The sequence below is a fragment of the Bradyrhizobium sp. LjRoot220 genome (genome assembly GCF_964252915.1).
In the GTDB taxonomy this organism is placed as follows: domain Bacteria; phylum Pseudomonadota; class Alphaproteobacteria; order Rhizobiales; family Xanthobacteraceae; genus Bradyrhizobium.
This window is the reverse complement of sequence record NZ_CAXUPS020000015.1, coordinates 57,672-115,342: the sequence shown is the minus strand read 5'-3', so window position 1 is coordinate 115,342 and position 57,671 is coordinate 57,672. Positions and strand designations below refer to the sequence as shown.

49 protein-coding genes (2 of these 49 cut by a window edge) are annotated in these 57,671 nt (G+C 61.5%); 16 read left to right on the top strand and 33 right to left on the bottom strand.

The window, feature by feature from the left end:
- The 3 genes from ACSQ84_RS34745 to ACSQ84_RS34735 all read right to left on the bottom strand — a co-directional run.
- The coding region annotated (locus tag ACSQ84_RS34745) for a VCBS domain-containing protein (protein WP_436216266.1) crosses the window boundary (this coding region is incomplete at its 3' end): on the bottom strand, positions 1 to 178 show 178 of its 1,436 nt. 1,258 nt of the annotated region lie to the left of the window's left edge.
- A 1,070-nt stretch (positions 179 to 1,248) separates the two neighbouring features.
- The gene (locus tag ACSQ84_RS34740) at positions 1,249 to 1,479 is read right to left on the bottom strand and encodes a hypothetical protein (RefSeq protein WP_436216265.1); all 231 of its coding nucleotides are present in this window, start codon (positions 1,477 to 1,479) and stop codon (positions 1,249 to 1,251) included.
- Between the two features lie 616 nt (positions 1,480 to 2,095).
- Positions 2,096 to 2,227, bottom strand: a complete 132-nt coding sequence (locus tag ACSQ84_RS34735) for a hypothetical protein (protein ID WP_436216264.1) — start codon at positions 2,225 to 2,227, stop codon at positions 2,096 to 2,098.
- 299 nt (positions 2,228 to 2,526) lie between these two features.
- Between ACSQ84_RS34735 and ACSQ84_RS34730 the strand changes: the two genes are divergently transcribed.
- Positions 2,527 to 3,066: a hypothetical protein gene (locus ACSQ84_RS34730; RefSeq protein ID WP_436216263.1), complete on the top strand. Its 540-nt coding sequence runs from the start codon at positions 2,527 to 2,529 to the stop codon at positions 3,064 to 3,066.
- 51 nt (positions 3,067 to 3,117) lie between these two features.
- Here the strand turns inward: ACSQ84_RS34730 and ACSQ84_RS34725 are convergent, their stop codons facing one another.
- The 17 genes from ACSQ84_RS34725 to ACSQ84_RS34645 all read right to left on the bottom strand — a co-directional run bounded on the left by ACSQ84_RS34725 (position 3,118) and on the right by ACSQ84_RS34645 (position 17,706).
- Positions 3,118 to 3,534 carry a tetratricopeptide repeat protein gene (locus ACSQ84_RS34725; protein WP_436216262.1) on the bottom strand — a complete coding sequence of 139 codons (417 nt, stop codon included), beginning with the start codon at positions 3,532 to 3,534 and terminating at the stop codon, positions 3,118 to 3,120.
- 200 nt (positions 3,535 to 3,734) lie between these two features.
- Complete coding sequence (locus tag ACSQ84_RS34720) at positions 3,735 to 4,130, bottom strand: hypothetical protein (protein ID WP_436216261.1); 396 nt, start codon at positions 4,128 to 4,130, stop codon at positions 3,735 to 3,737.
- Between the two features lie 9 nt (positions 4,131 to 4,139).
- Positions 4,140 to 5,753: a type II and III secretion system protein family protein gene (locus ACSQ84_RS34715; protein ID WP_436216260.1), complete on the bottom strand. Its 1,614-nt coding sequence runs from the start codon at positions 5,751 to 5,753 to the stop codon at positions 4,140 to 4,142.
- 611 nt (positions 5,754 to 6,364) lie between these two features.
- Positions 6,365 to 6,772: a TadE family protein gene (locus tag ACSQ84_RS34710; RefSeq protein ID WP_436216259.1), complete on the bottom strand. Its 408-nt coding sequence runs from the start codon at positions 6,770 to 6,772 to the stop codon at positions 6,365 to 6,367.
- Positions 6,772 to 8,154, bottom strand: a complete 1,383-nt coding sequence (locus ACSQ84_RS34705; protein WP_436216258.1) for a pilus assembly protein TadG-related protein — start codon at positions 8,152 to 8,154, stop codon at positions 6,772 to 6,774. Before ACSQ84_RS34705 ends, ACSQ84_RS34710 begins: the two co-directional genes overlap by 1 nt.
- 9 nt (positions 8,155 to 8,163) lie before the next feature.
- Positions 8,164 to 8,607: a hypothetical protein gene (locus ACSQ84_RS34700; protein WP_436216257.1), complete on the bottom strand. Its 444-nt coding sequence runs from the start codon at positions 8,605 to 8,607 to the stop codon at positions 8,164 to 8,166.
- 110 nt (positions 8,608 to 8,717) lie between these two features.
- Positions 8,718 to 9,365: a methyltransferase family protein gene (locus ACSQ84_RS34695; protein ID WP_436216256.1), complete on the bottom strand. Its 648-nt coding sequence runs from the start codon at positions 9,363 to 9,365 to the stop codon at positions 8,718 to 8,720.
- A 3-nt stretch (positions 9,366 to 9,368) separates the two neighbouring features.
- A complete protein-coding gene (locus ACSQ84_RS34690) occupies positions 9,369 to 10,280 on the bottom strand; it encodes a type II secretion system F family protein (protein ID WP_436216255.1) in 912 nt (303 codons plus the stop codon).
- Positions 10,277 to 11,209, bottom strand: coding sequence for a type II secretion system F family protein (locus tag ACSQ84_RS34685; protein WP_436216254.1), 933 nt, complete (start codon positions 11,207 to 11,209; stop codon positions 10,277 to 10,279). Before ACSQ84_RS34685 ends, ACSQ84_RS34690 begins: the two co-directional genes overlap by 4 nt.
- Complete coding sequence (locus ACSQ84_RS34680) at positions 11,206 to 12,456, bottom strand: CpaF family protein (RefSeq protein ID WP_436216268.1); 1,251 nt, start codon at positions 12,454 to 12,456, stop codon at positions 11,206 to 11,208. Before ACSQ84_RS34680 ends, ACSQ84_RS34685 begins: the two co-directional genes overlap by 4 nt.
- Positions 12,457 to 12,647: 191 nt before the next feature.
- Positions 12,648 to 13,847, bottom strand: a complete 1,200-nt coding sequence (locus ACSQ84_RS34675) for an AAA family ATPase (protein ID WP_436216253.1) — start codon at positions 13,845 to 13,847, stop codon at positions 12,648 to 12,650.
- Positions 13,848 to 13,857: 10 nt separating this feature from the next.
- Positions 13,858 to 14,757, bottom strand: coding sequence for a Flp pilus assembly protein CpaB (cpaB, locus tag ACSQ84_RS34670; protein WP_436216252.1), 900 nt, complete (start codon positions 14,755 to 14,757; stop codon positions 13,858 to 13,860).
- A gap of 1 nt (position 14,758) precedes the next feature.
- The gene (locus ACSQ84_RS34665) at positions 14,759 to 15,265 is read right to left on the bottom strand and encodes an A24 family peptidase (protein WP_436216251.1); all 507 of its coding nucleotides are present in this window, start codon (positions 15,263 to 15,265) and stop codon (positions 14,759 to 14,761) included.
- A 106-nt stretch (positions 15,266 to 15,371) separates the two neighbouring features.
- The gene (locus ACSQ84_RS34660; protein WP_436216250.1) at positions 15,372 to 15,581 is read right to left on the bottom strand and encodes a hypothetical protein; all 210 of its coding nucleotides are present in this window, start codon (positions 15,579 to 15,581) and stop codon (positions 15,372 to 15,374) included.
- A gap of 578 nt (positions 15,582 to 16,159) precedes the next feature.
- Positions 16,160 to 16,504, bottom strand: coding sequence for a hypothetical protein (locus ACSQ84_RS34655; protein ID WP_436216249.1), 345 nt, complete (start codon positions 16,502 to 16,504; stop codon positions 16,160 to 16,162).
- Between the two features lie 79 nt (positions 16,505 to 16,583).
- Positions 16,584 to 17,222 (bottom strand): hypothetical protein, encoded by a 639-nt coding sequence (locus ACSQ84_RS34650; RefSeq protein WP_436216248.1) that lies wholly within the window; start codon positions 17,220 to 17,222, stop codon positions 16,584 to 16,586.
- A complete protein-coding gene (locus tag ACSQ84_RS34645; protein WP_436216247.1) occupies positions 17,122 to 17,706 on the bottom strand; it encodes a hypothetical protein in 585 nt (194 codons plus the stop codon). Before ACSQ84_RS34645 ends, ACSQ84_RS34650 begins: the two co-directional genes overlap by 101 nt.
- 32 nt (positions 17,707 to 17,738) lie before the next feature.
- Between ACSQ84_RS34645 and ACSQ84_RS34640 the strand changes: the two genes are divergently transcribed.
- Positions 17,739 to 17,915, top strand: coding sequence for a hypothetical protein (locus tag ACSQ84_RS34640; protein WP_436216246.1), 177 nt, complete (start codon positions 17,739 to 17,741; stop codon positions 17,913 to 17,915).
- A 79-nt stretch (positions 17,916 to 17,994) separates the two neighbouring features.
- On the opposite strand, the gene ACSQ84_RS34635 is transcribed toward ACSQ84_RS34640, so the two are convergent.
- The 3 genes from ACSQ84_RS34635 to ACSQ84_RS34625 form a co-directional block, all read right to left on the bottom strand.
- Positions 17,995 to 18,171 carry a hypothetical protein gene (locus tag ACSQ84_RS34635; protein WP_436216245.1) on the bottom strand — a complete coding sequence of 59 codons (177 nt, stop codon included), beginning with the start codon at positions 18,169 to 18,171 and terminating at the stop codon, positions 17,995 to 17,997.
- A gap of 81 nt (positions 18,172 to 18,252) precedes the next feature.
- Positions 18,253 to 18,465: a hypothetical protein gene (locus ACSQ84_RS34630; protein WP_436216244.1), complete on the bottom strand. Its 213-nt coding sequence runs from the start codon at positions 18,463 to 18,465 to the stop codon at positions 18,253 to 18,255.
- 23 nt (positions 18,466 to 18,488) lie between these two features.
- Positions 18,489 to 18,887: a hypothetical protein gene (locus ACSQ84_RS34625; RefSeq protein WP_436216243.1), complete on the bottom strand. Its 399-nt coding sequence runs from the start codon at positions 18,885 to 18,887 to the stop codon at positions 18,489 to 18,491.
- A gap of 509 nt (positions 18,888 to 19,396) precedes the next feature.
- Here ACSQ84_RS34625 and ACSQ84_RS34620 point away from each other — a divergent pair.
- Positions 19,397 to 19,666, top strand: coding sequence for a hypothetical protein (locus ACSQ84_RS34620; RefSeq protein WP_436216242.1), 270 nt, complete (start codon positions 19,397 to 19,399; stop codon positions 19,664 to 19,666).
- Between the two features lie 40 nt (positions 19,667 to 19,706).
- Here ACSQ84_RS34620 and ACSQ84_RS34615 read toward each other — a convergent pair whose 3' ends face one another.
- From ACSQ84_RS34615 to ACSQ84_RS34605, 3 genes are all read right to left on the bottom strand, one after another.
- Positions 19,707 to 20,519, bottom strand: a complete 813-nt coding sequence (locus tag ACSQ84_RS34615; RefSeq protein WP_436216241.1) for an aspartate dehydrogenase — start codon at positions 20,517 to 20,519, stop codon at positions 19,707 to 19,709.
- Positions 20,520 to 20,833: 314 nt separating this feature from the next.
- The gene (locus ACSQ84_RS34610; protein ID WP_436216240.1) at positions 20,834 to 35,851 is read right to left on the bottom strand and encodes a VCBS domain-containing protein; all 15,018 of its coding nucleotides are present in this window, start codon (positions 35,849 to 35,851) and stop codon (positions 20,834 to 20,836) included.
- Positions 35,852 to 36,060: 209 nt separating this feature from the next.
- On the bottom strand, positions 36,061 to 36,882 hold the full coding sequence (locus ACSQ84_RS34605; protein WP_436216239.1) for a helix-turn-helix transcriptional regulator: 822 nt from the start codon (positions 36,880 to 36,882) through the stop codon (positions 36,061 to 36,063).
- Positions 36,883 to 37,748: 866 nt separating this feature from the next.
- Between ACSQ84_RS34605 and ACSQ84_RS34600 the strand changes: the two genes are divergently transcribed.
- Complete coding sequence (locus tag ACSQ84_RS34600; protein WP_436216238.1) at positions 37,749 to 38,387, top strand: DsbA family protein; 639 nt, start codon at positions 37,749 to 37,751, stop codon at positions 38,385 to 38,387.
- Between the two features lie 85 nt (positions 38,388 to 38,472).
- A complete protein-coding gene (locus tag ACSQ84_RS34595; protein ID WP_436216237.1) occupies positions 38,473 to 39,441 on the top strand; it encodes a Bug family tripartite tricarboxylate transporter substrate binding protein in 969 nt (322 codons plus the stop codon).
- Positions 39,442 to 39,454: 13 nt separating this feature from the next.
- Here ACSQ84_RS34595 and ACSQ84_RS34590 read toward each other — a convergent pair whose 3' ends face one another.
- On the bottom strand, positions 39,455 to 39,721 hold the full coding sequence (locus tag ACSQ84_RS34590; RefSeq protein ID WP_436216236.1) for a PilZ domain-containing protein: 267 nt from the start codon (positions 39,719 to 39,721) through the stop codon (positions 39,455 to 39,457).
- Positions 39,722 to 40,887: 1,166 nt separating this feature from the next.
- Positions 40,888 to 41,601, bottom strand: a complete 714-nt coding sequence (locus ACSQ84_RS34585) for a Spy/CpxP family protein refolding chaperone (protein WP_436216235.1) — start codon at positions 41,599 to 41,601, stop codon at positions 40,888 to 40,890.
- Positions 41,602 to 42,057: 456 nt separating this feature from the next.
- Between ACSQ84_RS34585 and ACSQ84_RS34580 the strand changes: the two genes are divergently transcribed.
- The 6 genes from ACSQ84_RS34580 to ACSQ84_RS34555 all read left to right on the top strand — a co-directional run bounded on the left by ACSQ84_RS34580 (position 42,058) and on the right by ACSQ84_RS34555 (position 48,256).
- On the top strand, positions 42,058 to 43,398 hold the full coding sequence (locus ACSQ84_RS34580; protein WP_436216234.1) for an ABC transporter substrate-binding protein: 1,341 nt from the start codon (positions 42,058 to 42,060) through the stop codon (positions 43,396 to 43,398).
- 161 nt (positions 43,399 to 43,559) lie between these two features.
- On the top strand, positions 43,560 to 44,492 hold the full coding sequence (locus ACSQ84_RS34575) for a carbohydrate ABC transporter permease (RefSeq protein ID WP_436216233.1): 933 nt from the start codon (positions 43,560 to 43,562) through the stop codon (positions 44,490 to 44,492).
- Positions 44,492 to 45,406 (top strand): carbohydrate ABC transporter permease, encoded by a 915-nt coding sequence (locus ACSQ84_RS34570; protein WP_436216232.1) that lies wholly within the window; start codon positions 44,492 to 44,494, stop codon positions 45,404 to 45,406. The genes ACSQ84_RS34575 and ACSQ84_RS34570 overlap by 1 nt, the downstream gene beginning before the upstream one ends.
- Before the next feature lie 5 nt (positions 45,407 to 45,411).
- Positions 45,412 to 46,512 carry an ABC transporter ATP-binding protein gene (locus ACSQ84_RS34565; RefSeq protein WP_436216231.1) on the top strand — a complete coding sequence of 367 codons (1,101 nt, stop codon included), beginning with the start codon at positions 45,412 to 45,414 and terminating at the stop codon, positions 46,510 to 46,512.
- A gap of 31 nt (positions 46,513 to 46,543) precedes the next feature.
- Positions 46,544 to 47,530: a hydroxyacid dehydrogenase gene (locus ACSQ84_RS34560; protein WP_436216230.1), complete on the top strand. Its 987-nt coding sequence runs from the start codon at positions 46,544 to 46,546 to the stop codon at positions 47,528 to 47,530.
- 171 nt (positions 47,531 to 47,701) lie between these two features.
- Positions 47,702 to 48,256, top strand: coding sequence for a hypothetical protein (locus tag ACSQ84_RS34555; RefSeq protein WP_436216229.1), 555 nt, complete (start codon positions 47,702 to 47,704; stop codon positions 48,254 to 48,256).
- 9 nt (positions 48,257 to 48,265) lie between these two features.
- Here ACSQ84_RS34555 and ACSQ84_RS34550 read toward each other — a convergent pair whose 3' ends face one another.
- Positions 48,266 to 48,778, bottom strand: a complete 513-nt coding sequence (locus ACSQ84_RS34550; RefSeq protein ID WP_436216228.1) for a DUF1993 domain-containing protein — start codon at positions 48,776 to 48,778, stop codon at positions 48,266 to 48,268.
- A gap of 229 nt (positions 48,779 to 49,007) precedes the next feature.
- Between ACSQ84_RS34550 and ACSQ84_RS34545 the strand changes: the two genes are divergently transcribed.
- On the top strand, positions 49,008 to 49,862 hold the full coding sequence (locus tag ACSQ84_RS34545) for a DUF2147 domain-containing protein (protein ID WP_436216227.1): 855 nt from the start codon (positions 49,008 to 49,010) through the stop codon (positions 49,860 to 49,862).
- Positions 49,863 to 50,092: 230 nt separating this feature from the next.
- Positions 50,093 to 50,413, top strand: coding sequence for a hypothetical protein (locus ACSQ84_RS34540; protein ID WP_436216267.1), 321 nt, complete (start codon positions 50,093 to 50,095; stop codon positions 50,411 to 50,413).
- 133 nt (positions 50,414 to 50,546) lie between these two features.
- Here ACSQ84_RS34540 and ACSQ84_RS34535 read toward each other — a convergent pair whose 3' ends face one another.
- Both ACSQ84_RS34535 and ACSQ84_RS34530 read right to left on the bottom strand, forming a co-directional pair.
- A complete protein-coding gene (locus tag ACSQ84_RS34535; protein WP_436216226.1) occupies positions 50,547 to 50,951 on the bottom strand; it encodes a (R)-mandelonitrile lyase in 405 nt (134 codons plus the stop codon).
- Positions 50,952 to 50,974: 23 nt separating this feature from the next.
- Positions 50,975 to 51,673 (bottom strand): ribonuclease activity regulator RraA, encoded by a 699-nt coding sequence (locus ACSQ84_RS34530; RefSeq protein WP_436216225.1) that lies wholly within the window; start codon positions 51,671 to 51,673, stop codon positions 50,975 to 50,977.
- Positions 51,674 to 51,938: 265 nt separating this feature from the next.
- Between ACSQ84_RS34530 and pxpB the strand changes: the two genes are divergently transcribed.
- Genes pxpB through ACSQ84_RS34515 form a run of 3 tightly spaced genes read left to right on the top strand, consistent with a single transcriptional unit; the run spans position 51,939 to position 54,532 of the window.
- The gene (gene pxpB, locus ACSQ84_RS34525) at positions 51,939 to 52,670 is read left to right on the top strand and encodes a 5-oxoprolinase subunit PxpB (protein WP_436216224.1); all 732 of its coding nucleotides are present in this window, start codon (positions 51,939 to 51,941) and stop codon (positions 52,668 to 52,670) included.
- Positions 52,667 to 53,722: a biotin-dependent carboxyltransferase family protein gene (locus ACSQ84_RS34520; protein ID WP_436216223.1), complete on the top strand. Its 1,056-nt coding sequence runs from the start codon at positions 52,667 to 52,669 to the stop codon at positions 53,720 to 53,722. The genes pxpB and ACSQ84_RS34520 overlap by 4 nt, the downstream gene beginning before the upstream one ends.
- Positions 53,723 to 53,761: 39 nt before the next feature.
- Positions 53,762 to 54,532, top strand: coding sequence for a LamB/YcsF family protein (locus ACSQ84_RS34515; protein WP_436216222.1), 771 nt, complete (start codon positions 53,762 to 53,764; stop codon positions 54,530 to 54,532).
- 5 nt (positions 54,533 to 54,537) lie between these two features.
- Here the strand turns inward: ACSQ84_RS34515 and ggt are convergent, their stop codons facing one another.
- Both ggt and ACSQ84_RS34505 read right to left on the bottom strand, forming a co-directional pair.
- Positions 54,538 to 56,160 (bottom strand): gamma-glutamyltransferase, encoded by a 1,623-nt coding sequence (gene ggt / locus ACSQ84_RS34510; RefSeq protein ID WP_436216221.1) that lies wholly within the window; start codon positions 56,158 to 56,160, stop codon positions 54,538 to 54,540.
- Between the two features lie 143 nt (positions 56,161 to 56,303).
- Positions 56,304 to 57,671, bottom strand: partial view of a primary-amine oxidase gene (locus tag ACSQ84_RS34505; protein WP_436216220.1) — the 3' portion only. 609 nt of this gene lie beyond the right edge of the window; only the last 1,368 of its 1,977 coding nucleotides appear in the window; the start codon falls outside the window, past its right edge — the gene reads right to left on this strand; it ends in the stop codon at positions 56,304 to 56,306.

The following is a 57,671-nucleotide window of genomic DNA, read 5'->3' as shown; positions in this document are numbered from 1 at the left end:
CCGACCCACCGAGGACGGTGTCAAAACCACTACCCCCATCGAGCGTATCGCTCCCGGAGCCACCGTTGAGCCGATCATCTCCAGCGCCTCCGGAGAGATTGTCGTTGCCCGACCCGCCGACGTAATTGTCGCTGCCGCTGGTGCCTGTAAGTGTGGTGGTGTCGCTGGCGCTTGCCATCAAAAATACTCCAATACTCTGTTGGTATAATTTGCGCGCAATTATCGCGTCGTCTGCCTGTTCGATGAATCGGATACCGCGATCGCGGCCTGGACTTTTGCAATGATGTCTGGGTGAGGCGAGAGCGAAACGTCGCCCTTGCCTGGCGCGATCACTGGCTGATCATTCGCAAGACTCGCAGACGACGCGATAGAGAGGACTGAAGCAGACGATGAAGCTGAAATGTCCTTGAGTTGCGCCTCAATTCGGAGCCAGTCGACCCGCTCCGCGCGCTTCGTAAATAAAAATCGTCCCATGTCCACTCCGCAACTCTGCTGACGCAGAGCAGGCGTGACTGCACCCGAAAATCAGTTCACATGAAATTCAACGCCCATCTAGAACAATCGCGCTGGCGTTCGGCCAAGAACGACACCTGTCGCTAATGTGTTCTTCGGCTTGGCATGAAAAGATTCCGACCACTGTAACCCTGCCCGTTGTCTGCCGTTCGGTCCCGCCGTTACCGCTCACGTCCTTCGCAAATCTCTTTGAGAATCTTGACCGCGCCCTCCCGGGTGATGACCAGTTCAACGCAGCATCGATCCCTCAACCTGACTTACGCGCAACTTGACGAAATTTCCCGCGAGCGTCCACGCGGCGAAGGAGGTACCTCGAAATAGAGGATTGACTGATTCTCCGCGGGTTCCTCCAGGACGGCCGCCGGTCTTCTGCGTCGCAGTCTCGCCGGATCAATACGGGCGGACCGTCGCGACGTGTTCGGTCGAAGGCGTCGTTCTCGGAGAATGGCTGGTCCGTAGCGGCCTTGCGTTCGATTAGCCACAGTATTCAAAGCGCAAGTACGACATGGCGCAACGCGACGCCGAGCATGCCGGGCGTAGTATATGGGCAGGTAGCTATGTTGAGCCGTGGCCTTATCGGGATGCATGCGAACGGCCGGGCGGCGCCCGATTGCTCGGATGATGCCAAGGCCCATCGGTAAACGAGCGCTGAGGACCCAAGGCGACCCTCTTCGTCTCCTCAGCAGAGCAAGCGCCGCATCTGCGCGCGGAAGTTAGCCGCTCGCATGAGAGTATTCAGGCGATCGGCAAAAGCCTTGCGTCCCGTCTCGTCGCCTTTGCAGTCGATTGTTGGCGTGTCTGGTCATTCACGCTGGTGCAATCTTGGAAGTGCGCAATGACCGCGGCACCGGCCAGGTGTTCCCAATACTCTGCCTCGGCGAGCAGCTTCCAGCTATTGTCAGGATGATATGCAGCACTCTGCCGACACAAAGACGCCATCGCCCGGAGGCGGCGTACAGTTTCCATTCCCATCCTCCCTATCGTTTTCCCCACCCTATTTTTTATTTTTGCATGAGAGTCATCATAGTTATGACTCAGAACTAATTTTTGCGTGCTCGGCGGTAATGAAAGCCGCGGTGGTTGCGAAATACCTTCGGTTCGGGTTCACATAGGTCTTGATATGAGCGTCGATCCAGAGCAGTCAGGCAGGGACCGTGCCGAACACGCTGGTCGCACCGATCCATCCGAAGGCCATGCCGGCCGATCCTACGACCGACAAGGAGCGGGATCGATGGATGCGCACGCCATAGGATGAAGCGAAAGCGGCTGCAGGGGCCGTTGTCGGATGATGCGCTGATGATCATGGCGCGCGGCGCGAACAAGGAGGGAATGGGTTACGGGCAGCTTTGGGCGGAAGCAGTTGAACCGGCCGCCCAATTCTTCAGGGGGGCTGCGGGAGGACCTGTAATGAGGTGGTGCCGCCGTTGCGAGAACTGCCGCTCGGTTTGCGAGAACCATCCGGGCTGCAGAGGAAGCTTATGACCAAGCCTGCGAAAACGTGATCTGGTGATAAGAGGCTCACGGCACGATCCGCTCCAGCGCGGTTTTCCTAGAAGTTCCCTCGACTCCCACATCCCCGGCGCTAAGAATGATCGATGATCGAATAGCCGATCAGCAACGACCAAGGGTCTTCGATCTTGAGCTGAAGGCCCTTGAGGGTGGTGCTGCCGACGTCAGCGGTCGGAGCAGGAGGGAGATACTGGGTCCGTGACAATCCGAACGCCTTATTCGACGTTGGGAGTTAGTGGCCCCGATCCGCCTGAACGGCCTGACGGGGCGGACGATGGCGCGAACCATCAACCGTCCTCGCAGGAAAGCAGCCAAACAATCGCGATTCAGACGGCTGACGCGGCGCCCCAGGATGCTCCCGCCTTCTTGCGACGGGGCTTCGGTTCCAAGGTCGAACGGCCGAGCGGTAACTCTTCTCAGCTATCGAAGCCTTTCGCCTCCACCGCCACGAAAATGCGCTCTGTCTTCGAGCGCTGGCGACGCCATCTTGCGCAGGATACCTCAATGCCAAAAGCCGAACACCACCTTGTAGGGACAGGAGGCGCCGCATTTGCAATCCTGACCTTGGTCGTGGTCGTTGCAGGCGTCGGCGCCGCCATTGCGGTGGGGCAGATAAGGTCCCTGAAGTCAGACGTTGCCATGCTCCATCGAGAGCTCCTGCCCCTCAGGGAGCGTCTTGCAAAACTCGAGCAAGCGGAAAAGACCCGGCGAGACTCTGGTCAACAAGTGACGGCGCAAGACGAGGCCTCCTCGGAAAAGAACAAAGCTGGTGGGGAGACCCGCGCCGATCAAGCCGCACTCAATCTCTCGCGAGAAGAGGTTCAGTTGATAAGGGAATACATCAAGTCGGCGCCTTCTTCGGGCCCGGCCGCGCCAGCGATCAACGTCGGAGATCCCCTATCCGGCGTAACGATTCCTCTTCCATCGCCGATCACGGAGAAGGTGCCAAGATTGTCAGGAGCCAGATTTACGACTCGCAACGGCGCGATCATCATCAGTATGAAGAACAGCCGCCGTGCCGATGCCGTGTTGGCTCCCAACTAGTCTTTAGCTGGACTTGGGGCAGGCCATCGACGCCAGCATCAAAGCCACTTGCTATGGCTGGTTATTCGGCGGCCTCTCAATGAACCGCCGGCTGCCATTGAGCAGCTCAAGGTTATTGATGACCACCGGGTTGGTCGGGTCGAGCGAATAAGCCCTCTCAAACTTTCGCCGCGCCGCATTCAGATTGCCGCGCAGCATGTATGAATATCCCTGATCATTCAGCAGTTGAACGGTTTCGCCCCCCAGCCGAGTCGCCTGCGCGTAAGCCTGATCGGCGAGATCAAAGCGACGCAAGCGATCGTAGCTCGCTGCAAGCCCCATCCAGGCCGTCAAATCCTTCGGCGCCTTCTCGACCGCGTCCTTGAAATGGCGCTGGGCGATCCCGTAACTGCCGCGGTTGAAATGCTCCAGCCCAAGCCGGACGGGCTCGTCGGAGGGGTAATATTTGACGTCGGTCGGTTCCTGCACGGGGTCCGCGCCCGCCGGATTCGCGGGAGCGACGATAGCCGCGTCTCTCGTTGTGGTGTCACACGCCGCAAGGCCGGTCGCCAACCAACAACAGGTCAGCATTAGAATGAGACGACGCATAACCCTTTGTCCCCCGCCCCGGCCCAGCGGACCAGTGCACCGTTCGAAATATCATCCCTAATTTTACTTGCCAAAACCGGTTACCTGGTCGCTCCGCCGACCGGCACCGATACTCCGGCAGTCGATCCAGCTCCCAATCCTTCTATGTTGACGTTCTGGGTTGGGGTAGGCCGCACGCCCATCAGCCTGCCTGATTCGCCGATGTCGGGAAGCTGATCCACCGGCTGTTTCGTGTTGCCATAGCGTGTCACGGCGGCGCCCACGCGCCGAGCGTCGGTCGCGATCCTGCGATCACCGACGTATCGCGGCCATGGATGGATTGTGTGGGTGACGGCGTTGACCTGTTTGGCGTCGCCGGCGCTCATGGTGATGGTGTCGGAACGCTGGAAGTAGCGGTCCACTTCGTCGTGCCCCGCCAATCCATAGCAGCCCCCCAGCAGGAGCGGAGCGAATATGGCCAGCAATCTGATGCGCATAGTTCGTCCTCAGTTCAGGGTTTTGATCGCTGGTTGACCAGAAACGGGAACCGGCGCCGGAGCACGCACGGTGAGCTCGGGCGCGATGATGTGGCCGTACGGTCCCTTCACCTCGCCGCCGGAATTGACATAATCATTGTAGCGCTTTCGCACTTCCATCTGACCGTTAAGAAAGAAATCGACGTCATTAGCCGGCAGGCGGGAGTCCAGTGGTGAGGCCAGCTGCTGCCCCGGCACCGCCGGCGCAACCAGGCGCGGCGTCACGATGATCACAAGATCGGTTTCCTGCTGCTGGTAGGACGAAGAGCGGAACAGCGTCCCGAGCACCGGCACCGAGCCGATCCAGGGCAATTGCGAGACGTCCTGCCGGTTGCGTGTCTGCAACAGGCCGGCGATGGCAAAGCTCTGGCCGTCGCGCAACTCGACCGTCGTACGTGCATCACGCCGCGACAGCGCCGGGATGGTCGTCCCCCCGATCGTGACCGCGTTCTGGAAATCCAGCTCGCTGACCGACGGCTCAACCCGAAGGTTGATCACGCCACGCGAGAGAACGGTGGGCACGAAGGCCAGCTCAACGCCGAATTTCTTGAATTCGATAGTAACGGTGGGAAAGCCACCCGTAACCGTTGTGGAGGCTACAGGCACGGGAAACTCACCGCCAGCCAGGAAGCGGGCGGCGTCGCCGGACAAGGCCATCAGGTTTGGCTCGGCGAGCCGACGCAACAGGCCCTTGGTTTCCAGAGCTGTTACCAGCAGGTCAACCGAGGCCCCGTTTTTCGTCCTGAGGACGCTGGTTAGCAGGCTACCGAACGGGAGCGCTCCGTTAATCGTGCTGCTTGCTAACGTACCCGCCGTGTCGAGCAGCGGTATAGTGCCGGGTGGAGGGCCTGTGTTAGGCATTGGAACACGACCGCTGAGGGTGTTAATGTTACCAAGCCCGGTATTGCCGATGTTCGTGCCGCTGGCGTTGGCGCCGTAGAGGTTCATACCAAGGTCACGGCCAGCCAGGCGGTTAACCTCGAGAAAGCGCACCTCCAGCATCACCTGCTGGGGTCCTGCCACGTTCATGGCGTTGACGACGGTGCCACCCTTCGCCACCATGCCGGTGGCAATCGCCATCGCTCGCTCGGCGGCGACCGCATCCACTGCAGTTCCGCTCAACACGACCTGGCCCTCACCGGAGGAGACGCGAATGCCGCGCGTGCCGGTACTGGATTGGATGTTCTGCTGCAGATTGCCGGTATCGATCGCGACCTCGACATCGAGGATGCCGATCTGCTTCATCGAACTGTCGAACAGGATGACGTTGGTGGTGCCGGTTTGCTTGCCCTGGATGTAGATCAGGTGATCGCTCAGCGACTTCACGTCTACGATCTCAGGCGAGCCCGCCACGATGGTGGAAAAAGCGGTATGGACCCTGAAGGTGCGTGACTTGTTGAGGATCACCTTGACGCGCTGGACGTCGGTCATTTCGCTGACGAATACGCCGCCGGAGGAGCCCCGCCGCTCTGCAGCTCCCGCGCGGTCAGCGGAACCAACCAAGGCAAGCGCAGCGCCAACAGCGATCACGCCCGAGGCGAGAAGCCTCCCGCCTGCCCTACCCGAAACGCGACTGCCCTTCATTCGGTTTCCCCTCGCCGCGAACCACTTCTGTTCCCGTAAATGTACGGCCTCAGCGTCTTAACAACTCTCCTTCGCGCACCACGTCGCAAAGCTTACAGTTTGTCCCACTATAAATCGTTACTTCGCATTCCCGGCGCGCTTCTAGCCTCAGTGAGGACACTTCCCGGTCTCCCGCTGGCCGCGAATGCGGCTTCAAGATCATCATCCGTCATGCGCCTCGCTTGCAAGGAGAGACCCTTGCCAGGTTGCTGTAACACCAGAGAATATTTCCCAATGTTGCGAGCGAGCACCACCTTTTGTGCGATGCAAAAAGCAGCCGCGGCCGGCACCCGTTCGCTTGCCGTCCGCCATATTCCCAACGAGTTGCATATAGTCCGCTAGGTTCCGCCATCTCGCGCGTGCAGATGCCCCGATTTGACGACGAGTGCTCGCGCGGAAATTCGCACAGGCTCGACATGGAACCGCGGGCCAAATCGCAGACCTTGCCGACCAATGTCTCGCGCCAAAAGCCGAACAGAGTTCGACTCACTGCATGCCGAGGCGCTCGCTGGACGGCGATCGCCATCGTTGTGGGCTCGTCGAGTGCCATCGGCTTGATGCCCGAGAATGGGCTAGAAAGGAATTGTGGTGGACGCACTCGGCGCGTTCAATGCTGTGCCCCATATCGGCATCAGCATGTTGAAACTCGGTACAGATGCCGTAACCGTAAGTATGCTGGCTCCCGCAGTCGTGTTCAGCGTCGGCGAGAGACCGCCGAGCATTGGGGCAACGGCTTTTTTTTCCGCAGCGGATGGCAGGGGGTCACCGCTACAGGTTGGTGACGTTCTGCTCATGACGCTGTTGACGTAGCAGTCGTTGATCATCCATGTCCGAGCACCCGCATTCGCGAGCGTCCGCAATGACTGCATGGTGATTGCGTAACGTCCCAGATCCAAGATGGCGAACATCAATGTGAAAAGCGGCACGGCGACGAGGCAAAATTCCAGCGGCCCGACGCCGCGCTGATCGAGCTTTCTCATCACTGCACCAACTGGACATACTGGCTGCTCGTCATCTTCGTTGACGCTGGGCAGCCTGTGGTGTCAAAGGTGGAGTTGCCGTTGAACTCGACCGATTTGGCGATCAACTGGCCACAACCGCCTGCGTCGCCTACGGCGATTGCCGGATTGCCCTGAAACGTCACATCTGCATTTGGTGCGTAGATATTTCCTGTGAGGTTGATGTTGCTATTTCCACCGAAATGCGCCGGCTCCGCTGAAGCATAGTACATGGCCATGTACTGGAATAATGCCGCGCTCGGCTGGAGGGCCGCGGGAAACGACGAGTCATTTGGGACAGATGTTGGCCCATTGAGAGTGAGCGTCCCGCTGCCTTGCGTGACGATTTCCGCCCCTGGCAGCAGAATGAAGGTTACCCCCGTACCGGTAATCGAAGAGCCAGCGGTGACCGTCAGCTTACCAGATATGAAGTACACCCCTGCCGGTAAGGGCTGCACCCCGTTGGGGCCGGTGACCACGGTTTGGCCTGTCGACTTGAAACCGTCGTTTGTGCATGGGGTGGCGGCCGTGTAAGGGACTAGCTCCTTTCCACCTTTGTTGTCGCATGGCGGTGTAAGACCGCATTTTGCAGGGAGGGTGGGATTCGTTCCGCACATCGTGGTGAGGGCGCCATCGAGATCAGAAAAGGGATTTTTGATCGGCGCCGGCATATAAGTTAGCGCGGGGTCGCAGAACTGTGCCTGACCCGTGCAGCCGCCGACAGTCGTTAGCGAGCCAACATTCATGCTCGCCCCGCCGCCGGTGAAGTTGATTGCATTGTTGGCCGTACTGTTCGAGGCCATGCCGCAATTAGGCGCATTGATGTTCGGGCTGCCCTGGAAACTGACCGAACCGGTCAATGCCAGGACGCATGGCGGTGCTGCCAGGCTTTGTACTTTGGCCACGGCTGTCGCGCCAATATCGACCGTGGTCAAACCAAGCACTCTCGCCAGGTATGCCGGCTGTTGCTGGCTAACTGTGGCCTGCACGTAAATTCCGGCCGTCCCCTTCCATGACGTGAGCGAAGCAACCTCGACGGTCTGCGAGATTCCCGACGGAAGGCTGCTGCCACACTGGGAGCCTGGATAGGAGGCGCCCGCGTTGCAGAACGAGTTCTGTGCCGCGGCTTGCTTGGCGCGATAGTCCACTGTTTCTGTAACCGCGCACGTTAGTGGGTTCGATAAGCACAATTCCTGCACGGCACCCGAATAGGCTGCCGCATCGGCGGCATTCTGCGCGTGTTGCCTGGTGACGTACCACGATCCCGCCTCGCCCCCGAGTGCGACCACACCTATCAGAGGTATCAAGGCGACAACGGTTGCGAAGGCGACAGAACCACGACGAGAGTGAAGCAAGCCACGCATGGAACCCTCCTATTGAAACCGTTCACCGTAAGCCAGCGTGAACGAACAAGGATCGCCGTTACCACTCCGACAGATCACCGCTCGTAGCACGATGGGCTCCACGGTGACGGTCGTCGTGTACGTATAGTGCTTGGGCGAAAGAGAGTTGGTTGCGGAGCAGGCAGCCATGGTATCGCTGCAAACCACCTGGAGATTGTTGATGGGATAACCCGAAACCGAAGTGGGGAGCGCTGACTTCCAGCCCGACCAATCGGTAACGTCAGGTGGCGGGTTGTACTGGATGCTTTGCCCGAAGGCGCGCATTGCCTCCCACGCGGCTACAAACCGAAAACCAGCGGCGGCAACATCGGCAAGCGGCAGAAGCAGGCCCACTCCCAGGAAAAGGAAAACGATCAGCATTTCAAACGCGGCGGCGCCGCGCTGATCCGCGATGAAAGAAACTCTACGGCTCACGAGCCTATCTCGACAGGGCAATAAACGCAGCACGTTGACCCCTCCGCGTCAGTGTTAGACCGATGCAGATCAACACCCATGTCCATCACAAGCCGGCCATTCATGACCACTCACCAAACGTACGGAATCAATCTCCAGCGTGATGCTTCATAACTGGAGTACTCAGGGAGGCTGCGCCGAAGCAGGTCTTCTTCGTAAAGAATTCGGCAGATCTGGACGCCGATATGCAGGATCAGCAGCGCCACCGTTAACGGTGTCAGGTATTGCAGCACTACACCCAGGACCACGAGTTCTTCCGCCAGATAGAGCGGGTGCTTGATCCAACGGTAAGGACCGGTTTGCACCACTCTACGTGCCTGCGGCACCAAACTGAACGACTTACCCAGATGTCGGATCGTCACAAGCATCATGATGATGCCGACCAGCACGCACGCGGTGGATAGCAAGTTTGGCAACGCTTCGTCGGTTTTGCCGAAGAAGGTGATTGTCCACGGCATATAGCTGCCGACGAAGGCAGCTATTCTAGGCGGCAGGCCGGCCGCGTGCGCCTTTGCCGGTGGCCTGGTCATGATCAACACCGTCAGGAGCGTGTAGAAGATGGCAAGGCAAAAACTCGACAGAAGCGATGGCCAGGGATCGGCAAGCGACGTCCCGATTTTTGTGGCGACCAGGAGTGCCAGCAGCATGAACCACATGCCGCCAAGCAGTTGCATCGTCCGCTCGTAAGGCCAGTTTTTCGACAGGGTCATCGTGCTCATGGCTTACTTCATCCCGAAGCTGGCGAATGTACGTATGAGGTGCAGAAACGGACTTCCACCCAAAATGATGAACATCGCTGGAAGCATGAACAGCACCATCGGAATAGTCAGCTTGGCACCCAGCTTGTGTGCTCTTTCTTCCAGGTTGGTAATACGTTCTCGCCGGAGGTCGACGGCGATACTGCGCAGCGCCTTGCTCAACGGCGTTCCATACTGCATGCTTTGGCTAACCATGGTGCCGAACCGGCGAAGTCCTTCTGACGTAGATCCAATTTTCTCGAATGCGTCGCTGCGATTTGGCAATACCCGGAGATCATCAAGAAGGCTGTACAAGACCCGGGCCATCGCAGGATTAGTCCGGTTCATTTCTTCCGCTACGCGTTCCAGCGCGCTCTCCAGACCCATTCCCACTTCGCTGCAGACAACCAGCAAATCGATCATATCCGGCGTGCCTAGCCGGATGCCGGCGTTGAAACGCCGTCTCAGCACCGACAGGATCAACCGCGGCCCCATAATTCCGATCACCACGCCAATGAGCATGAAGACCAGCCCATCGGTCAGCGACTTCCCTGAAAGCTGCGCGACAAACAAGCCAATGATCGGAAACAAGAACATGCTGACAGTTTTGACACCAATCCAGATCGGCAAGGTTCGATGAGGATTGAAACCTGACGCTTGAACGATCGTTCGTAGCTGGTCCAGATTTTCTGCGGAGTAGAACCGCCGATACCGCATCCCGAGCGATGAAAGCCAGCCAGTCATGTCTCCGAAGGGCGCTGACCCGCCAGGAACGCCCATCACCGCGTTTGACACCCGCGTGTTCAACGCACGAATGTGCATTTCGTGGATGATCAACACGGCGGTCGCAGCCGCAAGTGCTATGGCGAGGGCGACCAAACTGAAACCAAAAGTCATAGTTCGGTTTCCCTTCTGACCATCCAGCGTATCACAAGGGTTCCGATAATCACCGATGCCGCGGCGTAAGCCAGCAGCACGTTTCCGGTCGGATCGGAGAACAGCAGATCAACTGTTTGCGGATTGATCAGGTATAGTAACCCACCGACAACAATGGGCGAGATTGAAAGTGCGCGAGAGGAAAAGATCACCTCTCCCGCCAGAGCCTTCGCGCGAGCAGCGAGCGCAACACGCTGCCGCACCGTGTCTCCCAGTGTCTGCAACGTTTCAGTTAAGCTGCCACCTGACTTCAGCTGGACTGCAAGGGTCACCGCAAAGATCCCATACTCCGTCACTTGCGTTCGCTGATAGACAGCTTCTACAGCTTCCTCCGGAGATCTCCCCATCGTCACTTCGCTGCAAACGATGGCGAACTGCCCAGCGGTTGGTTGCGGCATCTCGCGAGCGATGGTGCGAAATGCTTCGTTCACAGGCAGCCCGGATCGAACCGTACTTGTCACCAGCTGGATCGTGTCAGGCAGCTGCTGAAAAAGTTGATTGGCGAGGCGATGTTGCTGCCATCCAAACAGACCTCGCACCACCATGATGGCCACAATCGCAGCCGCGAGAGACACGTAGAGGGTAGAAAATTTCAGCAGGCTATTGGCATAAAAGATTGCCGCTCCGGAGATGACGCCGGCAAGTAGCGGATACGCGGGGTGCCAGGCGTAAGCTATCCCTGGCTGGTAATTGGCCAAGCGGTGGAGAAACTGCCACCGGGACCCGGCCTCTAACCGACGAATGGAGGGGAGGCTCGCCGACTCTGAGGTCGGCAGAGCTGTCGCTATCTGTCTATCCATGCGGCTTTGTCGAGCGCCGAGCCACAACGTCACGGCTGCTGCGCATATCAGGAGCGCCAGGTCGACGATGGTCAGAAATTCCGTCGTCATAGCTGCCTCATGGCCTCGGCCCAGGCTCGATCAAGCCCATAATAAACGAGACGGCTCTTGAACTTCGGGACTGCGGGGGTGGACCTGTAGGTGCCCGATATCCGCCCGTTAACATCTTCCTGTTCGTACACGAACGCCGCGATGTCATTGGTGGTGATCACATCGCCTTCCAGGCCGATCACCTCGCTGATCTGGACAACGCGACGCTGTCCGTCCCGCATGCGTTCCACCTGCACGATAACGTCCAACGCAGCGACGATCTGGGACCTGATCGCCCGCAGCGGCAGATTCGGCTGTCCCATCTGCACCATGTTTTCAATACGGGTCAGCGCGTCGCGGGCAGAGTTGGCATGCACCGTAGAGATCGAACCATCATGGCCGGTGTTCATCGCTTGCAGCATGTCAAACGCTTCAGCGCCGCGCACTTCGCCTACGACGATCCGGTCAGGACGCATCCGCAAGGCATTCCACACCAGATCGCGTTGCGTCACCTGCCCTGTGCCTTCGAGGCTGGGCGGCCGGGTCTCCAGGCTGATCACATGCGGCTGTTGAAGCTGCAACTCTGCCGCGTCCTCGATGGTGACAACGCGTTCACTGTGATCAATGAACTGGCTCATGGCGTTCAACAGCGTCGTCTTGCCCGAGCCCGTACCGCCGGAAACCAGAACATTGAGCCGACACCGGCCGGCGATCTCCAGCAATTGCCCCATAGCCGAGGTCATTGAGCCGTTTTTGATCATTCCGGCCATATCCAAGCGGCGACTTGGAAATTTTCGGATGGAAATGCAGGGGCTATGGATCGCCAGCGGTGGGAAGATGATGTTGACCCGGCTGCCGTCCGGCAAGCGGCAATCCACCATCGGACTGGATTCGTCAACGCGCCGTCCAACTTGCGCGGCAATTTTCTGCGCCACCGATGCGATGTGATCATTGTCGCGGAATCGTACCGCGATCCGTTCCAGCTTGCCGTTTCGTTCGACATAAATGTTGCTCGGTCCGTTGACCATGATGTCGTTGATCGATTCATCCAGCAGGAGCGGACGGAGCGGCCCGTAGCCGGTCATGTCGTCCGCTATCTCGTCCGCTAGCTGAAACTGCTCGCGACCCGACAGTTCGAGCCGATCCTGATTGGCGATTCCATGGATGATTTCCTCGATCTGCTGCCGAAGAATATCGCGCGAAACAGTTGCGGCCACCGATGGCTCAATCTGCGCAATGACCCGCTCGCGCAGCGAAGCCGGCATCATGACTCGTTCGCGCAGCGAAGCCGGCGTCACGTCTCGTTCGCGCGGCGAAGTTGGCATCACGGGGTGCTCGGTCGAAGGTTCGTCGCGGCTTGGCGTCAATGCAGGCAAACGAGTTGGCGCGCCGTCCCTTGGCGTCAATGCAGGTAAACGGGTTGGCGTGCCGTCGCGCTCGCGCGTACCAAATTGTTTCGTCACCCGAATAGCCTCCTCAACCATCCCTTCCGCTGGGCGCCGACACCAGCAATCTCCCGTACAATCGGGGCGAGGTGACGTCGCAGTGCTGACACGTGCTTTAGAGCTGGAATTCCGAGATTGACCGCCTGGGTCATTCCCTTGCCGAGGTCGGGAATTACCATGTCCGGTTCCGCGCCCAAGGCTTTGACAATCGTGGCCCTGGGAAGGCCCCCGGGACGATTGGCACGGTTGAGCAAAGTAAAGACCCGATCCTTACCGGCGATGTTCGTCACGGCGGTGCGGAGTGCATGGGCATTGCGAAGTCCGGTCACCTCCGCTTCCAGCAGCACCAGCACATGGCGAGAAAGAGTGATCACCGGATGGATAGATGGAGGAAACGGGACTGGTATATCGACAACGATGTAATTGAACCGTTGACGGAGTAGACCCAGCACATGTCTCACTCCCGCTTCAGTGATGTCCAGCTGCGCATCCAGATCCTCATCGGCGGAAATCAGGCAAACACGCTCGTTGATATCGATTGCCGCGCGTTCGAGGAACAAGGTGTCCGCCCGCATCGGGTTTTCCAGAGCGATGCGCAGCCCCGGCCCGGGCCGGACACCCAACATCACCGCGGTTTCGCCGTTCTGTAAATGAAGGTCGAGGAGCGCAACCTTGGCCTTGGTGGTCTCGGCCAGCTGCAGTGCGAGATTGATCGCGATACTGGTTGCTCCGGCGCCGCCCTGCGCACCGCAGATCGAGATCACATGCCCGCCACGATCGGCCGCACCGGGCGCCACGTCGCCAAGCAGCTTCGGCCGCAGCTGGGCTAGCACCATATCGCGCGTGAGCGGCCTCGGAAGGTACTCGGTCAAGCCGATTTCCATCAGCTCACGGTAGAAGGTGATCTCTCTGCTCTCACCGATCAGAGCCACTAGGACGTCGGGTGGGCAGACGGCCGACAACCTTTCCAGTTCGGTAAACGGATCATCGATTCCACTGATGTCTGCCACCAACGCGAATAGCTCGGTGTCGGTTTCGAGCATTCGTATGGCATGACGGATCGTGCCGCGCTTGATCGTTAAGTTACAACCTTCGAGGCCTTTGCGCAGAGCCGCTGCACTAAGCTCGTCATTTACGAAACAGACAATTTGGTTGCGCGTTGCAAGAGACGCAGTTTCTTCAGGCGGACTGACTACTGCTATGTTAACGTTCACCACTGCCTCCCTACCGACGTGACGATACGGCCGAAGCCACCGGCGCGGAGGACGCCAGCGGCGACGCATCGCTGCTCAACACAGTGCGCGTGTTTCCTGTATCGTCTCTCCTGACCGAGTATTTCGTGCCATTATTGCGTGCATAGACCACCACCGTCGTGTCCGTGTCGCCCGTATCCTGTCGATCGACCGCTGACCGTACGGCCAAGGTGAGCTTTCCGCGCTGTCCTGCCACTGTGACCTTCTTGACCTGCACTGGCGCAAGCTGCAGCGTTACCGTACGCGCTACCTTACCGGCCGTGACGTTGCTGGCTCGACCGCCCTGCACAATCTCCTGGTCAATCGCGACGACTCGAACATTCTGAACAACGGTTTCACTCAGCATGCCATGCTGTTGAGCTGTTTTATCCTCGCTCGCTGGCGTCGGCTCTTGGGTCAACACGACATCCACATAGTCACCCGGCCAGATCAGGCCCGAGACACCAGACGCCGCATCAACGTTGATGCTGATGGCACGGCTATCCGGTGCCAGCACGCTGGCGAGAAAACCCCGTTCTCGCGGGCGCAAGATGTTTTCTGATGTGACGGGACTGCCAGTGTCGATGAAGTTGCGAACCAGAGATCCGCGAATTCCGATCTTGGCATCGGGCGTATCGAGGATCGCCCCTGCTGGAACATTAACCGGCGATACCGAGCGTACTGTGAAATCTTCATCGCGGGCCAGCGTCCCTCTCGGCAACGGATGGGCCGCGACAAAGTACCCGACAGTGAGAGGCTCCGGCGCCTTTACCGTGACCTCCACTACCGGGACCTGCACTTTCGACTGGTTCATGTTGTAGGCAATGAGCCCGAGCGCAGCGGTTGCGAGCAACAGCACCATGATGATCGAGAGACGCAAAGTAGATGACATGTCAAAGTCCTCGACTGAAAACCGTCCAGATACCACCGCACGCTATGGCAACCCCGTAAGGCAGCGGCGCGTGTCGCAGATGGCGCCAACGCTCTACCGCGTAGACGCGGCGTACGAACGACGATCCGGCGGGCGCCAGCCTGGGATATGGCAGGACGCGCATCATCAGATGCACCAGGGCAAGAATGCCGCCGGCCAGCGCGGTTATGGTCAACAATTGAATCACGCCCATCATTGGGAGGCCGATCGCCAATGCGACCAGCAGCTTGACATCGCCGCCGCCAATCAATCTGCGTTGGAAAATGGCCAACAGCAGCAGCAACAGGATCGTCGCGGCGATCAGCGATTCAGCGACTTGCGCCGGGCTGGCGAATTGACCGGCAATCCCAAGGAGCGCCAGCACCAGACAAATTTCATTTCGGATCAGTCGTGTCGCGATATCGATCGTTGCGACGTATAGCAAAAGTACAATTTCCAGAAACGAGGCTGTGGGAGCAATCCAACTCATGAAATGCCTCAAGAACAAGCGAGGGCACACTAATAAACTTGAAGTGGGGTCACATTAAAAACCGGGGGGCACATTCCAATGCCCCCCTCCGGGTTAGATGGCCGTACTACACGGCTGCGGTGAAAGCGGCTGTGATAGCCGTGATCCCGCCAGTCAGCGCCGTCGCGATGGCACCACCTGCTCCGGTACCGAACGCCGCAACCACGGCGCCGATGATACAGGCCGCCACGATAATGTACTCGAACGATACCACGCCATTCTCGTCCGTGCGCAGATGCTTGAACGCTTCGGTGGTCTTGACGTAATATTTCAACATCGGAGAAAATCCCTTCTTTGAAGATGAATTTGTGCAGTTGCCGTTGGCAGACAAAGTCGGCGCCAACACGATGCGTTATAATATTTGGCCTGAAAGCTGTCATTGCCGCTGAATAGTGCGGCTCGGAGTTTCGGAGGTAACTCGTAATTTCCGTTCCGTACAAATACGGACACGGTATATCGGAATGGTACGGGACGCGCGAGCGGTGCAAGACCAGTACCGCACGACTTCATTACATCGCCGGAGCAACGTGGTCGTTCAGATGCACCATGATCCTTCAATCACCCAATCAGCAGTACTTATGTGAAAGCGAAGCCGTCGCATGATCGAGAATACGAAAGATTCTGGACGCTTCTTTCTGCGCGCCATGTTGCTCTGGAGCGCGCGCCTTCGGACTGGAAGCGCTCCAGAGCAAGGCTCTCGCATGGCTGCCTCGCGCTGCACGCTCGAGCGGATGCCCCGATCGCGACTTGGCATTTTGCAGTGAAGTGTTAGTGAGGCGAGAGCGAAACGACGCCCATAGCGAGAAGAGCACGTTGCCTTTCGCAGTATGCGCTGCCGCTGGTTAGTCTCAGGGTCTACGTTCCCAGCGAGTATGACAGATGGATATTCCCTATGTTTCCACAGAAGCTGGTCATCGGCCGCACCACGACCGCCGGCTGATCCTTGCCCTCGTACGTGATCTCGCCGGCGTAGGCCTCGATCACCTGGCCAATCCAGCCGTCGGTGTCGGCGCCCAACGCCTTCACGAGCCGTTTCGTGTTCGTCGCGTTGAGCGACAGCGAGAACCCTTCCTCGAACGTCGCGTCGAGCTTGTTGTTCTTGCCATCGGCAACCTTCATGATCGTGAGGCGGAGCGGCCCTTCGGCCACATCGGCGAGCGTGATGAAGCTCGAGGTCACGTACTTCCTTGCATCTACCATAGGCTGTTCCTTATGGCGCTCTGATGAAACGCAGGCCAGGCCGTGCGCCGGCGGATCGGCTGCGGGTTGGGTTGATCGGTTAAGCAGCGGCGACGGCGTCCTTCTCGTCCCAGCGGCAGCACGCCAGCACGCCGGTTTTCTCTCCCTGACGGATCAGAAGTGCGCGCTCGGTGACGTCGAGGCACACGGCGTCGTTGTCGAACTCCCTGATGATCGGCGCGAGCCGAGCCAGGTCGAACGCCATGCTGGCACGGCCGATGGTCTGCGCCGCGAGCGTGTCGACCCCGGCATCCGGCTGCTGCGGCAGTGAGACCAGCAGATCAGTGTCGCCTTCTTCCCACGAGAGCCGGACCAGCCCGCTCGCTACCGGCTCGAGCCGTGCCAATGCGCCGAGCAATTCGGCCCGCTGGCACGTGGCTGAGTTGCCGGCGCCACGCGGCATGATGGCGCGGTAGGCTGGGTAGCTCGCATCGATCAGCGCAGTGACAAGTTCAAAGGAGCCGGGTGCGGTCACCGAGAATAGAGAACGCGAGCGGCGCAGGGTGATCTCGTCGCTCTTCGTCTGGTGCAGCAGCCGCCGCAGCATGGTGGCTGTTGGCGTCGGGATGATGAACCGGTCATCGTCGCTGAAATGATCCGCTGTTACAGCGGCGGTCAGCAAGGTCGTGCCATCGGTGGCGACCGCGACCAACTGATCTTCGAGGTTGTGAAGGTGCAAGCCGCACAGGTAATATCGGCTTTGCTCGGTCGCGACGGCCCGGCAGAACCTCCAGCAGCCTCAGGCAATCCGCACGCGCCAGCTCGATGCGGCCAAGCTCGTGATCGATGGCGAACGCCGCGGGCGGATCGGGCAGCGCCGGCAGGTGGTATGTGCTCTTCTCACTGCTGATCTTGATGCCACTACCCTCTGCCGTGATCTGGATTGTTGTGTTGGGCGCGAAGGCGGACAGCAGCGCGATCAGCCTGGTCGCCGATGTCGTCGTCTCGCCGGCCGTCATGATCTTCGCGGCCGTGCTCGCAATGATGCTGATGCCGGCGCGCTGGTTCGTGACAGCGAACGTAACCGCGCTGCCGCTTGCGATGATGCCGACCGCGACGTCGGGCGGCGGCTTCCGATCGGTCTTCAGCTTGATGACGGCCGCCGCCGGTGCGATCTTGGTGATCGCGGCGATCAGGGCGCTGTCTGGTGAGGCGATCTTCATGACCGCGCCCTCGGGTCGTAGTGCCAGATCAGATGTCCACAGCGGCAAACCAGACGGACGCCAGGCTCGAGCAGCTCGGCATCGACGGCGCGGAGATCGTCGCCGCACTCGCCGCACCACATGCCGGCCGCGAGGGTGATCTCGGAGCCATCGGCGAGCCGATGCGTCATCGGTCGCGGTTGAACAGCGCGCGCATTTTCTATATTTAATGTCATTGCGTTACCTTCTTGTCGCGCTGTGAACGCGGTGAGAGACCGAGGGGCTGCCGATGAGGCGGCCCTTCGCGTTTCAGGTGGCGGCTTTCTTCTTGCGGTGTTGATCGGTCTGCGCATGCCGGAGGCCGAGGCGGAGGAGGCGGCGCACCGCTTCGGACAGGGGCGGCAGGTCTTCCTCACGGCGCTGATAATCGCGGACCTCCGTGCGCATCGAGAGCTCGATACGGAGAGGAACCAGGGTCGTCGGCATGGGGACACGCTCGCATCTGTGGGGTAAGTGAGGTCAGCGTGCTCCGAAAACGACGGGCGGTCTTTCGCCCGTTGGGGCCTGTCAGAAAGATTTCTTACGGCGCGCCCCACCGCCCCGGAGATGACGCTCCTGCTGATCGAATTCGAACAGCTCCCACATCAGTTCGCGCCGCATCGTCCGCAGCTCGAACACCACATGCACCGAGAGGCGCTGCCACTGCACGGTCCTGATGATCGAGACGGCGTCGGCCGCCGCCGACCCCACCAGCTTCAGGCAAGTCTTTGCGAGCCGCACAAACGGTCCCTCTGCGCGACGATTTACGGTGAACGCCGGGCGCGCCCCGTTGCGTTCCAGTAGATCAGCGCGAGCGCCAGCATCAGCGCGTGCTCGGCCTGGCGCTTCGGTGGATGCGGCTCCGGCGTCGGTGCGTAGAGCTCCGGTACCCATTGCGGCCGGCGCTCGTCGCCCCGAAGGCGGCCCGGCTGCCATTTGCCGCCTCGCGAGAGCAGGCCCTGGATAATCCGGCATGCCTCCTCCCGCGTCGCCTTGCCTCGGAGCGCGTCGGAGTCGGGCAGCGTCCACGACACGCTGGGCCGATCGCTGCGCTTCTCGAGGTAGGTCCGCGTTCGCGGCGAGAGCTCGTCGATGCGGCGGGCCGCCTCGCCGTACCTGCGCCGCAATGCGGCGTAATACAGCGCCGTGATCTCGTGACGCACGAGGTTGTCATCGGGAACCGCGCTGGCGGTGACATAGGTTCGGAGCGCGTCCTGGATCGCCGTTACAGCTCGCGCATGTCGGCGATCGGCGGCAGCTTCGCCGCAATCAGCAGCCTCTCGACGTGCTCCCTGTCATCGATGGGGCCCGGTGTTCGGGGCTTCTTCATCGCGCCTCCACAGGCGCCGGCGACGTTGCGCGCGGAAACCCGGGCGGAACCAGCGGTCGGGAGCGACCCTATCCGCGCCTGTCGGAAAATAGCCCATGCCGCGCGGGAGATCTGCCGATATTCACAGGATCACCGCACACCGGATCAAGGCCGCTGGGGTGTAGCGGTTGTGGCGACGCCGGCAGGCGATGACGTGTGGCAAACTTTTTTACAGTTCGATGTGCTAAGCTATTGAAACTGCGGTATCAGGTCACATCCCACCCCTTCCGCCAGTATATTGGACGTATATTCAGCCCATCCTGCTATCCTGGGCTTTCATCCATCGGGCTTTGGCGAGTGGCCATGAATGATCTCGAGAAGGCGACGCAGGTGTTTGAGGCCTTGAAGGCTGCCGAAGCTCAGCCCACGCAGTTGGCGTTGCCGATGCTGAACGGACTGGTCGGCCTGGTTCAGGGAAGCGGCGAAGCGCCGCTGGAGGTCGAGGAAGCACGCTCGGCTGCATTCATGGCGATCTGCGAGGTCGGCAAGGCGCTGCACCGCGGCCAGCCTGCGGATCCGCTTTGGGCGGCGGCGATCGGGGCCACCGAACGCTGGATGGCGTTGACGAAGTAACGCCCTCTCCTGCCCGCGACGGACCTGATCCGGAAGGTGCTCAGGTTCCGACGCGCAGGGCAGACCCCTGCTTGCGCAGACAGGCAATGACCGAAAGCGCGGTGATGCGGCCGGTCTTCGGGTTTTCCGACGGGATATTCTCGATCGTCATCGAAAAGCGCGCAGAATCGGATTCGACCTCAACGCGGTGCACGTTGCGGGTCACGGTGGGATCGGCCCAAATCTGCAGCGTGGTCCGGTCGGGTCCAATGCCCGCCAGCGAAAGTGCCACGGCAACGTTGAGGTTCGCCGGAAATCCCTTGGCGGCCTCCCGCGCGGTGCCCTCGAAAATCATCAAGGGCTCGGCGATGCCGGCGATGTCGATATTGTTTTCGACCAGAAAAGGCGCCCCGGCGAGACCGTTGAGCGGTTTTCGCGTCACCATCCTGACCGACTGGATTTTGCCTTCCGCGGCGGCGGTGACCGCATCAAGACCGATCAGTGCGCCGGTCGGCACCACGATCTGGCCGCCGTTTTGCCTGGCAAGCGCGATGAGATCCTCGTGCTCGAGCAGCGCCCCCACGCTCAGGACGACAGCGGTTTTTCCACGGCTGACGAACGGCATGACGATCGATCGAACCAGCTTGCTCGGCGCGCACTCGATCACGATATCGGCTGCCGCGCAGAGATCATCGATTGGCAGGACGGCCGGCGGCCGCGTCAATCCGGCGAGGAATTCGCGATGCTTCGCCGGGTCCTGGATCGATACCGCGGCGAGGACCATGCCGTCGATGCCCTGATCCAGGGCTTCCACGACCTTTCGCCCGATCGGACCAAGGCCGACGACGGCGACGCGCCTTGAAGGGGGTGGCATGTTACGAACTCCGCAGGAATCGCTGGCCTGCCCTGCATAGCATTTTCAGGACGCGCGTCGAGCATCGCGGCGCGGTCACTTCGGGTTTCGCAACACCGGCCGGGTGTTTCGGCTTCATACGGCCGCTGGGTGGAGATCGCCAGTCCAGCGCACGGTCAGATCGCCCGATTTCTCAAGCGGCGCACACTTGCGCGGCAACGAAAATTCGGGATTCTCCAGCCCAAAAATCCATCAGACTGCGCTGCTTCAAATTGCAGAAACGAAGGAAGCCGCGCTTGGCGCGGCTTCCAGGTATGGGTCTGACGCGCCTGCCCCTACACCAGCAGGAAGTTGGAATTCTGCAGCGTGCCCGTGTAGCTGGCCACGCCGATCTCCATGTCGCTAGCCGTCATCACTCCGTCGCCGTCGAGGTCGATCTGCAGCATGTCGTGGCCCGGCGTGGTGGTAAGATAGCGCGCCTCGGCTTGGCCACTGCCGCTGAAGTCGCTGGTGCCGACGTATTCGATATGATCCCCGTTGTAGGCAATCCCTTCAAACGTGAACGTATCGTTGCTGGCATCGAAGTCGGTGATGGTGTCCCGCACCCCGTTGATCGTGGAGTCACCCACGCTGGTGAAGCGGAAATTCTCCTGTCCCGCACTGCCTGTGATGGCATCTCCGCCGACGCCGGCCGTGACGGTCGTGATTCCCGTCGAGTTGCCGCCGATGATCATGGTGTCAAAGTTGGCACTGCCGTTGACGTTTTCGACGTCGACAACGGTGACGTTGAACGCCGTTTGGGTGAAGTTCAAGGTGTCGTTGCCGTCGCCGAGATCGATTGTACTGGCGGGGTTCCCAAACAAGGTCAGCGTATCGTCCGATGAACTTCCATTGAGGAGATTGACGCTCCAGAGGTTATCGAAGGAGTTGTTGCCGGCGGCTAGGTTCAGGGTATTGGCCGTGCCCATCCCAAGATTGACCGTGACGCCCGACACGGCGTTCAGAAGCGAAACTGTATCGTCCGACGGAACTAGGAAATCGTTTACGCCGAGATCTTCGACGCCAACGATGCTAAGCGAGTTCACGCCGCTGGCGAGGGAGACCGAGTCGGCCCCCCCGCCGAGGTCGATTTCAATTCCGCTGACGATGCTGGCCAGGCTCAATTGATTGTCCGAGGCCGAGCCGTCGATGTACTCGATACCGACGGCGGAGAATGCTGCGAAGTTTCCGGCAAGGACAAGTCTATCCTCGCCATCGCCAAGATCGACGGTGCTGCCATTCGCCGCGGAGAGTGCGCCGGCGATCGTCAGCGTGTCGTCGCCTGTGGTTCCGTTCACGTGGTTGATATCATAGATGTTCGTGAATGAATTCGCGCCGGCGGCAAGATTGATCGTGTTGTCGCCGTTGCCGAGGGAGATGTTTAAGCCACTCACCGTGCTCAGCAGGTTGAGCACGTCATTGACGCCGGGCGTGGCGCCGAAGTCCGATCCGCCAATGCTATCTACACCCGTGATGTTGAGCGTGTTCGTGCCACCGGCAAGGCCGAGATTGTCATTGCCGCCGCCGAGGTCGATGATCAGCCCATTGGCATTGCTCATCAGGTTGACGAACTCGTCGCTGCTGCTGCCGGTGACGTTCTCCACATCAAACAGATTGAGCGTAAAGCCACTGCCGAAGCTGCTGCTGTTCAGCGTGACGGTGTCCGCCGCCCCTGCCCCCAAATTGATCTGGTGGCCGAAAATATTGCTTCCGATACGGAGGTAGTCGTCACCGTTGGTGCCTGTCACCGTGCTGTTGCCGGTCAGCTGTTGTGTCGAGATATCAATCGGAGTCCCCGCAGTACCTGACGACAGCAGCAGGATTGCGTCGCTAAACGCCAGGACCTCCACGTTGCTAAGAACGTCCGTGAAGTCGCGGTTTGCCGTACCGTCCACGACCTGGATCTTGCCCGCGGTGGGCACGTCGAAGTTGATGGTGTAACCGCCTTGAGCGCCGGTGAAGCTCACCATGTCGGTGCCGTTGCCGCCATCGATGGTATCGCTGCCGCCCTGGCCGGTGATGCCGTCGTTGCCGTCGCCGGCATTGATCGTATCGCCGCCTCCGCCGGCGAAGAAGGATTCATCGCTGGAGCCGCCGGTAAGGATGTCGACCTGATTTGTGCTCTGGACGCTGTTGACGCCGCCCGTGATGAAGTCCGCACCGGCCACGCCGCTGACGACACCCGACGCCAGACTGACGTTGACCCCACCCCCGCCAGCCTGGGAATAGGAGACGCGCGTGTTGCCGTTGCCGGTGATGGTATCGTCGCCCGCCAGGCCTTCGAACAGGTTGAAGGTGCCGAACGATCCCGCCGAGGTGATCCCGGTAAACCCGGCAGCGTTATAGGTATCGTTCGAGTTGCTGCCGGTCGCACTGTTGACGCCGACGAACGTGTCGCTGCCAATCGTGCTGCCGCCGGTGGCCGTGCCCGCCAGCAGGTTGATCGTCACCGCGTCGGCCGCACCGCTGTAGATGAGGCGCGTGTTGCCGTTGCCGGTGATGGCGTCGTTGCCGCCGAGGCCTTCGAACTGGTTGAAGTTGCCGAAGCCTGCATTGCCAACATTATAGAGCGAGGTGTCGGAGTATGCACCAGTGCCGAAATTCGTGGCGACGAACACGTCGTTGAAGTTGGTTCCCTGGACGCCTTCGATTCCACGCAACGTGTCAGAACCGACCGATGCGTCACCCGTTACTGTGCCTGCTGCGAAGTCGACGGTTATCGCGCCGGTCGAGAAATAGACGTTGTAGTAGTTTGCCGTGTCGAATCCGCCACGGCCATCGATGAAATCGTTGCCGCCGAGGCCTGCGAGATTGTTGCTGATGTCGCTGCCGCTCAGCGTGTCGTTGAACATCGACGCCTGGATGGCGTTGACGCCAGTGAAGGTGTCGTCACCGGTCGACGCGTCGCCAGACGCGGTACCTGTGCCCGCTGTGCCGCCGGTTTGCAGGTTGACCGTGACTCCTCCGGTCGCGCTAACATAAGTAACCCGTGTAGCGCCGTTACCCGTGATGGTGTCGTTGCCCCCCATACCGTTGAACTCGTTGAAGGTGCCGTTGGAGCCGGCATTGGTGCTGGTGCCGGAGAAACCGGAAGCATTGAAGGTATCCGCGCTATTCGTGCCGCGAACGGATTCGACGGATATAAGCGTATCCGTGCCAACCAGCGTGGCGTCGCCGATCACTTGTCCCGCAGCCAAGTTTACCGTGATGCCCACCCCCTGCGCCAGCGGGTCCTGCGCGTAGTCCGCCCGGTCAAAGCCGGTCCGACCGTTGATCGTGTCGTTGCCAGCGCGGCCTTCGAAGACCTCGACCGTGCCGTTGGCATTGGTGCTGCCGAGCAACTGGTCGGCATGTCCGGAACCGACGACGTTCGCAAACCCCGCACCGAAAAGGGTGTCATTGCCGTCACCGCCGGTTGCAGTGTGCGCCGTGAGGTCGACGGTAACGGCGCTCGCCGCGTTGGCGTAGGAAATCTTGGTCAGCAACGCGCCCTGGCTGTTGACGGCGCTGGTGATGGTGTCGTCCCCGCCCCCGCCCTCGATTTCGTTGAAGCCGAAAGCGGTGCCCGCGATGCCGGTGTCGCCGCTAAACCCTGCCGCATTCAGCGTGTCATTGTGAGCGCTGCCGACAATGCCTTCGACATTGATCAGCGTGTCGTTTCCGACCCCCGCTCCCGACACCGTGCCCGCCGCGAGATTGGCGGTGATGCCACCTGTCGCGTCGCTATACCCGGCCCGGTCGAAGCCCTGTCCGCCGTCGAGCGTATCGTTGCCGTCCATACCCTGCAGCCGGTCGCTGCCGCCGAGACCCTGGATGGTATCGTCGCCGGAGGTGCCGAACAGCGTATTGGCGTTGGCATCGCCGATGATGGCGCCGAAAATGAAGTCGCCCGCCACGAGGTTGGAGGCTGTGACGTTCTTCAGAGTGATGCTGTCGCTGCCGAACGTCAGCAATGTATCCAAGCCAACCTGGGTCGCATTGGCCTGAACGTCGGCAAAGCTGAAGATGCCGTTGACGCCGGTCAGGTCAAGCTGGTCGCCCGGAACGAAGTCGGTGATGGTATCGGCCCCGGCCCCGGTCGCAAATACCAGTCTGTCAGCTCCCGCACCGCCGGTAAGGACGTCATTGCCGGCGCCGCCGGTGATGGTGTCGTTGCCGTTGCCGCCGGAGAGACTGTCTGCGCTGGCGGTGCCAACGATGGTGTCGTTGAAGTTGGATCCGAAAACATTGAAGACACCGCCGGTGATGGTGTCGGTGCCGACCGATCCGTTGCCGGTTGCAATTCCGGTCGTGAGATTGACGTCTACGGCTCCACTCGCGTTGGAATACGAGATCTGGGTGTTGCCGTTGCCGGTGATGGTGTCGTCGCCGGCCAGGCCCTGGAACTGGTTGAAATTGCCATTGCTGTCGCTGACGTTCAGTGCGCCCGCCTCGCCGTAGCCGGTCGCCACGTAGCTATCGCCAAAATTGGTACCCTGAACGCTCTCGATCGAGAGGAGCGTATCCGTTCCGACCGAGGTATTCCCGGTGACGACACCGGACGCCATGTCGACGGTGACGCCAGCAGTCGTATTGAAGCCGCTATAGAGCGCGGTATCGAAACCGCCGCGACCATCGATCTCGTCGTCGCCAGCCAAGCCGAGGAAAACCTCGTTATTCACGTCGCCCTGGAGAGTATCCCCGAAGCCCGAGCCGTTGACGCTGTTGACGCCGGAGAAGATGTCGGTGCCAACCGACGTATCGCCGGTCGCAGTGCCGGCAGCGATGTCGACCGTTACCGCGGACATCGCGTTGGTGTAAACGAGCCGCGTGTTGCCGTTGCCGGTGATGGTGTCGTTACCGCTCAATCCCTCGAACTGGTTATAGGTGCCGTTGCTGGTGCTGACGTTCAGCGCACCTCCCGTGCCGTAGGTGCTCGCGTTGTAACTGTCGGCCAGCATGGTGCCCTGGACAGCTTCGATGTCGCGCAGCGTATCCGTGCCGATCGACGCGTCGCCGGAAGCGGTCCCCGCTCCCATGTTGACCGTCACGCCACTGGTGACGGTGCTCAGGCTGTTATAGCCCGCGGTGTCGAACCCGCCGTACCCGTCGATGAAGTCGTCGCCGCCGAGTCCGGTAAGCGTATTGTTGAAGCTGCTGCCCAGCAGCGTATCGCCATACATCGAGCCTTGCACGGCGTTGACGCCGGTAAAGCTGTCGGTCCCTTCAGTGGCGCTGGTGGCGACGCCGGCGACGGTGACCCCGGTCGTTCCAGGCGCGCTGGTCTCGAGGTCGACGCTGACGCTACTTGCCGCCGACTGGTAATTCAGCCGGGTACTGCCGTTACCGATGATCGTATCGTTGCCGGCCGCCCCGCCGAAGTCGTTGAAGGCCCCGCCAGAGCTGACATTGGTCGCACCGGCACTTCCGAAGCCAGTCGCGTTGAAGATGTCGTCATGGATCGTGCCACGAACCGCTTCGACGTTGCTGAGGGTATCGGTGCCAACCGAGGCGTCACCCGTCACAGTGCCCGCGGCCAGTTGAACCACGATGCCCGACGTCGTCGCCGGGTCGTTTTGATAGTTCACCTGGTCAAAGCCGCCGCGACCATCGATGAAGTCGTTGCCTGCCCGGCCTTCATAGGTCTCGTAGGTGAAGGCCGCATTGTCGCTACCGGTGAACGTATCGTTATGGTTCGATCCGACGATCGAATTGACGTTCGAGAGCGTATCATGGCCAACGCTCAGATCGCCGTCGGCGGTGCCCGCACCAAGATCTACCGTCACACCGCTGGTCGCGCTGACGTAGGTGGCACGGGTCGTCATTTGGCCAAGCGCATTCACGGTGCCGATGATGGTGTCATCGCCGCCGCCGCCCTCGAAATCGTCCTGGCCAACAACGATACCGGTTACGCCGGTCGAACCGGTAAACCCGGCACCATTGAAGGTGTCGGCGAAGTTGCTGCCGGTGACAGCCTCGATTCCGACCAGCGTGTCGCTGCCGACCCCCGGGCCGGTAACCGTGCCGGCCGCCATGTTGACCGTGATGCCGCCGGTGGCGTCGCTGTAATCCGCCCGGTCGAATCCGAGCCCGCCATCGAGGGCGTCGTTGCCGGCCAGACCCTTGAGCAAATCATTGCCGCCAAGGCCGTTTAGCGTGTCAGCTTCGGAAGTTCCAACCAGCGTGTCGCCGTTGGCGCCACCGGTCGAGGTAACACCGGCCACGTCGGTCACACCGATGGTGAAGTTTTTGGTGAAGGTGTTGTTACCGCCGTCCGTCACCTGGACCGTAATCTGATGCGACGTTGCCGTTTCGAAGTCGAGCGCGCCGGCGACGATGATCTGGCCGTTGAGGACGGCGAAGCGGCCGCCCGCATTGTCAGTCAGCATGTAGGTCGCGGAATCGCCCGCGTCCGGATCGGTGTCCGACAGCGTGCCGACGACCGCTCCATTGGCGCTGCCCTCGGCGATCGAGTTGCCGCTGAGCGCGATATTGGTCGGCGCCTCGTTGACGTCGGTGACGCTGATCGTCACCGCCTTGGTGCTGAACAGATTCCCCCCGTCGGTGGCGACGACGTTGATGCTGTAGGAGCTCTTGGCCTCGTAATCCGCCGAACTGTTCAGCGTGACCTGGCCATTGGTGTCGATGGTGAAGGCGGCTGCGTCGGTACCACCCGAGAGACTCCAGACAATCGTGTCGCCGGCATCCGGGTCGCTGGCAGTTGCCTGATAGACCACGGTGCTGGTTGCCGCGTTTTCGGCAACAGTACCGGTCGCGCCTGAGTTGACCGTCGGTGCGTCGTTCACATCGGTGACGCCGATGCTGAACACCTCGTCTTTCGTCGCGCCACTGGCGTCGGTGACGCGTACTGTCACTTGCTGTGACGCGCCGGCCTCGTAGTCGATCGGACCCGCGACGACGAGATTGTTGCCGCTGATCGCGAACATCCCGTTCGGGTTGACGATGCTGAAGGTGAACGTGTCGCCGGCGTCCGGATCGGAGGCGGACAAGGTGCCGACGACCGTATTGACGGCGCTGTTCTCGGCCACTGACGATCCGAGAAGCGAAATGTCTGACGGAGCGTGGTTGACTCCGGAGGTCACGAAACTGTCGTCGGTCAGGGTGCCGGTCAGGCCGTTGAGGGTGATCTCCATGTCACCCGCGCCGTCACCGTCCAGGTCGATCTGCAGAACATTGCCGTTGAGAAGGCGGGCTTCGGAGTTCCCTGGCGTTCCGGTGAACACGCCGCTGTTGACGAAATGGATGTCGCCGGCGAGGCCCGCGACGTGATCGAGCACGATCGTATCAACGGCGGCGTTGAAGTCGTTGACGGTTTCGCCTCCCCCGACCCCGGCCTGCCCTGCGCTGGTGTAGCGGATGTTGTCCTGTCCGGCGCTGGCGGTGATGAAATCGGTTCCCAATCCGCCGGTCACCGTGGTGGTTCCGGAGGTATTTGCGATCGTGATGGTGTCGTTGAATTCGCTGCCGTTGACGTTCTCGATGTTCTTGACGGTGACGCCGGTGGCGATGACGCCAAGGTTCAGCGTGTCGATATCGGCGCCAAGATCAATGGTGCTGCCCTGGGCGTTCTCCAGCGTGGTGAGCACGTCAGCCGACGCGGTACCCATGATGGTGTCGAGGCCGTAACCCTGCACGGAATTGGTGCCCGCCGCGAGGTTAAGCGTGTTGTTGCCGTCACCGAGATTGATGTTGATGCCGGTCACGTTGCTGAGCAGCGTCAGGGTGTCGTCGGACGGATCCCCGAAGTCGCTGCCGTTGATGGCTGCGACGCTGACGACGCCGACGGAGTTCGAACCGTTGGCAAGAATGAGGGTATCGTTGCCGGTCCCGAGATCGAACGTGACATCCGTCACTTCGTTCTGCAGGACAATGTAGTCGTCGGCCGTCCCGCCAACCACATTTTCAACGCCGACGAGGCCAAGCGTGCTGAAACCCGTCGGATTGGTCAGGATCAGCGTATCGGTGCCGTCGCCGAGATTGACGGTAGACTGATAGAGTCCGTTGACGACGGTGAGCGTATCACCGGACGACGTGCCGTTGATGATGTTCGTCCCAAAGGCGTTGTTCAGCGAGTTGCTTCCCGCGGCCAGATTGATCGTGTTGGTTCCAAGGCCGAGATTGACCGAGAGGCCGCTGACAAGATTCGTCAGCGTGAGCGTATCGTCGCTGGCGACTGCCTCGTTGACGTTGATGGTTTCGACACCGACGGCGCCGACTGAGTTGATTCCGCTGAAAAGTGTGAGAGTGTCGTTGCTGCCGTTGCCGAGATCGAAGGTGACGTCTGAAACAATGTTCTGCAGGTTGACGAAATCGTCGGCCGTTCCACCGAAAACGTTTTCTACGCCGGATAGCCCAAGGGTATTGAACCCGTTGGTCAGGATCAGCGTATCGGTTCCGCCGCCGAGATTGACCGTGGAGCCGTTAATTCCGTTCGAAATCGTAAGTGCGTCGTCGGATCCGGTACCATTGATGGTGTTGATATTGAAGACATTGACGAGCGAGTTGGCGCCGGCAGCCAAATTCAGGGTGTTATTGCCTTGCTGCAGATTGACGGTGAGACCGGTAACACTATTCAGCAAGGTCAGGGTGTCGTTCGACACCGGGCTGCCAACAATTCCGTCCTGCGTATTGATGCTTTCGACATTGACCACGCTGATGGCGTTGATACCGCCGGCGAGATTAACGACGTCGTTTGTTCCTACACCCAAATCGATCGCCAGGCCGTTGGCGTTGGCTACCAGACTGAGGAAATCATCGGCACCGGAGCCTTTCAAACTCTCGACGTTGGCGAGATTGAGGTTGTAAAAGCCGCTCACACCGAGGGTGATCGTGTCGCCGGTACCACCACCGAGATCGATCAAGCGGTTGGAAAGCTGCTGCCCGATCGTCAGAAAGTCATCGCCTGTGCCAGTCAGCGTTCCGACCGCAACGCCTCCAATGAAATTCAGCCCGGTCACGTTGACCGGCGAACCGGCGAGGCCCGACGTCGTCAGCAGATACTGGTTGCTGAATTGCAGGACCTCGATGCCGGTGAAGGTATCGCTGCCATCCGGTCCAGAGACGGATCCGACACCCGCCCCGGTCAGATTGATGGTGTAGAGGTTGCGCGCACCGGTATAGACCGCCATATCGGCGAAGCCGCTGCCGCCCTCGATCGTATCGTTGCCGGCGCCACCGGTGATGGTGTCGCTGCCGCCGCCGCCATTGATGGTATCGTCACCGGCGCCGCCGTCGAAGGCGTTGTTGGTGCCGTCGCCCGTGATGCTGTCGCCATGCCCGGATCCGGTGATGCTGTTGACGAGTGTAAAGGTGTCCGTGCCGACCGACGCATTGCCGACAGCCGTGCCGCTGCCTGAACCGGTGAACACAACCGTGACGCCCGCGGTCGCGTTGAAATAGCCCAGACGCGTGTTGCCGTTGCCAGTGATGGTGTCGTTGCCGCCGAGACCTTCGAACTGGTTGAAGCTGAAGTTGTTGCCGACATTGAGGGCGCCCGCCAGGCCGTAACCTGTCGCGTTGAAGGTGTCGGCGAAATGGGTGCCTTGAATGGCTTCGATCGACTGCAACGTGTCCTGGCCGATTACACCGCTGACATTATCCGTCACGGTTCCGGCGGCGAGCATCACGGCGATGCCCCCGGTGCTAAGGGTCATGCTGTTGTAGCTCGCAGTATCGAAGCCGCCGCGGCCGTCGATGATGTCGTCGCCGCCCAGTCCGGTCAGGGTGTTGTTGAAATTGCTTCCAAGCAACGTGTCGTTGAATGACGACCCTTGCGCGGCATTGACGCCCGTCAGTGTGTCGGCGCCTTCGGTGGCGCCGGTCGCGGTACCGGCAACGTTCGTCGCGGTAACGCCGGGTTGGCCCAAGTTGGTTTGCAGGTTGACCGTCACGCCAGCCAATGCGCTCGAGAAATTGACGCGCGTGGCGCCGTTGCCAATGACCGTGTCGTTACCGCCCCCGCCCTGGAAGTCGTTGAAGGTACCCGACGAGCCGATATTGGCAGTGCCCGCCGTACCGAAGTTCGTTGCGTCGTACAGGTCGTTGAAGTTCGTGCCGCGCACGGCCTCTACCTGCCGAAGCGTGTCGGTGCCGACCGTTACATCGCCGGTCACCGTTCCAGTTGCCATGTTGACAGTGATGCCTGTCGTGGTTGTCAGGTCGGTCGCATAGACGACGACATCGTAGCCGCCGCGCCCCTCAATGGTGTCGTTGCCGCGACGGCCTTCATAGGCCTCGAACGAACCGGGTCCGTTATCGCTTCCGCGAAGGATATCGTCGTAGTTCGAACCCCAGACGTTAAGAATGTTGCTGATCGTATCGTGGCCGACGTTGGCAACGTCTGCCGCGTCAGTTCCGAAGGCTTGCCCGGTCTGCAAATCGACGGTGACACCGGCAGATGCGCCAAGGTAGCTCACCCGCGTGAGGGCATGGCCCAGCGTATTCGTCGCGCCGATGATCTCGTCGTCGCCTCCGCCACCCTCGAATTCGCTGAAACCGATGATAGACCCGGGCAATCCGGCGGTTCCAGTGAACCCCGCGCCGTCGAAATGGTCGTCGAAGTCACTGCCAATGAAGCCATCTACGGCAATCAGGGTATCGCTGCCGATGCCCGCGCCGGTTACGGTTCCTGTAAGCAAATTGACGGTGATGCCGCCGGTCGCATCGGCATAAGTCGCGCGGTCGAAGTTGCTGCCGCCGTCGATGATGTCATCACCCGCTCCGCCAGTCAGGAGATCCTTGCCGTCATCGCCGTAAAGCTTGTCATCCCCCTCGCCGCCGAGAATGGTATCGCTGCCGTTGCCGCCGTGGATGGTGTCCTTGCCGCCGAGGCCGCTGAGCGTGTCGTTGCCATCGAGACCATCGATGACGTCGTTGCCGCCGGCCCCCGAGATAGTGTCGTTGCCGGAGGTGCCGACCTCCGAGCCGTCGGGGTCGCCCACTTCCGCCGTCTGGATCGCGGTCGTCAGAGCGCCGCCGGTGTTTTCGTTAACGGCGGCAGTAAAATCGCCGGTACCCGCAGCAGCAGCCAGCGCATCCGTCGTTTGCCCCAGCGCCACAGTGGCCGCCTGGGCCAAGCTAGTCAGAATATCAAGCGCGTCGCCGGTGCCGGAGGCGGCGCTCGCAATAGCCGCATTGGCCTCTGACACGATTTGTGTGGCGGCATTGATTGTTGCGGTGCTCGCGCTCGGTGCCGCGTCCACGATAATCGAGGTCAAGGTCGTAGTATCGGACAGATTGACCGTGCTGCCTCCCGCGTCTGAAATCGCGGTTGCTACCGCAGACACGACATCCGCGCCTGTGGTGGCCGATCCGGCCGCCGCTGTAATCTGCGCAATCGTGGTCTGAACCTGAATGCCTGCGGCAAGAATCTCCGTCGCGTTGGGATCGCCCGCCGCCGCAGCTTGCACAGGATCGAAGTTCTGCAGGTCGATCGAGGGCTCGAGTCCGAATGCGGTTGCAATCGCCTCCTGCGCTGCGACAGCCGCATCCTCCAGGGCTTGTTCGTAGCCAGGATCTTGCGGATCGAGGTTGGCCGTCGCCGCGCTCACCAATGCGGTGACGAGCGTGGTCAGCGGCGTAACGACGGTTGAGCCGTTGGGCGCACTGAGAACGCCGAGAAACTCCAGACCGGTGGAGACGTCGACACCGCCGAACATCACCAGATTGCCGGTGCCGCCGGTCAGCGTGAAGGTGCCGTCGGACCGGGTAGTGGTCGAAAACTCACCGGCGTCGAGGGTGCCGTTGCCGTTGGCGTCGGCGAACACCGTCGCGCCGGAAATATAGCCGTCGGAGACGAGGCCGTCCTGATAGCCTTCGGGAGCTGTAACCTCGACGACTACGTCGATGGAGGTCGATGCGGTGCTGATCCCGTCGGAGGAGGTCGCGGTCACCTCCAGGTGGAACGTGTCGATCGCGCCCAGGCCAGGCGTTCCCGGCAGCATCGTGAGTGTTTCGATGATGGCTCCAAGGTCTTGCCCGGGACCTGCCGTGATGACCCAGTCGCCGTCGTCGTTCTTCTCGCCGCTGGAGAGAATGTAGTTGCCAGCCACACCCTTGATGGTGACCGAGAGAGTTTCCGAAAGGTCGTTGAGCTCGAGATGCAGTCCGAGCGGAATCGGGGCAGCAGAAGCTATCTCGGAAATCGTTGACGGTCCCGCCAGGTCCGGCTCGTCCGCAACGCCGGCAATGTTCACCGTCAGCGTCTGCGCGATTGTCGAAAGTTGCGAACTGGACGCATCGTCCGTGCTGGTTGCAGTGACCGACAGATTGATGGTGCCGGAGAAGTCGGGCGCCGGAATAAGGGCGAGGCCTGCCAGATCCAAACCGCTGAGGTGCCAGATGCTGCTGTCGCCGGCATCCGGCGTGCCATGGTTGAGGGTAACGCCGGCCGGCACACCGGTGATCGTCAGCGCCAATGTGGAACCGGAATCGACCAGCGTCGACGTGATCGTCAACGGAATCGCGGTGTCCTCGAGACCACTGGCAGTCGCGACGCTCAGCGTCGGGGCGTCCTGCGCGCCGAGGATGCTGATAGTGATGACTTGAGGCGTGCCATCCGCGGTAGTGACGGTCAGGCTGTCGGTGTAGGTCTGACCAACCGCGAATTCGTTGCGGGCGGTATCGGTGCTGTAGGTCCACACTCCCGCCGAGTCGATGGAGAAGTGGCCATAGCCGTTGCTGCCCGCCACGTTGCTCTGCGCCGTGAAGGTCGCCGCACCATCGACGTCCGTGGCGCTCAGCGTTCCGCCAGCGTTCAGAATTGCGTCCGTTTCCGCCAGGTTCGCCGTGCTGGTGCCGGTAATGACGGCGGCATCGTTGGCGCCGAGGATGCTGACCGTGATGACTTGAGGCGTACCGTCGGCGGTCGCGACCGTCAGGCTGTCGGTATAGGTCTGGCCGGCCACGAATTCATCATGGGCGGTATCGGTGCTATAGGTCCACGCCCCCGCCGAGTCGATGGAGAAGTGGCCGTAGCCGTTGCTGCCCGCCACGTTACTCTGCGCCGTGAAGGTGGCCGCACCATCGACATCCGTGGCGCTCAGCGTTCCGCCAGTGCTTAGAATCGCGTTCGTTTCCGCCAGGTTCGCGGTGTTGGTGCCGGTAATGACGGCGGCATCGTTGGCGCCGAGGATGCTGACCGTGATGACGTGAGACGTACCATCCGCGGTCGCGACCGTCAGACTGTCGGTATAGGTCTGGCCGGCCACGAATTCATCGTGGGCGGTATCGGTGCTGTAGGTCCACACGCCCGCCGAGTCGATGGAGAAGTGGCCATAACCATTGCTGCCCGCCACGTTGCTCTGCGCCGTGAAAGTAGCCGCACCATCGATGTCCGTGGCGCTCAGCGTTCCGCCAGCGTTCAGAATCGCGTTCGTTTCCGCCAGGTTCGCCGTATTGGTACCGGTAATGACGGCAGCGTCGTTGGCGCCGTTGATGGTGAAGGTTACCTGCTTGGTGGTGCCATCGAGCGACGTGACCGTGAAAGTATCGACCTTGGTGCTGCCGGCGCCGAGCGATTGGGTGAGGCTGTTAGCCACCGTGTAGGTGTAGCTGCCGTCGCTGGACAGCAAGAGCGTGCCGAGATTTCCCGCTGCCGAGGTGACCGTGGCTTGGAAGGCGGCCTCCCCTGCGTCGGCATCGGAGATCGAGATCGTGCCGGTCGCGGTGATATCCGGCGCCGCGGCGTCCTCGGAGACACTCGAAACGCTCGGGTTTCCGATCACCGCGGGTTGGTTGGCCGACGTGGGACCATGAACGGTGAAGGTGACCTGCTTGGTCGTGCCGTCGAACGAGGTGACCGTGAACGTATCGACCTTGGTGCCGCCGATGCCGAGCTGCTCGGCTGCGCTCTCCGGCACGGAGTAGGTGTACGTGCCGTTGCTGTTGAGCACGAGATTGCCGAAATTGCCTGCTGCCGAAACCACCGTCGTATTGAACGACGCCTGGTTCTGATCAACATCCGAGATCGAGATCGAACCCGTCGCGGTCAACGTCGTCTCATTGGGATTGGCCGTGACGTCGCGATGGGTCGGCGTGCCGATCACCGCGGCATCGTTGGTGCCGTGGATCGTGAAGGAGACCTGCTTGGTGGTGCCGTCCTTCGAGGTAACCGTGAATGTATCGATCTTGGTATCGCCGGCGCCGAGATGCTGCACGGCCGAGCTTGCAACAAAATAACTGTAGCTGCCGTTGGGCAGCAGCACCAACGTGCCGAGCGCGCCCTGGCCGCTGATCAGCGCCGTCTTGAACGCGGCTTCGCCCGCATCGGGGTCCGTGATCGAGATCGAGCCGAAGGCATACAGGATCGGCTGCGCCGTGGCATCCTCGGTCACGTTGCTGACGGTTGGCGTGCCGATGACTGCGGCATCGTTGATACCCTTGATGACAAAGCTCACCTGCTTGCTGGTGCCGTCCACCGAAGTGATCGTGAACGTTTCGGTTTTGGTGGCGCCCGCCCCGAGATAGCCCACGGCACTTTTGGCAACCGAGTAGGTGTATGATCCGTTCGCGTTGAGTGACAGCGTTCCCAGATTGGCGCCTTGAGCCACCGTCGTATTGAACGCGGCCTGGCCCTGATCGACATCCGAGACCGAGATCGTGCCTGACGCCGTCAACGACGATCCGCCGGTGTCGCTCGTGTTGCGCATCGTCGGCGTGCCGATCACCGCGACGTCGTTCTTGCCTTGAATTGTGAAACTGATCTGCTTGGTGGTGCCGTCAAGCGCCGTCACGGCAAACGTTTCGGTCCTGGTGTCGTTGACGCCGAGATATTGCGTGGCAGAATTGGAGACCGAGTAGGTGTACGCTCCGTTCGCGGCGATCGTCAGCGTTCCAAGATTGCTGCCGACCGAAGTCACCGTCGTCTGGAACGAAGCCTCGCCCTGATCGGCATCCGAAATCGACAGCGTGCCGGTGGCTTTTAGTTTGCCGCTGGAAATACCGACATCTTCGCTGACCTGGGATACCGCGGGGTCGCCGATCACGGCCGCATCATTGGTGCCCTTGATCGTGAAACTGACTTGCTTGGTTGTGCCGTCGACCGACGTCACCGTGAAGGTCTCGACCTTGGTCTTGTTGGCTCCCAGATACTGAACGGCACTGTTGGCGACCGAGTAGGTATAGGCCCCGTTGGCGGCGATCGTCAGCGTTCCCAAGGTGCCAATGGCTGATTTTACCGTGGTCTTGAAAACAGCCTGTCCGGGGTTGGCATCACTGATCGGGATGAATCCAGAGGCGACCAAAAGCTGCAAATTCGTATCTTCGGTGACATCCTTGTTGGTGGGTGTACCAATGATTGCTGGTGAATTTGCCATAGTATTGCCCTCACGAAAAATCGGTTGGTCTGACGGTGTCAGATCAATCCGCGGATTTTGATTGGATGTTTGAAGGCCCCAACAGGCCCCACGAGTAATCGAAATAAATTTTCGTCGAACTTTCTTTTTTGTAGTCTTTAGAAATCGTCGCGGCTAAGTCAAGCCTGACCCCGCCAAGAAAATAGTAACCCCCCAAATGGGTTAGGCCGTTAACCGGTGCGGCGCGTGGACTGATTGATCGACACGCCGAGCAAGCTGACCAGCTCTGCCTGTCGCTGTACTCCGGTTTTGTGAAAGACTGATTTCAGGTGAGTTCGAATCGTATTCTGAGCTATTCCGGTGGTGGACGATATCTGTTCGACGGACTTGCCTTCCGTGATCTGGCTTGCCGTGCGTGCCTCCGCCGGCGTGAGATCAAAAAGCGCCTGCAGCAACGGCGCCGCGGGGCTGGTGCTCGGCACCATCGACGTGATGAAAACGATCGACAAGGCGCCGGTAAAAACATCCCGTCCACCGCCGTGCAGGGGCACGACGTGCGCGACAAAAGCCGGGTCTGTTCTGCTGGCCCGGACTGGAATGGACCGGCCAGTCCCGGTCGACGAACGCGCGCCGCTCGAAACGGCTTCCATCAGCAGCCGCTGAGCCGGTTCGGAAGCAAATTGGATCAGGTTTCCCGCGCCGACGCGGACACGGGCCTCGTTCGCGAGGAAACCGCCATTGGCCGAGATGACGCGGCCAGTGGGCGCCAATGCCGCGGCCGGCAAGCCGATCGCGTCCAGCGTCGCGACCGTCGACATCGCCCGATCCAGTCCCAATCGCGCCGAGAGGATCGATGCCCGGGCCAGATGCGGACGCAAATGATCCAGCGTCTCCGCAACTGAACGAGGTACCGGTCCCTTGTTGTGAGCCTTCTCGATCGAGAACACCAGCGTATCGCCGGCCGGTGAACGGATCGACGTTCCAACGCACCATCCAAGTCCTCGGGGGCGCAGTAGTTCGGTATAAAAATCGGAGGCGTCGATCTCCTCCATCGTCAACTCATCCAGATCGGTCAGGAATCTCGGTTCGTCGATCGGAACGAGGCGCTGGCCGCGTGGATTGTCGAGATACCACTTGCTGCCGGTCCAATCCTCGATGAACCCCTCGATTGATCTGGATGCCAGCCATCTGGGATCGCCAGGACCGGCTGCGAACAGCAACGTACCTTCGGCATCGGCTATTTCCGCCAAACGATCGAGAATCGATCGCCACTTCTCCGGAACGACCGCCGCTTCATAGATATCGTCTATGAAAGGATCTATTGCCACTGCCCCCCCGCCCTTCCTGCGCACTGGCTTGAAGCCCTGTTCGCTCGGCATGAATGGATCGCCAAGATTTTCCGGTCAACGACGATCGTCAATCATCGTAAGCAAGCACGTTTAATTCGATCGCGCGGGCTACCGACCGTCCCTCGTGCATGTGTCCCGCGCGTAAATATATCCAACTCGGGTGCCCCGACCATGCAGCTCGCATCCGTAGTACTACGTGATCTCGCCGGAACGCTTGCTCGGCGCTCGCCGTCGTCTGAGATCACTCTTGCCAATGCGCGTCCGCAATTCGCGAGCAAAGCGTTCTGGCCGCATGAAAAAATCGTGAAAACTGATAGTGGCGTCTCGCTTGAGAGGCGTCGAAAACCGCCGCAGACAGCTACTTTGAGAAGTTCACTGCGTTACGATCAACCTCAAGGCGGCTTTTCGACGCGCTCGCACAGGGTCTCGCCGGCCATAAAAACACGCAATACGGGTCGGCGAATCTCGCTGTTGTGACACACCCGGCTTCGTCGTTGCGTGTTAAAAGAAGACAACTCGGAAGAGGAAAGTACCTGCATTCTCTTCGACGATAAACTTGGAATGACCCGTTGAACGCCCTTTTGCGCACCGCCATCGCTGCCCTGCTCGCTTGCATCGCGACACCCCCTTTTGCAGGCTTTGCCGTGGCGCAAAGCGCGATGACGGCCGCGGTCGCAAAGTCGGTGTCGCTGCCCGATATCGTGATCGGATCGCCGAAGGCGCCGGTGACCATCACCGAATATGCGTCCATGAGCTGCTCGCATTGTGCTGCCTTCAGTGAGAACGTCTTTCCGATGCTGCGCTCCAAATACATCGACACCGGCAAGGTCCGCTTCGTGTTCCGCGAATTCCCGCTCGACATCAAGGCGGCGGCGGCCTCGATGCTGGCACGCTGCATCGCCAAGAACGATTCAGAGAAATATCTCGGCGCCATCGAGACCCTGTTCAAGCTGCAGGACCGACTGATCGCGCAGACCAAGGAAACGCTGAACTTCATCGGCAAGCTGAACGGAATGAGCGAACAGGACGTGGCGACGTGCGAGAGGGACCAGGCGATGTTCGACAAGCTCGCCGCCGATCAGAAATACGCCCACCAGACGCTCAAGGTCGATTCAACGCCGACCTTCTTCGTCAACGGCGAACGGCTGAAAGGCTCGATGTCGTTCGAGGAGCTGGAACAACGGATTAAACCGCTGCTCAGGAAATAGCGACCGCGCCCGTCCACGCCTCCCCTTGTTCGGCGGCCCATCGTCGTTGATGATCGCGTCTACAAACATAGGGTCGGGGGGCGTCATGGCGGCCGTTCTGCACATCCTGCTCGCTGCTGCGCTGCTGCTGGGCGGCATCCCGGCGGCTTCTTCACAGAGCTATCCGAACCGCCCGGTGCGGGTGGTTGTCGGATTTCCCGCCGGCGGTCCAACCGACGTGATTGCACGCCTGGTGTCGCAAAAACTCACCGATGCGCTCGGCCAGCAGTTCTTCGTGGAGAATATCGGCGGCGCCGGCGGCAACACCGCATCCGGCCTTGTCGCCCGCGCGAGCCCCGATGGCTACACCGTCATGGTCGTCAGCACCGGCTTTGTGGTCAATCCCAGCCTCTACGCCAAGGTGCCGTACGATGCCGTCAAGGATTTCGCGCCGGTGACGCTGGTTGCGGTTTCGCCCAACGTGGTGGTGGTCAACCCGTCGGTGCCGGCCAGGTCGCTTCCGGAATTGGTGCAATTGATCCGCGACAATCCGGACCGATACGGCTTTGCCGGTCCCGGCGTCGGTTCGACGCCGCATCTCGGGGGCGAACTGTTTCGGCTGGCGTTCGGCCTCGACCTGGTGCACGTGCCGTTTACCGGGGCTGCGCCCGCGATCCAGTCGACCGTCGGCGGGCACACGCCGATCGCGTTTACCGCGCTGCCACCTGCCCTCGCGGCAGTGCAGGCCGGGCAATTGCGCGCGCTCGGCGTTGCCGCAAGCGAGCGCGTCACTCAGTTGCCTGACGTGCCGACCTTCGCCGAGCAGGGCATCAAGGATCAGGAAGCCGATACCATCACGGGCGTCCTTGCGCCGGCGGGAACGCCGAAGGAGATCGTCGGACTGCTCTATCGCGAAATTGCCAAGGCGGTCGGTCGGGCCGACGTCAGGGAACGCCTGACCGTGCTGGGATTCAAGCCGGTTGCCAACAAGCCGGAAGAGTTTGCCACCCGCATCAGGCTGGAAATGGAAAAATGGAGCAAAGTGGTACGTGACGCGAAGCTGAGGATAGAATGACCTAATCCTTCAATCATTTCGGCGGATCCTGCGCGACATCCACGAACGTCACGCCGATCCGGCTCTTCTTGATCCAGGCCACCCGGCACGCATGAACGATCGAGCAATCCTTAGCCATCACGAGGCGAAAGCGCTGCGGGACGAATGCCGGGTTCTCGACGTCGATCGCCGCACCCTCGATCGAAATATTACGCACCACGCAACGCATCACGGAGCCGCCCGATGAAACATAGGCGGGCTCCTCGATCTCGGTTCGCGGATGTTTTCGCTTTTCGTCCATGCGTTGCGGCCGCGGATAGTGCGTAAATTATCTAGTTAGCCGCAAAAGCTTAAGCAAATGCAGCGTGTGCACCGCACGCGAGCGGTGGCGATTGGCGCTTGCGGGGTCCCGCGGTCGGTCGGAAGTCGCTAGAGAGGCTCGCGGCGCGGGCCGCGGCATCATAGCTTCACGGCGAAACAATAGTGCCCATCTTCATCGGCCGGGGCACCGTCCTACGTCAGAGCACGCCGGACCATGTCAGCACGTCCCGACCGATCGCGTTGGGCGCCGCCGCCATCCTTACCAAATGGTCAAGTTGATGCCGACACCCGGTAAAGGAGGGTGCTGCGCGCCTTGCCAAGCGGCCGCTTTCAACGACCAGTCAGTTGCTCGATCGCTCTTTGAAGATGCGCTCAGACGTGGCCCGGCGCGCCGTCTCTTGATCCTGGGATCAAGACCGACTGGTGGCGATCGGAACGATTCGGCATCTGCCAACTTGAATCGCGGACCTATTGCGTAGGGCGGCACCTTGGCCCGACGCAGGGCGGTAGTCCAACAGACGAAGTCCGTGCTTGCGCATCAACCCGGACCGAACAAGGGAGGAATACGATGAGTTGGAATTGGGGCGATCTGCTTGGGCTGAGTTTCGCTGTGTTGCTGTTGGGCGCTGCGATGATTGCCAATGTCAGTGAAGGCCCTATGCGCGAAGTGCGTGGGGCTTGGGTGGGTAAGGTCCTGCGATAGGCAGGCCTGGCCTCTTGGCTGAGGTCAAGGGCCGCGCTTGCGGTCTCGAGGGCGTGATGCCGCTGGCACTGGGTCTGACATGGCCCAAATTGCGTTTGATATCCCCAGCTAGCCAGGCCTGCGCCGCGTATTCGGCCAGCCCGGCGCTGGCCGAACATGCTTGAATTCAGGCTTTGTGATTTCGGCTTTGCGCCTTCGTTCCCGACAACGCCCCGAGTCAGCCATCAGTCGGGCGCGAGTCCGTCAGGGTTTCTTCATCATTGCATGGCGATTGGAACCGCCGCGCCGCTGCGGCAGGATAGCCGGGTGCCGCGCCTTCAACCTACCCCAGGGCATGCGTGCCCGGCTATTCGCGCGCGGGCAAACCCCATTTTCATCCGAAGCGGGTCGCCGAGTTGATCGCGGCGAATGACGCTTCGTGCGAACGCGTCAGGATGTCCGCATCAATCCAGCCCGCGCTCGTGGCTCAGATTGACCATTTCCTGGATGAAGATCTTTTTCTGCTTCTCGTCCAGGCTTGCGAATAATGGCTCGGCAGCATCGGCCACGTTGCGCTGATCGACCGCGCGGTCGTTGAGGAACTGGGCCTCGTTGCGCATCTGCTCGATAATGTCGTCGGGCGGATCGCGCTTGGCGCGCGCTATCCGCAGATTGAGGCGATCGGCGCCGTTATGGCCGAGATAGTGCATCGCACTATTGAAGCCGGACCAATTCTTCTCCTGCTCGGGCGTTAGATTCAACGACTTCTTGATGCGCTCGATATTGGCATCGCTGGTGGCGACGATCTGTTCGGCGGTGAGTTGCGGCGCGCCGGTCTGGGTCAGCACCTGCGGCTGCTTTGCCGCCGTCTTTGTCCCCTTGGCCGCCTTGCCGGATTTTGCCGCGTCGCCCTGTTTGCTGTCCTTGGCCGGCTGTTGCGCGCCGCCCGTCAGGACGCCGGTAACACCGGTCACAACCCCAACGACACCGCCGATAGCGCCGCCAAGCACGCCGCCGACCGGTCCGGCGGCCTTATTCCCCTCACGGGCGCCCTTTTGGACGCCCTCAACCACCTGCGCGTCTGCCGTTCGCGGGGCGCTGATCAGCATGATGGCGGCCACCCCAAGGGCTGCGCACAGTTTCAGCCGCGCGCGCAGCTTCGATGTCGGGCAGGTCATTGTTTGGCCTCCATGGTCGATGGTGAGTTGCCGGCGTGGCTGGTCGCTGCGGCTGAGGGACCGCTTTCGAATCCGATTTTATCGTTGTCGCGGCGCGCAAGTCTACCTGCCGCGCAAGTTCATCCAAGTGATGAAAACGGTGGCGTATCCCAAGTCGGACACGCAGCTGGGAAACCTGCGGCGCTATTTCACACCCTCATGCCCCTTGATGCGTTCGATATGTGCAACGCAATATTCCGCGTCACGCAACAGGAACCGGCGCCAACGGACGATCGCTGCCTGCAATTTGCGCGCAACGTTAGTTCTAGGACCGCGCATACGTGATTTCTCGACAGACGCTGGCAATTCTGCTCTGATCGTCAATAATGAAATATCCGCGGCGTCCGAAACGGCGCTCAATCAAAAACGAAAGCGGAATTTCTTTCTATCCGATTGGCCCATCCAGGGAGGAACGCCATGACACGGAAGAAGCTTACTAGACGCCAATTTATTGCTGCGACAGCGCTATCTTCGGCTGCACTCGTGACCGCGCCCTACGTGCGCGGCGCACACGCCGCCGGCAAATTATCGATCGGGTTCTGGGATCACTGGGTGCCCGGCGCCAACAAGGCTTCTACCGATATTGTCAATGAGTGGGCCGCGAAGGAAAAAGTCGAGGTTACCATCGACTACATCCCGAGCCAGGGTAACAAGAACCTGCTGACGATCGCCGCCGAAGCTCAGGCGAAGTCCGGCCATGACATTCTGGCGATGCCAACCTGGTGGCCGCACGCGCAGGCGGATTTGCTCGAGCCCATGAATGACGTGGTCGAGGGGCTGATCAAGCAAAACGGCGAAGTCAACGGCACCGTGCAGTATCTCGGCAAGGCCGGCAACAAATGGCTCGGCGTTCCGGCTTGCGTCGGCAGCCAGATCAAGGGGCCCTGCTCGCGCATCGATCTGATGAAGCAGCATGCCGGCATCGACGTGCAGGCGATGTATCCGGCAGGTTCAGCACCGAAAGCCGACGCCTGGACCACGGATGCGTTCCTGAAGGCGGCGGAGGCCTGTCACAAGGGCGGCGTTCCCTTCGGCATCGGTCTTGGCGAGACCAGCGACTCCGTCGATACCGTCGGCGCGTTCTTCCTGGCCTTCGGGGCGGAGGTCGTCGATGCCAAGGGCAACGTCGTCGTCAAGAACGACAACGTTCGGCAGGCTCTCGAATATTACAAAAAGCTGATGGCCTTCCTGCCGTCGGACGCGCCGGCGTGGGACGACGGCTCCAACAACCGGTGGCTGGTCTCGGGCAAAGGCGCGCTGATCATGAACCCGCCGAGCGCGTGGGCCGTAGCCAAGCGCGATGCGACCCAGGTCGCGGAGCAGTGCTGGACCCACGGCTTCCCGGTCGGTCCGAAGGGCCGCTTCGCGCCGTTCCTGCCGTACTTCTGGAGCGTCTGGAACTTCTCCAAGAACAAGGAGGCGGCCAAGAGCGTGCTGACCCGTCTGTCCCAGCCGGATGCGGTCGAGAAGATGGTGGCGGCGAGCGGCGGCTACGACCTGCCGGCTTTCGAGAAACTGACCACCTTGAAGACATGGGCCGAGGAAGGGCCGCCCAAGGGTACGCTCTACCACTATCCGAATCCGTTCAAGCATCAGCTGCTCTCCATCTCGGCGTCGCCGGCGCCGCCGAAGGTCGCCCAGCAGATCTACACCCAGGCAACGCTCACCAAGATGTGCGTGCGCTTCTACCGCGGCGAGCCGATGGAGAAGACGCTGGCCTGGGCAGAAGGCGAACTCGAAGGCTTCATGCGAAGCTGAGGTGATTTCGCCGCCACCGCCCGTCGGATCGCGGGCCGTGGCGGCGCGCATCCTCCTGCCGACACGATGGGAGCCGGCGCCGTGCCGGCTTCTCGATGAGGAAACCACGCTGCTTTGAGAACCACCCTGCTCTGAAATGAAACTCGCGAGGAAGATGCATCATGGCTGAGGTCGCGATCGAGCGTAACGCCGCTCCGCGAACGGCGCGCAAGCGCGCCAGTTTACGAACCGCCCTGAAGCGCAAATCGACCGCGGCCTTCCTCATGACGCTGCCGCTGATCCTGCTGATCCTGCTTCTGGTGATCTATCCGGCCTTCTACTCGCTGCATCTGGCCACCCTGAACAAGTCGATGCAGCGCTTCATCGGGCTCGGAAACTTCCAGTTCCTGTTCAAGCGGGAGACTTTCTGGCTGGTCGTCGAGCAATCCTGCATTTTTGCGATCACGGCCGTCGTCTTCAAAGCCTTGATCGGCTTCATCGTGGCTCACTTCGTCCACAACCTTCCGGCCAAGGGCCAGCGCAAATGGCGCGGCATGCTGCTGGTGCCATGGGTCATTCCGCCGGCCATGAGCACGCTGGCGTGGCTGTGGCTGTTCGATCCGTCGTACAGCGCCTTCAACTACTTGTTGGCCGGCATTGGCATCGACCGGATTCCATGGACCGGGGAGACCGGCTGGGCCCGGTTCTCGGTCATCCTGGTGAATATCTGGTTCGGCGCGCCGTTCTTCATGATCATGTATCTGGCTTCATTGAAGTCGGTGCCCGATCAACTCTATGAGGCCGCGGCCATCGACGGCGCCAACTGGTGGCAGCGCATCTGGTACGTGACGTTGCCGATGATGCGCAACATCATTGCGATCACGACGCTGTTTTCCCTGATCGTCACCTTCGCCAACTTCGATATCGTGCGCATCCTGACCGCCGGCGGTCCGCTCGACCGCACCCATATGTTCGCCACCTGGGCGTTCCGCATCGGTATCGAGGGCGGCGACATACCGCTCGGCGCCAGCGTCTCGCTGTTCATGGTGCCGATACTCGCCATCGCAGCGGTCTTCATCCTGCGTGACATCAACAAACGCGGGAACGAAGCCTGATGACCAGCACCGTCGTGATCGACAAGGGCGCGCCGAGGCGCACCGTGAAGCAACGCAGCATGACCCGCGACCGCACCTGGGCGTTGCGATGGTCGTACTTTTTCCTGGTCCTGTTCGCGGTCTTCGCACTGGTGCCGCCGCTCTACATGGTGATCACGTCGCTGAAGACCAGCGCCGAAATCTCCGCGGCGACCAACCCGTGGTGGGTTTACCATCCGACACTGTCGAACTACGTCGAACTACTGACATCGAACCAGTTTCTGACCTTCTTTCGCAATTCGGCGCTGGTCTCGATCTTCGTCGTGACCATCACCATGCTGATCAGCGTGCCGGCGGCTTTTGCGCTGGCGCGGATGCGGTTCTGGGGCTCGGCAACGCTCGCAACCGGCGTGTTCCTGACCTACCTGATCCCTGAAACGCTGCTGTTCCTCCCCTTGTTCAAGATGTTCGTGGCGTTCGGCGACCTGACCGGGATCCAGTTGATCAACAAATGGTACGTGCTGCTGATCATCTATCCGACGCTGACGGTGCCGTTCTGCACCTGGATCATGATCGGTTACTTCGCCTCCATTCCCAAGGAACTCGATGAAGCCGCGATCATCGACGGCGCATCCTGGTTCCAGACGCTGACCCGCATTTTCATCCCCGTCGCCATGCCCGGCCTGATCGCCGCGACCATCTTCGCTTTCACGGTCTCCTGGGCGCAATTTCTCTATCCGCTGGTGTTCACTACATCGACGGATCAGCTGGTGCTTCCGGTCGGTATCGTCACGACCTTGATCAAGGGCGACGTGTTCGCATGGGGCCAGATCATGACCGGCGCCCTGCTCGGCGCCGCGCCGCCGCTGATCATCTACGCCTTCCTGATGGACTACTACATTGCCGGCCTGACCGCCGGCGCGACAAAGGGTTGAACTCAATGGCTGACGTCACGTTGCGTAAGGTTGTCAAGAAGTACGACGAGGTCGAGGCGGTGCGCGGCATCGATCTCGATATCGCCGACCATGAGTTTGTCGTGTTGGTGGGCCCGTCGGGTTGCGGAAAATCGACCACGCTGCGGATGATCGCGGGGCTCGAGGACATCACCGACGGCGATATCATGATCGGAGGCGACGTCGTCAACGACGTGCCGCCGAAGGATCGTGACATCGCCATGGTGTTCCAGAACTACGCGCTCTACCCGCACATGACGGTCGCGGAAAACATGTCGTTCGGGCTGCGGCTGAAGCGCTATCCGAAGGCCGAGATCAAGACCCGGATCGACGAAGCCGCGCGCATGCTCGACATCGTCGAACTGGTCGACCGCAAGCCGAAGCAGCTGTCCGGCGGCCAGCGCCAGCGCGTCGCCATGGGCCGCGCCATCGTGCGTAACCCAAAAGTGTTCCTGTTCGACGAGCCGCTGTCCAATCTCGACGCCAAGCTCCGCGTCCAGATGCGGATCGAGATCAAGAAGGTGCATCAGAAGGTCCGCACCACAACGGTTTACGTGACCCACGACCAGGTCGAGGCGATGACGCTCGCTGACAGGGTCGTGGTGATGAACCACGGCCGCATCGAGCAGATCGGAACGCCGAACGAGCTGTATCACAAGCCGGCGACGAAATTCGTCGCCAGCTTCATCGGCTCGCCGGCGATGAACTTCATCCCGTGCCGGCTGGAAGAATCCGGCGGCAAGCTGCATATCCGGATCACCGACCGTCTCGCCTTCCCGCTGCCGCCGGCACGCGCCGCCAGATACCAAAGCGTCTCCCGGACCGACAAGCTGCTGCTGGGGCTGCGGCCCGAGCACATCACGGAAGCCAGTCCGCATGCGGAGCCGGGCGTCGAGAACTTCGACGCTGTGCTCGACGTCACCGAGCCGATGGGAATGGAGACGCTGATCTATTTCCCGCTCGACGGCGCGACGGTCTGCGGCCGGGTCAATCCCAACGCCGGCGCACAGGATGGCGCCCCGCTCCGATTGGCAGTGGACCTCAACAATATGCACCTGCTAAACGAGGCAACCGGCGCCGTCATTTGACGGCGGAGATAACAGCGACCAAGGGCAGGAAATGGCGACCAACAAGAAGAAAATCTTCGTCACGGAATCGATGTCACAGCAGGGGCGCGCGTTGCTCGACGCGCGCGAGGACATCGAGCTCGTCGAGTTCCCCAACATGATCTCGCAACCGGATTTTCAGGCCAAGCTGAAACAGCACGCCCCGGTCCATGGGGTCGCGCTCGGCGGCACCCGGTTCGGCGAGTTGGAGCTCGAAGCCTCCAGGGACATGCTGGTGGTGACCCGGATCGGCGTCGGTTTTGATGCGGTCGACGTTCCCGCCCTCAGCCGCCGCAAGGTCCCGCTGATGGTGGCGGGTACCGCGAATTCGCCCTCCGTTGCCGAGTGCGCATTGTTCATGATGCTGACACTGGCAAAACGCGCCGTCGAAATGCATTCCATCGTCAGGGACAACAAATGGCCGAGCCGGCTCGGCATGCTGCCGTACGACCTCTACGGCAAGACCGTCCTGATCGTTGGCTTCGGCCGCATCGGCAGCCGCACCGCAAAACGCTGCCAGGCGATGGAAATGAACGTGCTGGTCTTCGATCCCTACAAGCCTGCGGCGGACATCACGGCCGCCGGTTGTGAAGCGGTCACAGACCTCGATGCAGCGCTGCCGCGCGCCGACTTCGTCAGCATCCACTGCCCGAAGACGCCGGAAACGATCGGTATGTTCAATGCCATGCGATTGCGGCGGATGAAGCCGGCGGCCTACCTGATCAATACCGCGCGCGGCGGCATCGTCGACGAACCCGCGCTGCATGACGCGCTGACATCCGGTAAACTCGCCGGCGCCGGTCTCGACGTTTTCGAACAGGAGCCGCCGCCCGCCGGCCATTCGCTGTTCGCGCTTCCGAACGTGATCTTCGCACCCCACGTCGCCGGCGTGACGCGTGAAGCCGTGGACCGCATGAGCGAGCAGACCGCGCGCAATATCCTGAGCGTTCTCGACGGCGATCCGTTACGCCAGAACGTGATCAATCAGGACGTGCTCTGACGCGTCAGCGATGCGGGCTGACCATGCATGGGACCCGCCCGTGGAAGCACAGGATACCGCCCATTTGCACCTGATGGACAAAACTCAGCCTCATTCGGAAGCGAGGAAAAGAAGCCGGGCGGCAACGGGGACACCGATTCCGCAGACGGAATTCGATCCGGAGGCTGAATTGTGAGCCACAACGACCCGACCGACAACGCGCTGGCGGCGATCGCCAGCATTCTCGATCAGCCGCCCGTAATCCCCCGCGAGCGGGAACGGCCTGCCGTCGAAGATGGCCCGGCCACCCCTCCGCCGCTCGAAACACCTCCACCACTCGAAGCATCTCCATCGCTCGCGGCCCCTCCGCCGCTTGAGGATCCTCCACCGCTTGAGGCGGCTCTGCTTCTCGAGGCCCATGCACTTGAGACCCAGGCTCTTGAGGCCAAGACCCTTGAGGCCAAGGCTCTTGAAGCCCACGGCTATTCCAAGGTCGGGCCCGGACCGATGGCCGCGATCCGCTTCAAATGGACGGTCCGCGAGGATCAGGGCGACTATTACGTCGACGAGACCATCGGCGAGAATTCCGCCCCCATCGTTAGCGGTCCCATGAGCAAGGATGCTGCGATCCAATTGGTCGACGACCGCGAAGCCGAGGCGCGGCGCCGGTTCGAGCACCTGAAAAGCGAAATGACGGGACGCGCCGCCGCCGCCAATCTGGCGCGGAAGGACAGCGGCGAAGCGTAATCGGACGCGCTATCTCGGCGGTCCCAGAAAGTCCTTCTTGGCGAGGTCCACGCCGGCGTGGCGCAGGATGCCGTAGGCCGTCGTGACGTGGAAGAAGAACTGCGGCACGCTGAATGTCAGCAACAGCGTTCGCCCGGTGAATTTGCGTGTCGCACCGCTCTTGAATGTAAACACCACCTCTTTATCACCGGCGCCGTCGATCTCCGCGCGCGGCAAGCCCTGCACGAAATCAATCGCTGCGGCGATACGCGATTTGAGTTCGGGAATATCGGCTTCGGCGTCGCGAGCAAGGTAGGGTTCGTGGCCGGCCAGCAGCGCGGAGGCAACCACCGCATGACGGTTGGCCTCCCCAACCTGATGCGTCAGATTGTACATGTTGGGAGAGAGCCGCATATCGAGCAGGATAGCGGGATCGACGTTTCGCGCCTTCGCATAGGCGGAAGCGTGATCCAATAGAGCCGACAGATTGCCGAGATACGGCACGAACACATCGACCGACGATTCGCAAAGGGAGATGGTCACGATGTTGATTGCTCCGGCTGGCAGGTTGGCTGCCTTAAAATACGCGTGTTTCCCGGGAAATTGACCGTCCATCGGGTGGAAATTACACTGACCCGACCGCATTGAACCAAAGCCGCTAGTATACGACTTATCATTTGAAAGTGATCTGGATCACGTTTCGCGAGCTGCCATGGCGTAGCATTTATGGCGCAGCTTCGAGGGGTTGGGATTCCCTGCACAGGAGGACATTATGAAGAAGCTTCTGGCTATCGCCGCGCTTTTGCTGGCGAGCAGTGCCGCGCAGGCCCAATACACCTTCGATTACGGCGGACGCACCATTCGCATCGATCCCGATCGCGGCACCGTTCAGATTCCGGGCGTCTACGATAATACGCCGAAGGCCAAACGCTCGCGCAACGAGGACGGCGATCGCGACCGACCGCGCAAGCAGTCGCCGCAACAGGCGAAGACGGACTCGCAAACCCCACCCGACACGGTCGCTCCGGCCACGCCTGCTCCCGCCCCACCTGCTGCCGCCGCCCCGGCTCCCGCTGAGCAGGCGGCTGTGCCGGCGGCCCCGGCGCCCGTTCCCGCAGCTCCGGCGCCAGCCGCGGCCGCCCCCGTACAGCCTGCAACCGCCACGGCCGCGGTTGCTCCCGCGGAGCCGACGACAACGCCGGCGCCGCCACCGCCCAGCGCGCCTGCTCCGCAGGTTCAGCAGGAGCCGCCGCCGGCACCAAGGCCTGCCGTGGCTGCGGTCACGCCGCCGCCCGCGCCACCGGCGCCGGCCCCGCAACAGGCGGCGAACTCGCCGCTCGGCGTCTGGCTGACCGAAGAGAAGGAAGGCAAGGTCCGGATCGAACAATGCGGCGCCAATCTGTGCGGCTATTCCGTCGACAAGAAGTCGAACCGCAACGGCGAACAGGTCCTGATCAATATGAAGCCCGGCAAGGACAGCAAATGGAGCGGCCGGATTCTCGATCCCAATAGCGGCAGTACCTATGATTCGACGATCGCACTGAAGGGCTCCGACAGCCTGCGCGTTCAGGGCTGCGCCTTTGGCGGCATGTTTTGCGGCGGCCAGACCTGGACCCGCGTGAACTGATCCGCGCCACAGACGCCCCTTCAACCAAGCCCCGCCCTTACCGGCGGGGCTTTTGTTTGCGGTTTCTGATGTCGCGTCAGCCCGTCCGGTTCACGCCGGAATGACGCCCGCAATTACCAGTGTGATGACCATCACTGCGGCTTGGGAGCCGCCGTGAGAGCTTGGCCTTGTCAAACAAACAGGGCCTCGCCATGGGACACATTTTCAAATCTGCCACCGCCGTTCGTATCATGATGCTGCTGGGAATGATGCTCACAACACCGGCGGCAGCCGCGACCTTTGATGGCGAATGGAACGTGCACATCGCTTCATCGAACGCCGCCTGCAGCAGCGGCGTCTCGGTATCGATCGGGATCAACAACGGTCAGGTCGCCTCCACCAGCGCCGCGGTGACGGCGTCAGGCCGTGTCGCCGAGGCCGGCAACATCTCGGTGATGCTGGCGAGCGGCATGAAGCGCGCGGTCGGCCTCGGACGCCTGACAGGCACCTCGGGGTCCGGCACCTGGCGCGCCGCGCTGTGCTCGGGCACTTGGACCGCGCAGCGGATTTAGCGCTCGGTGGTATCACGGCTCCGGTGCAACGCCTGTTCGGCGCTGCATGGCGGAGCCCGCAAACAAAACCGCGAAAACAACCCCATGCAAAGATAGGATGTGCCTGACTTCTCGGGCTGTTTGCGTCCGGCTTCTATCCGACTTTCACCAAATACTCGGCGTCCGTGACCTTCTCCATCCAAGTCGCGTAGCTGCCGTCGAGCGCTTCCTGCATCGCGATGTGGGTCATCCCGCTGGTTGGCGTGGCGCCATGCCAGTGCTTCTCGCCGGGCGGGATCCAGACCACGTCGCCGGGCCGGATTTCCCTGACCGGCCCGCCGACGGCCTGCACGCGTCCGATCCCCGAAACCACGTACAGGGTCTGCCCCAGCGGATGCGAGTGCCAGGCGGTCCGCGCGCCCGGTTCAAAGGAGACGCGGGTGGAGACCAGCCGCGCCGGCGCCTCGGTGGCGATGATCGGATCCTGCCAGACCGTACCGGTGAAGTAGTCGTCGGGCGCCTTGCGTGTCGGCCGCGAGCCGGAAACGTGGATATCCATGGCGTTACCTCGCTTTGTTAATGTTATTTCTTGCTCGCCGCGTAGCGTGCCTTGGTCTCGGCATTCATGGGATAGAGGCCGGGCAGCGCCGCGCCGTTGTTCACTTCGTTGACGATCCAGGCTTCCATCCGTTCCTGCTCGGCGCCTTCGGCCAGGATGAGGTCGAGGAACGCTTGCGGGATCAGCACCGCGCCGTCCTGGTCGGCGACCACGATGTCGTTCGGAAATACCGCAACGCCGCCGCAGCCGATCGGTTCGCCCCAGCCGACGAAGGTCAATCCGGCCACCGAAGGCGGCGCCGCGTACCCGTCGCACCAGACCGGCAGGCCGGTGCCGAGCACGCCCTCGACGTCGCGCACGACGCCGTCGGTGATCAGCGCGGCGACCCCGCGCTTGACCATGCGCGCGCACAGGATGTCGCCGAAGATGCCGGCATCCTTGACGCCCATCGCATCGACCACGGCAATGCAGCCCTGCGGCATCGCTTCAATCGCAGTGCGGGTGGAAATCGGCGACGACCAGGATTCCGGCGTGGCGAGATCCTCGCGCGCCGGCACAAAGCGCAGCGTGAACGCCGGCCCGACCAGCCGCGGCTGTCCCGGGCGCAGCGGTTTGGTGCCCCGCATCCAGACGTTCCGCAGGCCCTTCTTGAGAAGGACCGTGGTGATGGTGGCGGTGGACACGCGGGACAGGGTCGCGACGGCTTCGGGGGTCAGGGACATCGGTCAGGCAACGCTCCAATGGGAGGGGATCAAAAGCTGGCGCATCTTGCGGGGCGCGGGCATCGCGTCAAGGGTCCGTTCGAAGGAGTGCGATCACAACATCTTATCAGCGTCATGCTGATTAATTTATTGAACTTGCTCAATGATTTCGCAGGAAGCGAATTCCACCCGGGCGCGAAACAGGCTACAGATTGATTTCAGTCTCAAGAGTCCCTGAACCGTCTCCAGACATCCGCTGAGACAAGTCCCGAGGCAGTACGAGGCCATGGCCGCGACGCTACCCCCGCCCCGCCTTTTGCCCAGTGGCGACAGCGCCATCACGGTGGAATTTTCCCGCAACATCGACGATGCCGCCAACCGGCGGGTGCTGGCGCTCGACCGCGCGATGGCGGCTGCGCCGGTCGAGGGGGTCACCGAGACCGTGCCGACCTATCGCTCGCTGCTGGTGCATTACGATCCCGTGCGGACTTCGTTTGAAGCGCTGGGCGAGCAGATTCTGGCGCTGGCGAAATTGCCGGTACCGGCAACGACAAAAACCCGGCGCTGGCGCATTCCCATGGTCTATGGCGGCGAGCATGGCATTGACCTCGAGGACGTCGCCAAGACGCTCCAGACCACGCCCGACGATATCGTGGCGCGGCACGTCGCCGGCGACTACCGCGTCGCCATGATCGGTTTCACGCCGGGCTGGTCGTATCTCTCGGGCCTGGCGGATTCGCTGCAGATGCCCAGGCGGCAAAACCCGCGGCTGCTGACGCCGGCCGGCACGGTTTCGATCGGCGGCGTGCAGACCGGCGTGCAGTGCCTCGCCGGCCCCAGCGGCTGGCACCTGCTCGGGCGGACCGCGGTCCGGACCTATCAGCTGCATCGCGAGCCGACCTTCCTGCTGGAGCCCGGCGATCACGTCAGCTTCGCGGCGGTCGATGCCAAAACCTTTGCCGAGCAGGACCGCGCCGCGGCAGCAGGCGAGATCGTGGCCGAGTTGATGCCGTCATGAGCAAGCTCGTCGTCACATCGATCGGTCCGGCAAGCTCGGTACAGGACGGCGGCCGCCCCGGCGCGCAACGCTATGGCCTGGTGCCGAGCGGCGCGATGGACCGTCTGGCGCTGGCGGCCGCCAACACGCTGGTCGGCAATGAACTGTTCGCGGCCTGCATCGAGATCGGCCCGTTCGGCGCCGCGTTCACGGCGCGGGGCGGCGCGGTCCGCATCGCGCTCTCGGGCGCGTCACGCAACGCCGACATCGCCGGCCGCCCGGTTGCGATCGATACGTCGGCAACGCTGGCGGATGGCGAAACCCTGACGCTCGGCTTTGCGCGCAGCGGTTCGTTCAGCTACCTCGCCATCGAAGGCGGTATCGCGGGCGAGCCTGACTTCGGCAGCCTCGCCGTCAACGCGCGCGCCGGGCTGGGCAGCCCCTATCCGCGCCCATTGCAGGCTGGCGACGAGTTGCAGGCGAAGCCGGCCAGCAGTGCGCCGGAACGCCGGATCGAGCTGCCGGCTGCGGCGGAGGCGCCGATCCGCGTCGTCTGGGGACCGCAGGACGACGAGTTTGCCGACGACGCCAAAAAGCTATTCATCGACAGCGAGTGGAAGATATCGGCGACCAGCGACCGCATGGGGTACCGGCTCGAAGGTCCCGTTATCAAGCATCTGCACGGCCACAACATCGTCTCCGACGGCACCGTGAACGGCAGCCTGCAGGTTCCCGGCAACGGCCAGCCGATCGTGCTGATGCCGGATCGCGGCACCAGCGGCGGCTATCCCAAGATCGCAACGGTGATTTCCGAAGACTTCGGACGGTTCGCGCAGACGCCGGCCGGCCGCGCCTTTCGCTTCAAGGCCGTCAGCATGGCGGAAGCGCAGGCTGCGGCGCGAAAGTTCTGGGAATTGTTGCGTTCCCTGCCCGACCGGCTGCGGCCCATCGAAAGCTTTGATCTCAACATCGACGCGCTGCAAGATGCCAACGTCGCCGGCTTTGCCGTCAGCGCCGTCGATGCGGCCACCTGGCAGGTCGCATCATCAGCGGATGTATCGGGACCGGACTGACCAATCCAAGATCCACTCACGAACAAGCGGACCAACACCATGGCAACCATCGACCTCAACTGCGATCTCGGCGAAGGATTTGGCGCGTGGGAAATGGGCAATGATGCCGCGATGATCGAGCTGGCGACCTCGGTCAACATCGCCTGCGGCTTCCATGCCGGCGACCCCGACATCATGCGCCGCACGGTCGAACTGGCGAAGGCGCGCGGCGTCAGCGTCGGCGCCCATCCCGGCTACCGCGACCTGCACGGTTTCGGCCGGCGGCCGATGCCCGGCTTGAAATCATCCGAGATCGAGAACCTGATCGCCTACCAGATCGGCGCCTTGCAGGCCATCGCCACCGCGGCCGGCCACAAGGTCACCCACGTCAAGGCCCATGGCGCGATCTCCAACGTCGCCTGCGAGGACGACATGACAGCACGGGCGATCGCCAACGCCATCAAGGCGGTCGATCCCACTCTGATCTTCGTGGTGCTCGCCAATTCGAAGCTGGTGACCGCGGGCGAAGCCGCCAACCTGCCGGTGGTGCACGAAGTGTTCGCCGACCGCGCCTATGAAGACGACGGCCAACTGGTATCGCGCAAGAAACCCGGCGCGGTGCTGCACGACCCCAAGACCATCGCCGACCGCGTGGTGCGGATGGTGCAGGATGGCGCGGTGGTCTCGGTATCCGGCAAGGTGATCAAGATGCGCACCGATACCGTTTGCATTCACGGCGACACGCCGGGCGCGGTCGAGATCGGGCGCGGCGTGCGTCAGGCGTTGAGGGATGCCGGTATCGCGGTCGCGCCGTTCAAGACCGCGAACTGACGTTTTCAGTATCCGACCGCGGCACCGTCGCTGCGCGGATCCGAGCCGCCGCTCAAGGTCCCGTTGTGTGATGAGATGGTGATGCCATGGGCGTGGCCGGCCATCTCCTCCCACGGCGCCCAGCGATGCACGCTGTGGCCCCGTTGCTCCAGCGCGCTGATCGTCGCTGCGGGAAAACGGTTTTCCATGTGCAGGGTGTCGCGGGCCTCGCCGAGCGCGAAGCGGCCGGACAGGAAGCGCGGCAGTTCGATCGCTTCCTGGATATCGAGCCCGTGATCGATCAGCGCCGAATACAGATGCAACTGGATTTGCGGCTGGCCATCCGCGCCCATGCAGCCGAGCACGCTCCAGAGCTTGCCGTCGCGCTTGGCCATCGAGGCAATCAGGGTGTGCAGCGGGATTTTCCGCGGCTCAAGCCGATTGGGATGATTGGGGTCGAGCGAGAAGTAGGCGCCGCGGTTCTGCAGCACGACGCCGGTGCTGCCCGCAACCACGCATGATCCGAACGCACCATAGAGGCTCTGAATCAGCGAGGCGGCGTTGCCGTCGCGATCGACTGCGGCGATGTAGACGGTATCGCCCGCCAGACTGCCGAAAGACGGCACCTCGTCCCATTTCAGCGCGCGGGTTGGATTGATCAAACGACCGCGCTTTCGTGCGTAGTCCTTGGAGATCAGCGTCTCGACGGGCACCTCGGCGAAGGCAGGATCGGCGAGCACGAGATCGCGGTCGTGATAGGCAATCTGTTTCGCCTGCACCATCAGATGCAGGCGGTCGGGTCCGAGCAGGTCCATGCGGTGCGGCTCAAACGGCTCGAGCAAATTGAGCATCTCGATCACCGTAAAACCCTGGGTGGGCGGCGGCGTGTTAAAGATAGTGACGTCGCGATAGCGGCCGGTCAGCGGCGTACCCCATGTCGCCTTTTGCCTTTCGAAATCTCCAGCCCGAAAGAAACCGCCTTGTGCTTGCGAGAAGCGCACCATTTCCGCGACGACGGGGCCTTCATAGAAGCCGGACCATCCACTATCCCCGATCGCTTCAAGCGTACGCGCCAGATTGGGATTCGTGAGCCTTGTCCCTGGCGCCGGCGCCGCACCAACGGGCAAGAATATCTCGGCGGCTTCACGTTGCCGGAGAAGATCGTCGCGCATCATCTCGACGAAGCTCGCCAGCCGCTCCGTGACCGGAAAACCATCGCGCGCATAACCGATCGCCGCTTCGAGCACGCGCCGCAGCGGAAGGCGGCCATGAACCTCATGCGCCGCGACCCAGCTCGCGACCGCGCCCGGCACCGTCAGCGTCGCCGGAACGATCCCGCGCAAGGGAATTTCGCTCAGCCCTCTTCCCTCGATCGACGCAAGCGATGCGCCGGCGGCCGCCTTACCGCCGCCATTGAGGTATTTGATCTCTCCGCTCCGGCCGTCATGCACGAGCCAGAACGCGTCGCCGCCAAGCCCCGTCATGTGCGGATAGACGACCGCCAACACGGCGCTTGCGGCAATCGCGGCATCAATGGCGGATCCGCCGGCGCGAAGCACATCGACGCCAGCCGATGAAGCCAGCGAATGCGGCGACGTCACCATGCCATGAGGCGCGAGCGAGACCGGCCGGCCGGTGCGAATATCCAAATGCGCCCCTGTTCTGGCGAGCCGCCGGCGATGTCTAGCCGCGGCTTCGCCGGATCATGTAATTGTCGTAGGTGGCATCGCAGACCTGATGCCACTGATATTGCTCGTTGCGAAAGTGGATCGGGTGCGAAACCAATAGCGTTTCAGGCGCAGCACGCTCCCTTCTCCCTGACGTCGCGGCTTGCGTCGTTGCGGTCAGGCGGCAAATCCATCGCCGGATTCTCGGCGAAGAAGCCGTTCGGCTTCAGCGCAAACCCGACATATTCGACCGGCATCACCGGGAAATCCTCGGGCCGGCAGACATGGGTGGCGCCAAACGTGTGCCAGACCACGATGTCCTCGTTTTCGATTCCACGGTTCTGCGCGATGTATTTCGGCAAACCGTCGCCGCCGGCGTGCTGGTTCGGGAATTCACCGCTGGCGTAACGTTCGTCAGGCGCATAGCGCGTCACCCAGAGGTGTTTGGTCGCAAAGCCGCCGCGCGCGGTCATGTAGCAGTTTTCCTGCGCCAGCATCACCGGCGCCGCATGCGCCAGCAGCTTGTATCCGGTCGGCCCGCCGACGCTGTTGGTCTGGTTGGGATTGATGATCTTCCAGTAGCGCCCGGTGCGGCCGTCGGCCTCGCGGGCAGCATCCTGTTCGCGTGCGAGCGTTCGCGTTGAGGTGTCGAACACATTGCCGTAGGGATTGTCCTTGCCGAACGGCCGCGGCGTGAACTCGTGCTCGGTGACGCTGTTGCGTTCGCCGTCGACCATCATGTGCAGGCGCGCGTTGAAGAAATGCTGGTGGGTCGGACCGCCCAGCCCTTCCGCGACCATGCCGCCCCAGGGATAGGATTGACCGGGGGCCACCGCCGCGGTCTGGATGATCCCGGTCAGCTTGACTTCGAGCTGGATGGTGCCGTCCTGATAGAAATACCAGTAGAAGCCGTAATCATAATTGCCCACGGTCGTGAAGAACGAGATCACGAGACGGCGCGAGCGCCGCACCTCGAAGGTCTCGTTGCGGAATTCGTAGTGCTTCCAGAGGATGCCGTAATCCTCCTCATGCAGGCAGATTGCGTTCTTCATGATCGACGGCTTGCCGTAATCGTCGGCGACCGGCACGTCGAAATACTGGATGTGCCCGAGGCAATCGCAGCCGAGCTCCAGCGCGTTGGCGAGCTTGCCCAACCCATACTCGCCGGCGTCGAACGCGCACTTCCAGAAATGGTTCGCGGTCGGATCGGCATAGGGCACGATCATGTCGGATACACTGGCCCGATAGATGATCGACCGCTCGCGTCCACTGTCGTTGAAGCCGATCTGGTGCAGCACCAGGCCTTCGCGCGCCGTCCAGCCGACGCGGAACGACCAGTTCTGCCAGGAGACTTTCCAGCCCTCGACCGAGAAGCCGGGGCCGTCTTTCTGCACGATGTCGAGCGGCTTGACGTCTTCGCGCATTTTCGGGATCGAGGCGCGGTCATAATTGCGCGATTGCCGCGGGATCGGAACAATATCGGGCTCGTCCAC

Excerpts from the sequence above, each read along its gene's own strand:
- ACSQ84_RS34740 (WP_436216265.1), bottom strand. The coding sequence starts at position 1,479 with ATGGAAACTGTACGCCGCCTCCGGGCGATGGCGTCTTTGTGTCGGCAG.
- ACSQ84_RS34730 (WP_436216263.1), top strand. The coding sequence starts at position 2,527 with ATGCCAAAAGCCGAACACCACCTTGTAGGGACAGGAGGCGCCGCATTT.
- ACSQ84_RS34720 (WP_436216261.1), bottom strand. The coding sequence starts at position 4,130 with ATGCGCATCAGATTGCTGGCCATATTCGCTCCGCTCCTGCTGGGGGGC.
- ACSQ84_RS34715 (WP_436216260.1), bottom strand. The coding sequence starts at position 5,753 with ATGAAGGGCAGTCGCGTTTCGGGTAGGGCAGGCGGGAGGCTTCTCGCC.
- ACSQ84_RS34710 (WP_436216259.1), bottom strand. The coding sequence starts at position 6,772 with ATGAGAAAGCTCGATCAGCGCGGCGTCGGGCCGCTGGAATTTTGCCTC.
- ACSQ84_RS34705 (WP_436216258.1), bottom strand. The coding sequence starts at position 8,154 with ATGCGTGGCTTGCTTCACTCTCGTCGTGGTTCTGTCGCCTTCGCAACC.
- ACSQ84_RS34695 (WP_436216256.1), bottom strand. The coding sequence starts at position 9,365 with ATGAGCACGATGACCCTGTCGAAAAACTGGCCTTACGAGCGGACGATG.
- ACSQ84_RS34690 (WP_436216255.1), bottom strand. The coding sequence starts at position 10,280 with ATGACTTTTGGTTTCAGTTTGGTCGCCCTCGCCATAGCACTTGCGGCT.
- ACSQ84_RS34685 (WP_436216254.1), bottom strand. The coding sequence starts at position 11,209 with ATGACGACGGAATTTCTGACCATCGTCGACCTGGCGCTCCTGATATGC.
- ACSQ84_RS34680 (WP_436216268.1), bottom strand. The coding sequence starts at position 12,456 with ATGATGCCGGCTTCGCTGCGCGAGCGGGTCATTGCGCAGATTGAGCCA.
- cpaB (WP_436216252.1), bottom strand. The coding sequence starts at position 14,757 with ATGTCATCTACTTTGCGTCTCTCGATCATCATGGTGCTGTTGCTCGCA.
- ACSQ84_RS34665 (WP_436216251.1), bottom strand. The coding sequence starts at position 15,265 with ATGAGTTGGATTGCTCCCACAGCCTCGTTTCTGGAAATTGTACTTTTG.
- ACSQ84_RS34660 (WP_436216250.1), bottom strand. The coding sequence starts at position 15,581 with ATGTTGAAATATTACGTCAAGACCACCGAAGCGTTCAAGCATCTGCGC.
- ACSQ84_RS34655 (WP_436216249.1), bottom strand. The coding sequence starts at position 16,504 with ATGGTAGATGCAAGGAAGTACGTGACCTCGAGCTTCATCACGCTCGCC.
- ACSQ84_RS34645 (WP_436216247.1), bottom strand. The coding sequence starts at position 17,706 with ATGAAGATCGCCTCACCAGACAGCGCCCTGATCGCCGCGATCACCAAG.
- ACSQ84_RS34640 (WP_436216246.1), top strand. The coding sequence starts at position 17,739 with ATGTCCACAGCGGCAAACCAGACGGACGCCAGGCTCGAGCAGCTCGGC.
- ACSQ84_RS34635 (WP_436216245.1), bottom strand. The coding sequence starts at position 18,171 with ATGCCGACGACCCTGGTTCCTCTCCGTATCGAGCTCTCGATGCGCACG.
- ACSQ84_RS34620 (WP_436216242.1), top strand. The coding sequence starts at position 19,397 with ATGAATGATCTCGAGAAGGCGACGCAGGTGTTTGAGGCCTTGAAGGCT.
- ACSQ84_RS34615 (WP_436216241.1), bottom strand. The coding sequence starts at position 20,519 with ATGCCACCCCCTTCAAGGCGCGTCGCCGTCGTCGGCCTTGGTCCGATC.
- ACSQ84_RS34610 (WP_436216240.1), bottom strand. The coding sequence starts at position 35,851 with ATGGCAAATTCACCAGCAATCATTGGTACACCCACCAACAAGGATGTC.
- ACSQ84_RS34605 (WP_436216239.1), bottom strand. The coding sequence starts at position 36,882 with ATGGAGGAGATCGACGCCTCCGATTTTTATACCGAACTACTGCGCCCC.
- ACSQ84_RS34595 (WP_436216237.1), top strand. The coding sequence starts at position 38,473 with ATGGCGGCCGTTCTGCACATCCTGCTCGCTGCTGCGCTGCTGCTGGGC.
- ACSQ84_RS34590 (WP_436216236.1), bottom strand. The coding sequence starts at position 39,721 with ATGGACGAAAAGCGAAAACATCCGCGAACCGAGATCGAGGAGCCCGCC.
- ACSQ84_RS34585 (WP_436216235.1), bottom strand. The coding sequence starts at position 41,601 with ATGACCTGCCCGACATCGAAGCTGCGCGCGCGGCTGAAACTGTGCGCA.
- ACSQ84_RS34580 (WP_436216234.1), top strand. The coding sequence starts at position 42,058 with ATGACACGGAAGAAGCTTACTAGACGCCAATTTATTGCTGCGACAGCG.
- ACSQ84_RS34575 (WP_436216233.1), top strand. The coding sequence starts at position 43,560 with ATGGCTGAGGTCGCGATCGAGCGTAACGCCGCTCCGCGAACGGCGCGC.
- ACSQ84_RS34570 (WP_436216232.1), top strand. The coding sequence starts at position 44,492 with ATGACCAGCACCGTCGTGATCGACAAGGGCGCGCCGAGGCGCACCGTG.
- ACSQ84_RS34565 (WP_436216231.1), top strand. The coding sequence starts at position 45,412 with ATGGCTGACGTCACGTTGCGTAAGGTTGTCAAGAAGTACGACGAGGTC.
- ACSQ84_RS34560 (WP_436216230.1), top strand. The coding sequence starts at position 46,544 with ATGGCGACCAACAAGAAGAAAATCTTCGTCACGGAATCGATGTCACAG.
- ACSQ84_RS34545 (WP_436216227.1), top strand. The coding sequence starts at position 49,008 with ATGAAGAAGCTTCTGGCTATCGCCGCGCTTTTGCTGGCGAGCAGTGCC.
- ACSQ84_RS34540 (WP_436216267.1), top strand. The coding sequence starts at position 50,093 with ATGATGCTGCTGGGAATGATGCTCACAACACCGGCGGCAGCCGCGACC.
- ACSQ84_RS34535 (WP_436216226.1), bottom strand. The coding sequence starts at position 50,951 with ATGGATATCCACGTTTCCGGCTCGCGGCCGACACGCAAGGCGCCCGAC.
- ACSQ84_RS34530 (WP_436216225.1), bottom strand. The coding sequence starts at position 51,673 with ATGTCCCTGACCCCCGAAGCCGTCGCGACCCTGTCCCGCGTGTCCACC.
- pxpB (WP_436216224.1), top strand. The coding sequence starts at position 51,939 with ATGGCCGCGACGCTACCCCCGCCCCGCCTTTTGCCCAGTGGCGACAGC.
- ACSQ84_RS34520 (WP_436216223.1), top strand. The coding sequence starts at position 52,667 with ATGAGCAAGCTCGTCGTCACATCGATCGGTCCGGCAAGCTCGGTACAG.
- ACSQ84_RS34515 (WP_436216222.1), top strand. The coding sequence starts at position 53,762 with ATGGCAACCATCGACCTCAACTGCGATCTCGGCGAAGGATTTGGCGCG.